Annotated in this window: 52 protein-coding genes and 1 riboswitch (1 of these 53 running past the window's edge); of the genes, 36 read left to right on the forward strand and 16 right to left on the reverse strand. The window is 66.0% G+C overall.

The genetic code is table 11. The features are described from left to right. Positions 1-33: 33 nt before the first annotated feature. The 4 genes from hpnK (at position 34) to U5782_RS37910 (ending at position 3791) form a co-directional block, all read left to right on the forward strand. Positions 34-894, forward strand: a complete 861-nt coding sequence (gene hpnK, locus U5782_RS37895) for a hopanoid biosynthesis-associated protein HpnK (RefSeq protein ID WP_322049049.1) — start codon at positions 34-36, stop codon at positions 892-894. After that, positions 888-1982, forward strand: coding sequence for a lysylphosphatidylglycerol synthase domain-containing protein (locus U5782_RS37900; protein ID WP_322049050.1), 1095 nt, complete (start codon positions 888-890; stop codon positions 1980-1982). Before hpnK ends, U5782_RS37900 begins: the two co-directional genes overlap by 7 nt. A 121-nt stretch (positions 1983-2103) precedes the next feature. Continuing rightward, on the forward strand, positions 2104-2685 hold the full coding sequence (locus U5782_RS37905) for a hypothetical protein (RefSeq protein ID WP_322048988.1): 582 nt from the start codon (positions 2104-2106) through the stop codon (positions 2683-2685). 59 nt (positions 2686-2744) lie between these two features. Continuing rightward, a complete protein-coding gene (locus tag U5782_RS37910) occupies positions 2745-3791 on the forward strand; it encodes a patatin-like phospholipase family protein (RefSeq protein WP_322049051.1) in 1047 nt (348 codons plus the stop codon). A 9-nt stretch (positions 3792-3800) separates the two neighbouring features. Here the strand turns inward: U5782_RS37910 and U5782_RS37915 are convergent, their stop codons facing one another. The 3 genes from U5782_RS37915 to U5782_RS37925 form a co-directional block, all read right to left on the reverse strand. Beyond that, positions 3801-4139, reverse strand: coding sequence for a type II toxin-antitoxin system PemK/MazF family toxin (locus U5782_RS37915; RefSeq protein WP_322048989.1), 339 nt, complete (start codon positions 4137-4139; stop codon positions 3801-3803). A gap of 6 nt (positions 4140-4145) precedes the next feature. Further along, positions 4146-4460: an AbrB/MazE/SpoVT family DNA-binding domain-containing protein gene (locus U5782_RS37920; RefSeq protein WP_322048990.1), complete on the reverse strand. Its 315-nt coding sequence runs from the start codon at positions 4458-4460 to the stop codon at positions 4146-4148. A 116-nt stretch (positions 4461-4576) separates the two neighbouring features. Further along, on the reverse strand, positions 4577-5191 hold the full coding sequence (locus tag U5782_RS37925) for a histidine phosphatase family protein (RefSeq protein WP_322048991.1): 615 nt from the start codon (positions 5189-5191) through the stop codon (positions 4577-4579). Positions 5192-5215: 24 nt separating this feature from the next. Next, positions 5216-5390: riboswitch (cobalamin riboswitch) on the forward strand. Positions 5391-5440: 50 nt separating this feature from the next. Between U5782_RS37925 and U5782_RS37930 the strand changes: the two genes are divergently transcribed. The 14 genes from U5782_RS37930 to U5782_RS37995 all read left to right on the forward strand — a co-directional run bounded on the left by U5782_RS37930 (position 5441) and on the right by U5782_RS37995 (position 20389). Next, a complete protein-coding gene (locus U5782_RS37930; RefSeq protein WP_322048992.1) occupies positions 5441-5662 on the forward strand; it encodes a CbtB domain-containing protein in 222 nt (73 codons plus the stop codon). A gap of 12 nt (positions 5663-5674) precedes the next feature. After that, positions 5675-6418, forward strand: a complete 744-nt coding sequence (locus U5782_RS37935; RefSeq protein ID WP_322048993.1) for a CbtA family protein — start codon at positions 5675-5677, stop codon at positions 6416-6418. 348 nt (positions 6419-6766) lie between these two features. Next, a complete protein-coding gene (locus U5782_RS37940) occupies positions 6767-7456 on the forward strand; it encodes a histidine ABC transporter permease HisQ (RefSeq protein WP_322048994.1) in 690 nt (229 codons plus the stop codon). Positions 7457-7484: 28 nt separating this feature from the next. Further along, positions 7485-8198 (forward strand): ABC transporter permease, encoded by a 714-nt coding sequence (locus U5782_RS37945; RefSeq protein WP_322048995.1) that lies wholly within the window; start codon positions 7485-7487, stop codon positions 8196-8198. A gap of 38 nt (positions 8199-8236) precedes the next feature. After that, complete coding sequence (locus U5782_RS37950; RefSeq protein WP_322048996.1) at positions 8237-9031, forward strand: ABC transporter ATP-binding protein; 795 nt, start codon at positions 8237-8239, stop codon at positions 9029-9031. 165 nt (positions 9032-9196) lie between these two features. Continuing rightward, positions 9197-10177, forward strand: a complete 981-nt coding sequence (locus U5782_RS37955; protein WP_322049052.1) for a GlxA family transcriptional regulator — start codon at positions 9197-9199, stop codon at positions 10175-10177. Positions 10178-10366: 189 nt separating this feature from the next. Beyond that, a complete protein-coding gene (locus U5782_RS37960; RefSeq protein WP_322048997.1) occupies positions 10367-11584 on the forward strand; it encodes an aspartate aminotransferase family protein in 1218 nt (405 codons plus the stop codon). Between the two features lie 34 nt (positions 11585-11618). Next, positions 11619-12722: an arginine/ornithine succinyltransferase subunit alpha gene (gene aruF / locus U5782_RS37965; protein WP_322048998.1), complete on the forward strand. Its 1104-nt coding sequence runs from the start codon at positions 11619-11621 to the stop codon at positions 12720-12722. Continuing rightward, positions 12719-13753 (forward strand): arginine N-succinyltransferase, encoded by a 1035-nt coding sequence (gene astA, locus U5782_RS37970; RefSeq protein ID WP_322048999.1) that lies wholly within the window; start codon positions 12719-12721, stop codon positions 13751-13753. Before aruF ends, astA begins: the two co-directional genes overlap by 4 nt. Before the next feature lie 45 nt (positions 13754-13798). Next, on the forward strand, positions 13799-15262 hold the full coding sequence (gene astD / locus U5782_RS37975; RefSeq protein WP_322049000.1) for a succinylglutamate-semialdehyde dehydrogenase: 1464 nt from the start codon (positions 13799-13801) through the stop codon (positions 15260-15262). A 9-nt stretch (positions 15263-15271) separates the two neighbouring features. Then, entirely contained in the window at positions 15272-16636 is a 1365-nt protein-coding gene (astB, locus tag U5782_RS37980; RefSeq protein ID WP_322049001.1) for an N-succinylarginine dihydrolase, read from the forward strand. Next, a complete protein-coding gene (gene astE, locus U5782_RS37985) occupies positions 16620-17675 on the forward strand; it encodes a succinylglutamate desuccinylase (RefSeq protein WP_322049002.1) in 1056 nt (351 codons plus the stop codon). The genes astB and astE overlap by 17 nt, the downstream gene beginning before the upstream one ends. Positions 17676-17915: 240 nt before the next feature. Further along, positions 17916-18716 carry an ABC transporter substrate-binding protein gene (locus tag U5782_RS37990; RefSeq protein WP_322049003.1) on the forward strand — a complete coding sequence of 267 codons (801 nt, stop codon included), beginning with the start codon at positions 17916-17918 and terminating at the stop codon, positions 18714-18716. A 335-nt stretch (positions 18717-19051) separates the two neighbouring features. Further along, positions 19052-20389: an EAL and HDOD domain-containing protein gene (locus U5782_RS37995; RefSeq protein ID WP_415914488.1), complete on the forward strand. Its 1338-nt coding sequence runs from the start codon at positions 19052-19054 to the stop codon at positions 20387-20389. Between the two features lie 80 nt (positions 20390-20469). Here the strand turns inward: U5782_RS37995 and U5782_RS38000 are convergent, their stop codons facing one another. Next, a complete protein-coding gene (locus U5782_RS38000) occupies positions 20470-21912 on the reverse strand; it encodes an HDOD domain-containing protein (protein ID WP_322049054.1) in 1443 nt (480 codons plus the stop codon). A gap of 48 nt (positions 21913-21960) precedes the next feature. Further along, a complete protein-coding gene (locus U5782_RS38005) occupies positions 21961-23967 on the reverse strand; it encodes a GGDEF domain-containing protein (protein WP_322049004.1) in 2007 nt (668 codons plus the stop codon). 466 nt (positions 23968-24433) lie between these two features. Between U5782_RS38005 and U5782_RS38010 the strand changes: the two genes are divergently transcribed. The 7 genes from U5782_RS38010 (at position 24434) to U5782_RS38040 (ending at position 29162) form a co-directional block, all read left to right on the forward strand. Beyond that, positions 24434-25792, forward strand: coding sequence for an EAL and HDOD domain-containing protein (locus U5782_RS38010; RefSeq protein ID WP_322049005.1), 1359 nt, complete (start codon positions 24434-24436; stop codon positions 25790-25792). Positions 25793-25967: 175 nt separating this feature from the next. After that, positions 25968-26531 carry a peroxiredoxin gene (locus U5782_RS38015; RefSeq protein ID WP_322049006.1) on the forward strand — a complete coding sequence of 188 codons (564 nt, stop codon included), beginning with the start codon at positions 25968-25970 and terminating at the stop codon, positions 26529-26531. Between the two features lie 176 nt (positions 26532-26707). Further along, positions 26708-27175 (forward strand): hypothetical protein, encoded by a 468-nt coding sequence (locus U5782_RS38020; protein WP_322049007.1) that lies wholly within the window; start codon positions 26708-26710, stop codon positions 27173-27175. 63 nt (positions 27176-27238) lie between these two features. After that, positions 27239-27778 (forward strand): hypothetical protein, encoded by a 540-nt coding sequence (locus tag U5782_RS38025; RefSeq protein WP_322049008.1) that lies wholly within the window; start codon positions 27239-27241, stop codon positions 27776-27778. Between the two features lie 44 nt (positions 27779-27822). After that, on the forward strand, positions 27823-28074 hold the full coding sequence (locus U5782_RS38030) for a hypothetical protein (protein ID WP_322049009.1): 252 nt from the start codon (positions 27823-27825) through the stop codon (positions 28072-28074). 99 nt (positions 28075-28173) lie between these two features. After that, positions 28174-28653 carry a helix-turn-helix domain-containing protein gene (locus tag U5782_RS38035; protein ID WP_322049010.1) on the forward strand — a complete coding sequence of 160 codons (480 nt, stop codon included), beginning with the start codon at positions 28174-28176 and terminating at the stop codon, positions 28651-28653. Further along, complete coding sequence (locus tag U5782_RS38040; protein ID WP_322049011.1) at positions 28650-29162, forward strand: nucleotidyl transferase AbiEii/AbiGii toxin family protein; 513 nt, start codon at positions 28650-28652, stop codon at positions 29160-29162. Before U5782_RS38035 ends, U5782_RS38040 begins: the two co-directional genes overlap by 4 nt. A 188-nt stretch (positions 29163-29350) precedes the next feature. Here the strand turns inward: U5782_RS38040 and U5782_RS38045 are convergent, their stop codons facing one another. Further along, positions 29351-29974 carry a LysE family translocator gene (locus U5782_RS38045; protein ID WP_322049012.1) on the reverse strand — a complete coding sequence of 208 codons (624 nt, stop codon included), beginning with the start codon at positions 29972-29974 and terminating at the stop codon, positions 29351-29353. A 152-nt stretch (positions 29975-30126) separates the two neighbouring features. Between U5782_RS38045 and U5782_RS38050 the strand changes: the two genes are divergently transcribed. Further along, positions 30127-30579, forward strand: a complete 453-nt coding sequence (locus U5782_RS38050; RefSeq protein ID WP_322049013.1) for an Lrp/AsnC family transcriptional regulator — start codon at positions 30127-30129, stop codon at positions 30577-30579. Positions 30580-30643: 64 nt separating this feature from the next. Here the strand turns inward: U5782_RS38050 and U5782_RS38055 are convergent, their stop codons facing one another. From U5782_RS38055 to U5782_RS38070, 4 genes are all read right to left on the reverse strand, one after another. Next, the gene (locus tag U5782_RS38055; RefSeq protein WP_322049014.1) at positions 30644-33958 is read right to left on the reverse strand and encodes an efflux RND transporter permease subunit; all 3315 of its coding nucleotides are present in this window, start codon (positions 33956-33958) and stop codon (positions 30644-30646) included. A 4-nt stretch (positions 33959-33962) separates the two neighbouring features. Further along, on the reverse strand, positions 33963-37115 hold the full coding sequence (locus tag U5782_RS38060; RefSeq protein WP_322049015.1) for an MdtB/MuxB family multidrug efflux RND transporter permease subunit: 3153 nt from the start codon (positions 37113-37115) through the stop codon (positions 33963-33965). Positions 37116-37120: 5 nt separating this feature from the next. Continuing rightward, complete coding sequence (locus U5782_RS38065) at positions 37121-38509, reverse strand: MdtA/MuxA family multidrug efflux RND transporter periplasmic adaptor subunit (protein ID WP_322049016.1); 1389 nt, start codon at positions 38507-38509, stop codon at positions 37121-37123. 526 nt (positions 38510-39035) lie between these two features. After that, positions 39036-39893 carry an IclR family transcriptional regulator gene (locus U5782_RS38070; protein WP_322049017.1) on the reverse strand — a complete coding sequence of 286 codons (858 nt, stop codon included), beginning with the start codon at positions 39891-39893 and terminating at the stop codon, positions 39036-39038. A gap of 719 nt (positions 39894-40612) precedes the next feature. On the opposite strand from U5782_RS38070, the gene U5782_RS38075 reads away from it, so the two are divergent. Continuing rightward, positions 40613-41530 (forward strand): LysR family transcriptional regulator, encoded by a 918-nt coding sequence (locus tag U5782_RS38075; protein WP_322049018.1) that lies wholly within the window; start codon positions 40613-40615, stop codon positions 41528-41530. A 143-nt stretch (positions 41531-41673) separates the two neighbouring features. Then, positions 41674-42411: an SDR family oxidoreductase gene (locus U5782_RS38080; RefSeq protein ID WP_322049019.1), complete on the forward strand. Its 738-nt coding sequence runs from the start codon at positions 41674-41676 to the stop codon at positions 42409-42411. A gap of 107 nt (positions 42412-42518) precedes the next feature. On the opposite strand, the gene U5782_RS38085 is transcribed toward U5782_RS38080, so the two are convergent. After that, entirely contained in the window at positions 42519-43721 is a 1203-nt protein-coding gene (locus U5782_RS38085; protein ID WP_322049020.1) for an ammonium transporter, read from the reverse strand. Positions 43722-44224: 503 nt separating this feature from the next. Between U5782_RS38085 and U5782_RS38090 the strand changes: the two genes are divergently transcribed. Continuing rightward, positions 44225-45961 (forward strand): sensor histidine kinase, encoded by a 1737-nt coding sequence (locus U5782_RS38090; protein ID WP_322049021.1) that lies wholly within the window; start codon positions 44225-44227, stop codon positions 45959-45961. A gap of 60 nt (positions 45962-46021) precedes the next feature. Here U5782_RS38090 and U5782_RS38095 read toward each other — a convergent pair whose 3' ends face one another. Both U5782_RS38095 and U5782_RS38100 read right to left on the reverse strand, forming a co-directional pair. Continuing rightward, entirely contained in the window at positions 46022-46348 is a 327-nt protein-coding gene (locus U5782_RS38095; RefSeq protein WP_322049022.1) for a hypothetical protein, read from the reverse strand. A 195-nt stretch (positions 46349-46543) separates the two neighbouring features. Continuing rightward, entirely contained in the window at positions 46544-47125 is a 582-nt protein-coding gene (locus U5782_RS38100) for a DJ-1/PfpI family protein (protein ID WP_322049023.1), read from the reverse strand. A 59-nt stretch (positions 47126-47184) separates the two neighbouring features. On the opposite strand from U5782_RS38100, the gene U5782_RS38105 reads away from it, so the two are divergent. From U5782_RS38105 to U5782_RS38125, 5 genes are all read left to right on the forward strand, one after another. Beyond that, the gene (locus U5782_RS38105; RefSeq protein WP_322049024.1) at positions 47185-47727 is read left to right on the forward strand and encodes a GNAT family N-acetyltransferase; all 543 of its coding nucleotides are present in this window, start codon (positions 47185-47187) and stop codon (positions 47725-47727) included. Positions 47728-47729: 2 nt separating this feature from the next. Next, entirely contained in the window at positions 47730-48275 is a 546-nt protein-coding gene (locus tag U5782_RS38110; RefSeq protein ID WP_322049025.1) for a hypothetical protein, read from the forward strand. 109 nt (positions 48276-48384) lie between these two features. Further along, positions 48385-48858, forward strand: coding sequence for an Rrf2 family transcriptional regulator (locus U5782_RS38115; RefSeq protein ID WP_322049026.1), 474 nt, complete (start codon positions 48385-48387; stop codon positions 48856-48858). An 84-nt stretch (positions 48859-48942) separates the two neighbouring features. Beyond that, on the forward strand, positions 48943-49587 hold the full coding sequence (locus U5782_RS38120; RefSeq protein WP_322049027.1) for an NAD(P)-dependent oxidoreductase: 645 nt from the start codon (positions 48943-48945) through the stop codon (positions 49585-49587). A 139-nt stretch (positions 49588-49726) separates the two neighbouring features. Further along, positions 49727-52258, forward strand: a complete 2532-nt coding sequence (locus tag U5782_RS38125) for a mechanosensitive ion channel family protein (RefSeq protein WP_415914489.1) — start codon at positions 49727-49729, stop codon at positions 52256-52258. 42 nt (positions 52259-52300) lie between these two features. Here U5782_RS38125 and U5782_RS38130 read toward each other — a convergent pair whose 3' ends face one another. Beyond that, positions 52301-52918 carry a cysteine dioxygenase family protein gene (locus tag U5782_RS38130; RefSeq protein ID WP_322049028.1) on the reverse strand — a complete coding sequence of 206 codons (618 nt, stop codon included), beginning with the start codon at positions 52916-52918 and terminating at the stop codon, positions 52301-52303. Positions 52919-53040: 122 nt separating this feature from the next. On the opposite strand from U5782_RS38130, the gene U5782_RS38135 reads away from it, so the two are divergent. Further along, a complete protein-coding gene (locus tag U5782_RS38135) occupies positions 53041-53499 on the forward strand; it encodes an Lrp/AsnC family transcriptional regulator (RefSeq protein WP_322049029.1) in 459 nt (152 codons plus the stop codon). Positions 53500-53619: 120 nt separating this feature from the next. Beyond that, the gene (locus tag U5782_RS38140; protein WP_322049030.1) at positions 53620-53820 is read left to right on the forward strand and encodes a hypothetical protein; all 201 of its coding nucleotides are present in this window, start codon (positions 53620-53622) and stop codon (positions 53818-53820) included. A gap of 45 nt (positions 53821-53865) precedes the next feature. Here U5782_RS38140 and U5782_RS38145 read toward each other — a convergent pair whose 3' ends face one another. Both U5782_RS38145 and U5782_RS38150 read right to left on the reverse strand, forming a co-directional pair. After that, a complete protein-coding gene (locus U5782_RS38145; RefSeq protein ID WP_322049031.1) occupies positions 53866-56421 on the reverse strand; it encodes an FUSC family protein in 2556 nt (851 codons plus the stop codon). Between the two features lie 169 nt (positions 56422-56590). Continuing rightward, positions 56591-56729: the 3' portion of a VC0807 family protein gene (locus U5782_RS38150; protein ID WP_322049032.1), read on the reverse strand. It continues 515 nt past the right edge of the window; the window shows 139 of its 654 coding nt (coding positions 516-654); the start codon falls outside the window, past its right edge; the stop codon is at positions 56591-56593.

The following is a 56729-nucleotide window of genomic DNA, read 5'->3' on the forward strand; positions in this document are numbered from 1 at the left end:
CAGCAGGTTGGGGGCGATCCCGCACGCGCGCTCATCTTCACGGCCGACGATTTTGGTCTGCATGAGCGCGTGAACGCGGCGGTCGAGCGCGCGCATCGCGATGGCGTGCTGAATGCGGCTAGCCTGATGGTGGCCGCGCCCGCGGCCGCCGATGCGGTGGCGCGTGCGCGTCGTCTGCCGTCGTTGCGCGTGGGCCTGCATCTCGTCCTCGCGGATGGCGCGGCGATGCTGCCGCGTACGCAGATTCCCGCGCTCGTCGATGCCGATGGCCGCTTCGGCGACAACATGGTGCGCGACGGCGTTCGCTTCTTCTTTCTGCCACACGTGCGCGCCCAGCTCGCAAGTGAGATCCGCGCGCAGTTCGAGGCGTTCGCGGCGACCGGGCTCGCGCTCGATCACGTCAACACGCACAAGCATTTCCATCTGCATCCCACGGTGCTCGCGCTGATTCTCTCGATTGGCCGCGAGTATGGCCTGCGTGCGATGCGTCTGCCGCTTGAGGCGGGCGCGCCGCTCGCGTTGCGGCCGTGGCTCGCGCTGGTGCGCGCGCGGCTTGCCCGCGCGGGTGTCGCGCACAACGACTACGTGGTGGGCATCGCAAAGACCGGCGCGATGGACGAGGCGGTGCTGCTCGATGCGCTCGCGAACCTGCCGCCGGGCGGCGTGGGCGAAATCTACTGCCATCCGGCCGAGGCGCCCGCGCCGGGCGAAGGTCCGATCACGGCGTCGATGCAGAGCTATCGCCATGCCGACGAACTGGGCGCGCTGATCTCGCCGCGCGTGCGTGAAGCGCTCAAGCGCAGCGGCGTGCGTCACGGCGGCTTCACCGACGTGTTTTTCGGGGCGAAGGCGCGCGGCGCCAGCAACGGGCAAGAGGTGCGGGCTTCATCATGAAGTGGCTTCAATGGCTGGGCCTGCCGGTCGGGATCGCGATCCTGATCGGCCTCGTGATTCATAGCGGCGCGCACGATGTGATGCGCGTGATTGGCACGGCGGGGCCGGTGCTGCTCTGGCTGGTTCCGTTCCACGCGCTGCCGCTTCTGCTCGACGCTTACGCCTGGCACCTGCTGCTCGACAAACGCGCGCCACTGAGCTTTCTCTGGTGGATCGCGACGGTGCGCGAGGCGATCAACCGACTGCTGCCGGCCGTGGGCGTGGGTGGCGAGATCGCCGGCGTGCGGCTCGCGCGCTGGAAGGTGCGGGGCAGTGACGAAGCGGGCGACGCGCGCGCCATGAGCGAGGTGACGGCCTCGGTGATCGTCGAGGTGTTCGTGACGATCGCCGTGCAGTACGCGTTCTCGGCGCTCGGCATCGTGCTGATCGTGGCGGCGACAGGGGCGAGCGGCTCCGGACGCACCATCGCGACGATTGCGCTTGCGCTGTTGCTTTCCGCACCGCTGCCCGTGCTGGCCGTGTTCCTGCTGCGGCGCGGCGGCGTGTTCCACGCCATCGAGCGCTGGGCCGCACGTCTTTTCGGCGCGGACAATCCCGTCATGCTCGGTATCGATGGACGTCAACTCGACGCCGATCTCGATCGCCTGATGTCGCGCACGGGGCTGATGTTCCGCGCGTTCTTCTGGCAACTCGGCGGCTATATGCTCGGGGCCTTCGAGACCTGGTGGGCGCTCTCGCTGCTCGGCCATCCGGTCACGGTGGGCGACGCGCTCGCTATCGAGGCCATCACGCAGGCCGTGCGGCACGCGGCTTTCATGGTGCCGGCGGGGCTGGGCGTGCAGGAAGTGGCGGTGGTGCTGCTCGCGCAACTCTTCGGCGTGAGCCAGGAGATCGCGTTTTCGCTCGCGCTCGTCAAGCGGATGCGCGAGGTCGTGTTCGGCGTGCTTGCGCTGCTGTCCTGGCAGGCCGCCGAGATCGTCCGCACGCGCCGCGCCCTGCGTGCGCCGGGTTCATCGAGTTCATCAAGCGCGTTAGGTGCGGCACGCCCCGCAGCGACGCGCACGGCGCGCCACAACCGGACCCTTTGAAGGTACATTGTGGGAAGTCGCTGGTAAGTAAGCGCACGCTGAGCGTCGAAATTCACGCGCGGCGGCGTGCGAGGTCATACCGACCTGACTTCCATCCGACGCGGTAGCCGAGCCCTCCACCATGCCGCCCATCCACCGTTGCACGCGGTCGCTGACCGTCGGCGTCGCCCTGCTGGCGATGCTGACGCTCTCCGGCTGCGACGATCAGCGGATCGTTTCGATGCTCGATAACCTGCAACAGGCCTTCAAGGCCTTCTTCGATTCGGTGAAGCCCGATGCCTTGCTGCTCAAGGGGCTGACGCCGGGCGTCTCCACGCTCGAACAGGTGCGCGCGCAGATGGGCAAGCCCGAAACCGAGCGCGTGTTCGACGACGGCTCGCGCCGCCTGGAATATCCGCGCGGCCCGCAGGGGCTCAAGACCTGGATGGTCGACATCGGCGCCAATGGGCGGCTCGTGGCGATCACGCAGGTGCTCACGGCGGAGAATTTCGCCAGGGTGCGCGTCGGCATGAGCCAGGACGAGGTGCGCCGCCTGCTCGGCAAACCCGGCCAGGTGGCGGCCTACAGGCTCAAGCAGGAGACGGTGTGGAGCTGGAAGTGGCTCGAAGGGGGCGTGACGCCCGAAGCGTATTTCAACGTGCATTTTGGCCCGGATGGGCGCGTTTCGACGACATCGCGCTCGGATGTGATTCGCGGGCGCTGAAGCGAGGATCGAAGCTTGCAGGACGGGATGGCGAACACTGGACGCAGGAGGTGCGCATGGTGATGCATCGGCGACGTCCCCCGCGCGTGGGGCTCGTGCTGGGCGGCGGGGCGGCGCGCGGCTGGGCGCATATCGGCGCGATCCGCGCGCTGGAGGAAGCGGGCATCAAGCCGGACGTGGTGTGCGGCACGTCGATCGGCGCGCTGGTGGGCGCGGTCTACGCGAACGGCGATCTCGACTGGCTCGAAGACTGGGTCGGCAAGCTCACATGGCAGACGGTGGTGCGTCTGCTCGATCTGCGCTTCTCGGGCGGCTTGCTCGGCGGGCGCAAGGTGATCGACCTGTTCGCGAGGCAGTTCAACGGACGTGCGATCGACGATCTCAAGATGCCGTTTACGGCCGTCGCCACCGAACTCGATACCGGCCGCGAAGTCTGGTTGCGCGAGGGCGGCGTGGTGGACGCGGTGCGCGCCTCGATTGCGATTCCCGGCATCTTCACGCCGATCTGGCATGACGGCGTCTGGCTCGTGGATGGTGGCCTGAGCAATCCGGTGCCGGTCTCGGCGGCGCGCGCGATGCGCGCGGACACCGTGATCGCCATCGACCTCAATCACGACATTCTCAACGGTCGCGATCTGGGCGGGGCGCTCGACACGGTGCCGCGCGAGTTGCCGGTCGAGTTGACGCGTGCCGCCGCATCGGCCGATGACAATGGTCTCGCGGCGGGTGATGAGGGCGGCAATGGAAGCAGCCATGAAGAGGCCACGGAGCCCGCGCCGCTGCTACGCCGCAACGGCAAGCGCTTCCCGCGCTGGCTTCAGCCGAACGGGCCGGGCGCGGCCGGTGGCCCGGACGTGCGGGTGGCGCCGCCGCCCAGCGCACGCGTGCCCTCGATGCTGAGTTCGATCGCGCAGAGCATCGACATCATGCAGGTGCGCATCACGCGCAGCCGTCTCGCGGGGGAACCCGCCGACGTCCTGATCCAGCCGCGCCTGGGCGGCATGGGGATCTTCGACTTCCATCGCGCGGGACCGGCTATCGCGGAAGGGCGTGCGGCGGTGCAGTACATGCTGCCGGCGATCCGCGCGCAGCTAGGTCTGGAGTAGGGGCCGACGTTATAGATTCAGGATGCCCGCGACGGCGAATCGCGCGGCGCTGAATTCGTCTTCGGTCGCGGCTTCGCCACGGAATCGCCAGACTCGCGCGGTCAGCGAGAGCGTCGTGATCTGATCGGCCATCGCGACGCAGGGCTTGGAGAGGCCGCTGATCGGGATCTCCGACTCCCAGCCGTGAACCGCGCTGGTGATCGGCAGGCCGATGAAGCGGTGGGTCAGTGCGTTGAATTCGGCATCCGTGAGCACGAGCGCGGGGCGATAGCCGTCCTGCTCATTGCCCGCGCTCGGCCCCACGTTGAGCCAGAGGATGTCGCCTGCGTCCGGTATTCCGTTATTCATGCGTTTTTACCATTGGTCAAAACGCGCCGGGTCGTCTGGGCCACCGATTTCCGAGCCCTTCGGTTCGCCGAAGTCGATCAGCGGATGCGGCTCAAGCGCTTGATCGAGCGACTGCTCGACTTGCTGATCGCGCAACTGCTGCAGATAGCGCTCACGCGAAAAGCGGCGAATGGCCGTGTGAGGGCGCACGGTGAGCGTGCCGTCCTCGACTTCCACCTCGACGTCCTGTCCTTCCGAAAGTGCCAGTTTGGCTGCGGCACTTGCGGGAATGCGCACCGCGAGACTGTTTCCCCAACGCTTCAAAGTTTGAACAGGCATCATCACCGACTCCTCGGGTTATTTCCCCTCAGCCAAAAGATGTATCAACGCGTTGATACGTGACCGATGCTAGGCTTGGGGCCAGGGCGTGTCAACGCGTCGATACGCGGAACACTGCTTCAGGTCAATGCCGCCATCCAGACCCAGCCTTGCGCCGTCCGCCTCAGCGCGGTGACCGAAAGCGGCGCGATTTCCAGTTGGCGGAACGTGGCCGAAGGCGCACCCAGCGCATGCAGCACGGCCGCGCGAATCACGCTGGCGTGCGTGAACGCGACGATCGCTTCGTCAATCTGTGGGAGAGCGTCGAGCCATGCCCCCACGCGAGCGCGCACATCGTCGAACGACTCGCCGCCACCGGGCGGGCGGAACGCCGGATCGCGCGTCCAGGCGGCCAGCGCGTCGGGTGTTCCGCGGGCGATGTCGATGAGGCGGCGCCCAGCCCATTCGCCGTAGGCTGTCTCGGCGAGCGCCGGGGCAACCACGGCTTCGAAACCCGCCGCCGTGGCGCTTGCCTGGGCGATCTCGGCAGGACTCGTCAGCACGCGCGCCGCGCCGCGCGCGCTGGCGAGGATCGGCGCGTGCCAGCGCGCACGCCACGCATCCATTGCCTCGACGGCACGCGCATCGAGCGATTCAACGGGTTCGTCCGCCCCAGAAATCCCAGCCGATAGCACCCCCGCCCGCAGCGCAGCGTTCGCCGCATGGCTGATCAGCCAGACCTTTGTCGCCATCATGTTTCCTTACTTATCGCTTCATCGAGTATTACATTCGGGCCGCGTGGCCCTGACGCAGCGCGTAGAATACAGGCTCCACGTCACGCGGAAGCCGGTGCAAACCCGGCGCGGTCGCGCCACTGTGACCGATTGTTTTCGCCAGTCCAGGCTGGCCCATGAAGCAACGGAAGTCAGACCCGCGTGACGTGCGCAATCGAGAAACACCTCATCAACGACCAAACGGGGCGCGTCACCCCAGGAGAAGTCATCATGTCCGAAGCCGTTCTGAACCCGGCGCACGTGCCGTCCGCCACGCCGGCGCCCATCCCGTTGCGCGAAATCTTGCCCTGGGCCATTTTTGCTGGCCTCATGCTGCTGCTCGCGCTCTATTTCGTCGGCGCGGAGCAAGGCGCGACCTCGCTCGTTCCGGGCATGTACGTCCACGAATTTGTCCACGACGGCCGCCATCTGCTCGGCTTCCCCTGCCACTGACCGGGAGCTGACATGGTAGGCAAGCTGTTGGTACGCGGCATGCTCGCAGGCATCGCCGCAGGACTCCTCACGTTCGCGTTCGCCAAGTTTGCTGGCGAACCGCAGGTCAATCAGGCCATCGCCTTCGAGGAAAAAGTCGATGCCGCCAAGGGCGAAGCGCCCGAGCCGGAACTCGTCAGCCGCGAGGTGCAGGCGAGCTACGGCCTGTTCACTGGCGTGATGGTCTACGGCGCGTCGATCGGCGGCCTCTTCGCGCTCGTCTACGCTTACGCACGCGGGCGCACCGGGACCTTGTCGGCACGCGCGCTGTCGGCGTGGATCGCGCTCGCGGCATTTGTCGCCATCGCGCTCGTGCCGAACATCAAATACCCGGCCAACCCGCCCTCGATCGGCGACCCCGAGACGATCGGCTACCGCACGGGCCTGTTCTTCCTGACGATCGCGATCTCGATCGCCGTCACGGTGTTCTCGCTGAAAGTGCGCGCCGCGCTGGCGGCGAAGTGGGGCGGCTGGAATGCGTCGATTGCGGCGCTCGTGCTGTTTGTCGTCGTGATTGGCGTGATCCAGGCCGCGCTGCCGACGATCAACGAAGTGCCGGGCGCGTTCCCGGCCGCGCTGCTGTGGAAATTCCGCACCGTCGCGATCGGCATGCAGGCGATTCTGTGGAGCGTGATCGGCCTCGCGTTCGGCGCGCTGGTCGAGCGCCTGGAGCGCGCGAACCTGCGTCGCGGCACGCTGGCCGCACGCGGCGCTTAAGGCGTGTCTCTGAGGGCGTTTCTGCGGGTATTCCCGCAGGAGCGCCTGCCGCGTCCGGGTTCGCGCGTCTATCGAAAAAGCGACCCAAAACTTGTCAAAACACCCCCACGCCCCGCTTGCCGGGGCGTTGTCTTTGCGCCTTTCAATTTCATCGCGGCCCTGACAGCGCGGGCGCAAAGCTCGGCCGGGCGTGCCTCACGCAGAATGGTGCGCCGCAACATGCCGGCAGTCGCGGTTTGAGCAATCTTTTTTGCGCTGAGACGATCCGCGCCAATCCCCCACACGCCACGCCTGAGTGGCGAGGCCTCGTAGCCGTGGGCGCCCGATAACGACTTTCCGGAGATGCGCGTGATCCTCTATGGCTTTGGCCCGGTGCTGCTGGCCGGCACGATCCAGACGATCGAACTTTCGCTGCTCTCGCTCGGCGTGGCCGTGCTGCTCGGCCTCATGGGGGCGGCTGCGAAACTCTCGTTCAACCGGCCGCTCGCGGCTGTCGCGACGGCCTACACCACGCTGATCCGCTCGGTGCCCGATCTCGTGCTGATGCTGCTGCTGTTCTACAGCATCCAGATTGGCGTGAACGAGGCCACCGACGCGCTCGGCATGGCGCAGATCGACATCGACCCGTTCGTCGCCGGCGTGCTCACGCTCGGCTTCATCTACGGTGCGTACTTCACGGAGACCTTTCGCGGCGCGTTTCTGTCCGTGCCGCGCGGCCAGCTCGAAGCAGGCTACGCCTATGGCATGAGCGGCGCGCGCGTGTTCGCCCGCATCCTGTTTCCGCAGATGATGCGCTTCGCGCTGCCCGGCATCGGCAATAACTGGCAGGTGCTCGTGAAGGCGACGGCGCTGGTCTCGATCATCGGTCTCGCCGATGTCGTGAAGGCCGCCCAGGACGCGGGCCGCAGCACCTTCAACCTGTTCTTTTTCCTCGTGATTGCCGCGGCGATCTATCTGGCCATCACGACCGTTTCGAACTTCGCGCTGATCTGGCTCGAACGCCGCTATTCGGCGGGCGTGCGCCACGCGCAACTCTGAGTGCACGTAGCCAAAGGAATCTCAAGCGATGAACGAAATTCTTCAGCAATTCGGCCGCGCGCTCCTCTACTGGGACGGTGAACATGTCTCGGGCCTCGCGATGACGCTCTGGCTGCTCGTGATCTCGGTGGCGTTCGGTTTCGTCTGCGCGGTGCCGCTGGCCGTAGCGCGTGTGTCGCGTCGCCGCTGGGTCTCGCTGCCGGTGCGTTTCTACACCTATGTGTTTCGCGGCACGCCGCTCTACGTGCAGTTGCTGCTGATCTATACGGGCGTGTACAGTCTCGCGTTCGTGCGCAGCGAGCCGCTGCTCGACGCGTTCTTCCGCAGCGGCCTCAATTGCGCGATTCTCGCGTTCGCGCTCAACACCTGCGCCTACACGACCGAGATCTTTGCGGGCGCGATCCGCGCGACCTCGCACGGCGAAGTGGAAGCGGCGCGCGCCTACGGCATGAGCCCGTTCACGATGTACTGGCGCATCATCCTGCCTTCGGCGCTGCGCCGTGCGCTGCCGCTGTACAGTAACGAAGTGATCCTGATGCTGCACGCCACCACGGTCGCCTTCACGGCGACGGTGCCCGACATTCTCAAGGTCGCGCGCGACGCCAATTCGGCCACGTATCGCTCGTTCGAATCGTTCGGCCTCGCGGCGCTGATCTACTGCGGCGTATCGTTCGTGCTGGTGGCTGCGTTCCGCCGCGCGGAGAAGCGCTGGCTCGGTTATCTCGCTGTGCGCACGCGCTAAAAAGTGCGTTTGAATCAGGCTTATTTTTGGAGACCACCTTGCCTCAGACGACGAATTCCGACGCGCAAAGCAAACTGATCGCGCGCGACATCCACAAGCGCTACGGCGACAACGAAGTGCTCAAGGGCGTTTCGCTCAATGCGAAAAAGGGCGACGTCATCAGCATCATCGGCGCGAGCGGCTCGGGCAAAAGCACCTTCCTGCGCTGCATCAATTTCCTCGAAAAGCCGAATGCGGGCGAGATCGTCGTCGATGGCGAAGCCGTGCGCACCAAGGCGGGCCGCAACGGCGACCTCGAGGTGGCCGATCACAAGCAGCTTCAGCGCATCCGCACCAAGCTCGCGATGGTGTTCCAGCACTTCAACCTCTGGTCGCACATGAACGTGCTGGAGAACGTGATGGAAGCGCCCGTGCACGTGCTGGGCGTGCCGCGCAAGGAAGCCGAGGAACGCGCGCGCGCGTATCTCGAGAAAGTGGGCCTCGCGCCGCGCGTGGAGAAGCAATATCCCTCGCATCTGTCGGGTGGCCAGCAGCAGCGCGTGGCGATTGCGCGCGCGCTCACCATGAACCCCGACGTGATGCTGTTCGACGAGCCCACTTCCGCGCTCGATCCGGAACTCGTGGGCGAAGTGCTCAAGGTGATGCAGAAGCTCGCCGAAGAAGGCCGCACCATGATCGTTGTCACGCACGAAATGGGCTTTGCGCGCAACGTCTCGAATCATGTGATGTTCCTGCACCAGGGCCGCACCGAGGAAGAGGGCGCACCCGCCGACGTGCTCGGCGCACCGAAGAGCGAGCGCTTGCGCCAGTTCCTTTCGGGCAGTCTGAAGTAAGCTGCCTGAATCAGAAAAGCGTTGTTTTTGCCGATGGTTCGTCCTGCCGTTTCCCCCACGTCTGCTGCGCCGCTCGCGCCCTCAGCGTCCTCAACCACGCCGGGTGCGCCTGCGCGCGCGGCGCGCACCACCCAGGTGGCGATCGTCGCGTTGCCGCCGGTGTCGATGTCGGGCGTCGGGCCGATTGTCGATGCGCTCAATCTCGCCAACGAGATCGACGGCCGCGCGCTTTACCGCTGGCAGATGGTCTCGTGGAACGGCCGGCCCGTGCCGCTCGCGGGCGGCGCGCAATGGCCCGCCGATGCCGCATTCGGCGACGGCCTCGCCTGCGACTGGCTGATCGTGGTGACCGAGCGCTATCAGCAATTCGCCGACTATCGCCTGTTTCTCGCGAGCCTCGCGCGCGTGGGGCAGCGCACGCCGCTCGTCACCGGCATCCATCACGGCATCTGGTGGCTCGCGATGGCGGGACAGTTGCAGGGCTACCGCGTGGCGGTGAACTGGGAGACGTACCAGCAGTTCGCCGAGCAGTTCGAGCGCACCATCGTCACCCAGCATATCTACGAGATCGACCGCGATCGCGCGACCTGCGCGGGCGGCCAGGCGACGCTCGATTTCATGCTGGCGATGATCGGCCGCGAGCACGGCCCCGAGCTTGTCGACCGGATCGCCGATGCGATGGGCGCAAGCACGCTGCGCAGCGGCGACGAGCGCCAGCGCATTCCCTTCGTGACCGCGCCGGGCGAGCGTCATCCGCGCCTGAACGACGCGCTCATGCTGATGGAAGCGAATATCGAAGACCCGCTCACGACCGATGAAATCGCCGGTCACGTGGGCGTGTCGCGCCGTCAGCTGGAGCGGCTGTTCCGCCAGTATCTGAACGCGATGCCGTCGAAATACTACCTGGGCCTGCGCCTTGCGAAAGCGCGTTCGCAGTTGCAGCGCACGAGCAAATCCGTGGTGCAGATCAGCCTGGCGTGCGGGTTTTCGTCGGCGGCGCATTTTTCCAATGCGTATCGCGAGCGCTTCGGCGTGACGCCGCGCGAGGATCGCCGCAACTGGATCGAGCGCCAGCACGGCGGCGCGGAAGGCGGCACATGGGAGCCGCGCGCGGGCGCGCTGGTGGAGCCGCCGGAGCGTAGCTGAGCCGCGGCATGCGCCAATTGCCGGCGCACGCCGCATAGAACGAAAAAACGCGTCGCTCATGCGCAAGACGTTTGCCGCGCGGTTGCCTACACTGCAAGCCATACGTAGTTCATCCGTACGCAAGCCCTGCACGCTGCGTACCGACGTGACCCACCATTCGAGCCTGAATCGAGCCAAAGAGGATTCGCCATGAACGACCAGACTGTGAGCCGCAAGACTTTCGACGAAGTGATGGTGCCGTGCTTCTCGCCCGCGCCGTTCGTCCCGGAGCGGGGCGAAGGCTCGCGCGTATGGGATACCGAAGGCCGCGATTACATCGACTTCGCCTGCGGCATCGCCGTGACGTCGCTCGGCCATGCGCATCCCGAACTGCTGAAGGTGCTGCACGACCAGGGCAGCAAGCTCTGGCACATCGGCAACGGCTACACCAATGAGCCGGTCCTGCGCCTCGCGAAGAAGCTCGAATCGCTGACCTTCGCCGACCGCGCCTTCTTCGCCAACTCGGGCGCGGAAGCCAACGAAGCCGCGCTCAAGCTCGCGCGCCGCGTCGCCTTCGACCGCCACGGCGAGCAGAAGGCCGAGATCGTTTCGTTCACGCAGTCGTTCCACGGCCGTACGTTCTTTACCGTGAGCGTGGGCGGCCAGCCGAAGTACTCCGAAGGTTTCGGCCCGATTCCGCAAGGCATCATCCATCTGCCGTACAACGATATCGAAGCCGCGAAGCGCGCGATCGGCCCGCAGACCTGCGCCGTGATCGTCGAGCCGGTGCAGGGCGAGGGCGGTGTGATTCCCGCCGATCCGGCCTTCCTGAAAGCGCTGCGCGAAGCCTGCGACGCGCATGGCGCGCTGCTGATTTTCGACGAAGTGCAAACCGGCGTGGGCCGCACCGGCACCTTCTACGCGTACGAGGACACTGGCGTCACGCCCGACATCCTGACCACGGCGAAGGCGCTCGGCAATGGCTTCCCGATCGGCGCGATGCTCACGACCGAGGCGATCGCCGCGCATTTCAAGGTGGGCGTGCACGGCACGACCTACGGTGGCAATCCGCTGGGCGCCGCGATCGCGCACAAGGTGGTCGAGCTGATCAGCGATCCGGCCGTACTCGCGGGCGTGCGCGCACGCGGCGAGGCGATCCGCGCGAAGCTCGCGGCGCTCAATGAACGTTTCGACGTGCTGCGCGAAGTGCGCGGTAAGGGTCTGCTGATCGGCGCCGAACTGAACGCACGCTATGCGGGCCGCGCAAAAGACTTCAACGCGGCGGCGGCCAACCGCGGCGTGATGATGCTGATCGCCGGTCCCGACGTGCTGCGTTTCGCACCGTCGCTGATCATGCCCGAAGCCGATCTGAACGAGGGCTTCGCGCGCCTCGAACAGGCCTTCGAAGACGTGGTCGGCGCACGCTAAGCGCCGCGCCTTTCAAACCGATCCAGGACCGACGATGCTATTCGTTCGCCCCGCAAGGCTCTCCGATCTCGATGCGATCGCCCACATGGCGCGCACCGCGCAGCCCGTGCTGCACTCGCTGCCGCACGACCGCGCGGCGCTGGAGGCGCGCATCGCGCTGTCCGAAGACTCGTTTCGCGCGGACGTCGATTTTCCGGGCGAGGAGTTCTATCTCTTCGTGCTCGAAGATTCGGCGACGGGCAGGCTCGTCGGCACCTCCAGCATCGTCGCGGCGGCCGGATATGCCGAGCCGTTCTACGCGTTTCGCAACGACGCGCTGATTCACGCCTCGCGCGAGCTGCACGTGAACCGCAAGATTCACGCGCTCACCATGTCGCACGAGTTGACCGGCAAGAGCCGCCTCGCGGGCTTCTATATCGACCCCGCGTTGCGCGGCGACGCGGCGGCGCACCTGATGTCGCGCGCCCGCATGATGTACGTGGCGATGAACCGCCGCCGTTTCACGCCCGAGGTGTTTTCGCTGCTGCTCGGCGTGACCGACGATGCGGGCGTCTCGCCGTTCTGGGAAGCGGTCGGGCGCAAGTTCTTCGGCCGCGATTTCAAGGACATCGAAATGGCGTCGGGCGGCAGAAGCCGCACCTTTATCGCCGAGGTGATGCCCGCGTATCCGATTTACGTGCCGCTCTTGCCCGAGGCCGCGCAGCGCGTGCTGGGCGAGCCGGACCCAAGCACCTTGCTCGCCTACGAAATCCATCTGGAAGAAGGTTTCGAGCCGGACCGCTACGTCGATATCTTCGACGCGGGCCCGGTGCTCACGGCGCAGGTCGATCGCACGGCGTCCGTCGCAGGCAACCAGACGCGCACCGTGCGCGAGAGCGCGAGTGCAGCCGATGGCGCGGCATGGCTCGTTGCCAGCCAGCAGGGCGGCGAGTTCCGCTGCGCGATGGCGACGTTGCCAGTAGCACCGGCAAGCGCGGCCCATCGTGGCGCGCATGCCGTGCAGGGCGACGCGCCGCTCGACGCGGCCACGCGCGCCGCGCTCAACGTGCAGGATGGCGAAACGGTGCGCTGCGCGCCGCTCTATCGTCAGGATGAAGACGCACAGGACAACGAGGACACGATGGGAGAGACGCAATGATCGTAGTACGCGTCGTGCAGACGGGCGATGTGGACGCGCTCGTCGCGCTTGCCCAGGAAACCGGCCCCGGCCTCACCACCTTCAAGCCCGACCGCGACGCGCTCGCGGCGCGCATCGAGCGCACGCGCCGCACGCTGGCGGGCGAGGCGCCGGCGTCCGAAGCGGGTTATTTTTTTGTGATGGAAGACACCGCGACCGGCGACGTCGCGGGGGTGTGCGGGATCGAGACGGCGGTGGGCCTCACACAGCCGTTCTACAACTACCGCGTGAGCACGGTCGTGCACGCGAGCCAGGATCTGGGTATCTGGACGCGCATGCGCGCACTCAATATCTCGCACGATCTCACGGGCTATGCGGAAGTGTGCTCGCTGTTCCTCTCGCCGCGTTATCGCACGGGCGGCATGGGCGGCTTGCTCTCGCGCTCGCGCTTCATGTTTATCGCGCAGTTCCGCGAACGCTTTCCTGAACGCATCTGCGCCGAGTTGCGCGGGCATTTCGACGATGAAGGCACGTCGCCGTTCTGGCGAGCAGTCGGTTCGCACTTCTATCAGATCGACTTCAACGCCGCCGATTATCTGAGCGCGCACGGCCGCAAGTCGTTTCTCGCGGAGCTGATGCCGCGCTATCCCGTCTACGTCGAGCTGCTGCCCGACGAGGCGCAGGCCTGCGTCGGCCTCACGCATGCCGACACGGTGCCCGCGCGCCGCATGCTCGAAGGCGAGGGGCTGCGCTACGAGAATCACGTCGATATCTTCGACGCGGGCCCGGTGCTCGAATGCCATATCGCCGACCTGCGCACGGTGCGCGAGAGCGTGCTGGTGCCGGTGCGGATCGGTGCGCAGGCCGAGGCGGGCGAGGTGCGCTCGCTCGTCTCCAATACGTCGCTCACCGATTTCCGCGTGGGCTTCGCACCCGGCGTCGTGGAGGACGGTGCGTTCACGCTGAGCGCGCAGGAAGCGGCGGCGCTGAACGTCAAGGAAGGCGAACCGGTGCGCGTGCTCGGCGCGGCGCATGCAAGAAAGCCCGCCTGAAGTGGCCTGAAGGGCACAGGGCATAAGCAGAAAACAAGGATGACCATGAACGAGCTTTTCATCGATGGGCAATGGTGCGCGGCTAACGGTCCCGCATTTGCTTCGCGCAATCCCGGCACGAACGAGACCGTATGGAGCGGCAACGCCGCGAGCGCCGAGGATGTCGACCGCGCCGTGAGCGCCGCGCGTCGCGCGTTTCCCACGTGGGCGCAGACGCCGTTCGAGACGCGCTGCGAAATCGTCAAGCGCTTCGCGGCGCTCGTGAACGAACGCAAGGAAGATCTCGCGCGCGCGATTGGCCGCGAAACCGGCAAGCCGCTCTGGGAAGCACGCACGGAAGCGGCGTCGATGGCCGCCAAGGTCGCGATCTCGATCACGGCCTATGGCGAGCGCACCGGCGAAAAGCGCAGCGACATGGCCGACGGCGTGGCCGTGCTGCGCCATCGCCCGCACGGCGTGGTGGCGGTGTTCGGTCCGTATAACTTCCCGGGTCATCTGCCCAACGGCCATATCGTGCCCGCGCTGATCGCCGGCAATGCCGTCGTGTTCAAGCCGTCCGAGCTCGCGCCTGACGTTGCGCGCGCAACGGTCGAGATCTGGAAGGAAGCGGGCCTGCCTGCGGGCGTGCTCAATCTCGTGCAAGGCGAGCGCGACACCGGCATCGCGCTGGCGAACCATCGGCAGATCGATGGCCTGTTCTTCACGGGCAGCTCGGACACGGGCACGCTGCTGCATCGTCAGTTTGGCGGCCGTCCCGAAATCGTGCTCGCGCTGGAGATGGGCGGCAATAACCCGCTCGTCGTGGCCCCGGTCGAGGATATCGACGCCGCCGTGCATCACGCGATCCAGTCGGCGTTCCTGTCGGCGGGGCAGCGTTGCACCTGCGCGCGCCGCATTCTGGTGCCCTCGGGCGAGTTCGGCGATCGCTTTATCGAGCGTTTCGTCGAGGTCTCGTCGCGTATCGCCGTGGGCGAATACAACGCCGAGCCGCAGCCCTTCATGGGCGCGGTGATTTCGGCGCGCGCGGCGGCCAAGCTGATCGACGCGCAGACGCTGCTGCTCTCGCGCGGCGCAAAGGCGCTGTTGCCGATGCAGCAGCGCGACCCCGCGCTCGGCTTCGTCACGCCCGGCATTCTCGACGTGACGGGCGTGGCCGACCTGCCCGACGAAGAGCACTTCGGCCCGCTCGCGCAGATCATCCGCTACGCCGGTTTCGACGACGCCATCGCCCAGGCCAACAACACGGCCTACGGCCTCTCCGCCGGCCTGCTCGCCGACGATGCCGCGCTCTGGCAGCGCTTCTCGCGCGAGATCCGCGCGGGCATCGTCAACTGGAACCGGCCGACCAACGGCGCGTCGAGCGGCGCGCCCTTTGGCGGGCCGGGTCGCTCGGGCAATCATCGCCCGAGCGCCTTCTACGCCGCCGACTACTGCGCGTGGCCGATGGCCTCGGTGGAAAGCGCACAACTGCTGATGCCCGCGAGCGTTTCGCCGGGCCTTCAATTCTGAGGATCGACGATGAGTAACTCCGCCAAGCTGGCCGCCACGGCGCTCGAAGCGAATTTCGACGGACTCGTCGGCCCCACGCATAACTACGCCGGATTGTCGTTCGGCAACGTCGCCTCGCAGAACAACGAGAAGTCGGTCGCCAATCCGCGCGCCGCTGCCCAGCAAGGGCTGCGCAAGATGAAGCGGCTGGCCGATCTGGGCTTCGCGCAGGGCGTGCTGCCGCCGCAGGAGCGGCCTTCGATTCGCTTGCTGCGCGAACTCGGCTTCACGGGCAAGGATGCCGACGCCATCGCGCGCGCCGCGAAGGACGCGCCCGAACTGCTCGCGGCGGCCAGCTCCGCCTCGGCGATGTGGACCGCCAACGCGGCCACGGTCAGCCCGTCGGCCGACACGCCCGAGCGGCGCGTGCATTTCACGCCCGCGAACTTGTGCAGCAAGCTGCATCGCGCGATCGAGCACGAGTACACGCGCCGCACGCTTGGCTCGATCTTCGCGGACCCGTCGCATTTCGTGGTGCATGACGCGCTGCCGGGCACGCCCGCGCTCGGCGACGAAGGCGCGGCCAATCACACGCGCTTTTGCGCGGAGTACGGCGCGCGCGGCGTGGAATTCTTCGTCTATGGCCGCAGCGAATACCGTCGTGGGCCGGAGCCCAAGCGCTTCCCGGCGCGGCAGACGTTCGAGGCGAGCCGCGCGGTGGCGCAGCGTCACGGCCTCACGGACGCCGACACGGTGTTCGCGCAACAAAGCCCCGAGGTGATCGACGCGGGCGTGTTCCATAACGACGTGATCGCCGTCGGCAATCGCAGCACGCTGTTCTGCCATGAACGCGCGTTCGTCGATCAACAGAACGTCTATGGCGAACTGCGCCGCAAGCTGGATGCGCACGGCGCGCCGTTCAACGTGATCGAGGTGCCCGACGCCCAGGTGAGCGTGTCCGATGCCGTCACCTCGTATCTCTTCAACAGCCAGTTGCTCAGCCGCGCGGATGGCCGTCAGGTGCTCGTCGTGCCGCAGGAATGCCGCGAGAATCCGCACGTGGCGATGTATCTCGACGACCTCACCGCGAAGAGCGGCCCCATCGACGAGGTGCTGGTGTTCGATCTGCGCGAGAGCATGAAGAACGGTGGCGGCCCCGCGTGCCTGCGCCTGCGCGTGGTGCTCGACGAAGCCGAGCGCGCCGCGGTCGCGCCGGGCGTGTGGATGAACGATACGCTGTTCGCGCGCCTCGACGCGTGGATCGAAAAGCACTATCGCGACCGTCTCGCGCCGCAGGATCTGACCGATCCGGCGCTGCTGGTGGAGTCGCGCACGGCGCTCGACGATCTCACGCAGATTCTGGGCCTCGGATCGCTCTATGACTTCCAGCGCTGAAGTCGTGCTGGGCGATTTTCTCGGCGCGACGCTCGCGGGTGTCGGGCCCGCGAACGAGGCAGAGACGGGCGGCGCGTGCGCGGATGGCGCGGTGCGCTGGCAGTGGCTCGACGAAGGCGTGCTGCTGCTGGAGCCTGCGCTTGCGGACGAGTCGACGCGCAGTGTGTTGCTCTCGGCAGGCGTGCACGGCGACGAAACCGCGCCCATCGAACTGCTTTCGCAGATCGTCGCCGATCTCGCGGCCGGGCGGCTCGCACTGGCCTGCCGCGTGCTCGTGGTGCTCGGCAACGTGGCCGCGATGCGTGCCGCCACGCGCTATCAGGACGACGACCTCAATCGCCTGTTTGGCGGGCGTCATGCGCGCGTGCCGCAAAGCCGCGAAGCGCCGCGCGCCGTTGCGCTGGAAGCGGCGGCGCAGCGCTTTTTCGCCGATGCCTCCACCGCGACCGGTGGGCGCTGGCATCTCGACATGCATACGGCGATTCGCGCTTCGGCGTTCGAGCAGTTCGCTCTGCTGCCTTATACGGGTAACGCGCTGGACAACGCACCTTCGCGCGCGATGTTCGACTGGCTCGCCGATGCGCGCATCGCCGCCGTCCTGATCCACACGGAACAGGGCGCGACGTATTCGTCGTTCACGGCCGATCACTGCGGCGCCATCGCCTGCACGCTGGAACTGGGCAAGGTGCGGCCGTTCGGTGAAAACGATCTCGCGCGTTTCGCAGCCGCTGATGCAGCCGTGCGCCGGCTGGTTGCGGGTGCAACGAAAGCGGCGGACGCGCCGCTGCCGCGAGTGTTCACCGTGATCGGCCAGATCACGAAGCAGAGCGACGCATTCGCGCTGCACGTGGCCGCCGATGTGCCGAACTTCACGCCGTTCGCGCGCGGCACGGTGCTCGCCGAGGACGGCGCGTATCGCTATGTCGTCGAGCACGAAGAGGAACGCATCGTGTTCCCGAACCCCACCGTGAAGCCGGGTCTGCGCGCGGGGCTGCTGGTGGTCGAGACCACCGACGCCACGCTTGCCGCCCTGGTTTGAGCTTGTGGCGCGGCGCAACGTCCAGCGCCGCGCTTGCGCATCCACGACACCCAATTGCATCTTCGCGCGCGGCCCGTTTGGCGGGCGCTCGTGCAAGGCGCGGTACAATCGCGCCCCTGCGGTTGCTGCGGCGCATCACAGAGGGTGCGATCGTTTGAGCCGCATTTTTGGCGCAGCGATCCTGTGCCGCGCCCCGCATATCGACGGAGCGCACCGTATTTCGACTGGAAAGAGACACTGATGAACATGAACTGGAACAAGCTGGCCACTTTCGCGCTCTGCACGGCTGTCACCTTCGGCGCGGGCGTCACCCTGGCGCAGGCTGCCGATATCAAGGAAATCCGCTTCGGCGTCGAGGCGTCGTATGCGCCGTTCGAATCGAAATCGCCGAGCGGCGAGCTGCAAGGCTTCGATATCGACGTCGGCAACGCGGTCTGCGCGAAGCTCAAGGCGAAGTGCGTGTGGGTGGAAAACTCGTTCGACGGCCTGATCCCGGCGCTGCAGGCGCGCAAGTTCAACGCCATCAACTCGGACATGACCATCACGGATCAACGCCGCCAGGCGATTGACTTCACCGATCCGATCTACGCGATCCCCAACCAGATGATCGCGAAGAAGGGCAGCCCGCTGCTGCCGACGCCGGAATCGCTCAAGGGCAAGCACGTGGGCGTGCTCCAGGGCACGATCCAGGAAACCTACGCGAAGGCCAAGTGGGCGCCGGTGGGCGTCGACGTCGTGCCTTACCAGACCCAGGACCAGATCTATGCCGATCTCGTCTCCGGTCGTCTGGACGCGGCGTTCCAGGACGCCGAGGCCGCTTCGAAGGGCTTCCTGAACAAGCCGCAAGGCGCGGGCTTCGCCTTCGCGGGCCCGCAGGTCGTCGACGCGAAGCTGCTCGGCGAAGGCGTGGGCTACGGCGTGCGCAAGAACGATGCGGCGCTCAAGGCCGCCCTGAACGGCGCGCTCAAGGACCTGAAGGCGGACGGCACGATCGACAAGATCGCCGCGAAGTACTTCGACGTGAAGGTCGTGCTGAAGTAAGCACGCGCCGCTGAAGTACCGCCCGATACCGGCCAGCACAGTCTGGCCGGTATTTTTTGCTGATTAATTAGTTCGGAATGCAAATAAATGGCGTGATTTTGACCGTCGAAAAACGGCCACGGTGTACCTATAATTTCGTGGAATTGAGTGTCCACTTCATAGGCCGGACGTATCCGCCAGGATAGAATCGGACAGGAGAGAGAGGCCGCCGCAGCAGCGTTTTAACGTGAGCGAGAGGTTCGACGCAGGCGCAAACGGCGAGCAAGAACGAGTCGAACGAGAGAACATCAAACGACCTTGGCGCCGCTTCAGGCACGGCGCCTTGCGGGGGACCCATGAGTTTCAGTGCCGCAGACCGGCAGCGCATGTCGGGTGTCGAAGGCGATCAGCCAACCAGTGGCCAACCGGCCGATCCCTACCACGTTTATTTCACGCGCCAGCCCATGCTGGATCGCGACGGCATGCTGTGCGCGTATGAAACGCTGCCGCGCATCGTGGTCAATCCAGTCGAAGGGGAGCCTGATCCGCATGCGAGCGCTGGCGCCGCGCTCCTGAAGGCCTTCAATGCACCGGCCTTGCGAGGCTCGCTGAGCGGTCATCCTGCCTGGCTCGATATCACGCGCGAGGCGTTGTTCGACGACGCGCTGCTGCGCCTCGCCCCCGATGGCGTGATCTTCGAATTGCCGGTCGGTATCGGCGTCGATGCGGAGCTGATCGCGCGCCTTGTCGTGCTGCACGGCAAACGTTATCGCTTCGCGCTCGACAACGTGACGAAGGCCGACGAATCGTTCGCCAGGCTGCTGCCCTATGTCGATGCGGTCAAGATCGACACGCGCGACATCGCACCCGCACTGCTGCCGAAATTCGCGAGCGTGCTCAAGTCGGCGGGCAAGATCCTCGTCGCGCTCGATGTGGAGACGCCGGCCGAGCACGACCGCGCCCATGCGCTTGGCTTCGATCGCTTCCAGGGCTATTACTTCGCCAAACCGCAGGGCGGGGCGCGCAAGGCGAGCGCGCCGCGTCACGCGCTGCTGAACCTGCTGCAACTGCTCGCGGCCGAGCCCACGGTGATGCAGCTCGAAGCGGAACTCAAGCTCAATCCCGTGCTCGTGATGCATCTGATGCGGCTCGCCAATTCGAGTAGTTATGCGATTGGCCGCAGGGTGACGACGCTGCGCGAGGCGATCAACGCCACGGGCACCAATCGCATCACGCGCTGGACGCAACTGCTGCTCTATGCCGATGGCCGCAAGATCTCGCTCGAAGACGATCCGCTGCTGCAACTGGCCGCGGCGCGCGCCCGCTTCATGGAGCTGGCCACGGCGATCGTGCCGGAGGCCGGGCCGAGCGAAGAGGACGCGGCGTTCCTGGTGGGCGTGTTTTCGTTCGTCGACGCGGTGTTTGGCGGGCCGCTCGACGGCGCGCTCGAAGTGCTGCGCCTGAGCAAGCCGATTCGCGCAGCCATCTCGCGCCGCGAGGGCGTGCTGGGGCGTCTGCTCGACGTGAGCGAAGCGCTCGAGCGTGGCGACTGGGCAGCCGTCGATATGGCCTGCACGATGCTTGCGCCGCTCGACGCGAGCGCGGTGGCCGCGCTCGGGCTCGCAGCCGCGGAGTGGGCCGGCATGGCCGACCGCAACGCCGAAGCGCAAGGGCTGGAGCGTATCGAGGATTGAGGCGGGGGCACCCGAAGAAGGAGCGGGGAGTGGCCTTGCAGCCGGCTCCCGTTCTCCGGGTGTGAGGCGCCGAGCGGGGGTTATGCCTTGACGGTGCTCGCCGCGAAGAACCGCGAAAGCTCGTGCGCCAGCTCGTTCAACGCGCTCATTTCCTTCTGCGAGATGCGGCGCGGTTCCTGGCTCATCAGCCAGTCGCCATAGAGCAGGGCCACGGGCGCGTCGCCCTGGACCGCCACGGGCAGCAGCACGAAGGCGCGCGTGTCGTCGAAGCGCGCGCGATACCAGCCCGGCAGACGCGCGAGCATCTTCGGGTCGCGTGCATTCTCGATGAAGATGCCCACCGAGTTCGCGATCGCCAGATGGAACACGTCGGGCTGGAATGCCGCGCTGAACGAGAGCTTCTCCAGGCTGTCTTCCATTTGCGGGCCAAAGCCGTGCTGCGCTTCGAAGACGTTGGCGCCGCGCCGCACGAACACCACCGTGCGCGCAAAGCCGAGACCTGCCAGCACGGTTTCGGTGGCGAGCGTGAGCGCCGTAGCGAGCGGACTGTTCGGCGGCAGCGAGCGTAAATCTTCCACGCCGGCCGCAATGCGCGCTTCGGGGTCGAGCGCTTCGCGGGCAATCGCATCGGCGTTCGCCCGCAGCTCGACGATCTCGCGCATCACGCCGTCGTCGGCCTCTTCGCGGGCGAGCGCGAGGCTCATCTGCACCAGCGTTTCGGGATCGGTCGACAGCGCGCGGCCGTAGAAGTGAGCGAGCTCGGAGATGTGCTCTTCGCGCATCTCTTCGGTGAGGCCGGGCGTGGTGAGCACGCGCGCGACTTCGGTCGAATAGTTGGTGATGGCGCGCAGCCACTGCACCTGGCGCGACTCGGTGCCGGCCGGGTCGTATTCGCCCATGCCTTCGCGAATCGCTTCGGGCAGGCGCCAGCGCGCGGCCGCGTCCTGGCCGATCTCGGCGAAGGTCACGCCGAGCACGTCGATACAGGCGTCGTCTTCGCTCACGCCTTCGTCGCATTCGCGGCGGATCTGGTCCCACTCGGGTTCGAGATAGAACACCACGAGCAGCTTGCCCACCTGACGCATGAGCGTGCAGACCACGGCCTCTTCGCCGGCGCGCAGGTCGCCGCGTTCGGTGAGCTTGCGGGCCACGCAGCCCGACAGCATGGTGCGGTTGAGTTCGAGCTTGGCGTCGATGCGGCGCGGCGCGCTGTGATGGAAGTGATCGACGATCTTCAGGCCCACCACGAGGTGGCCGACCGCATCCATGCCGAGCACCATCAACGCGCGCGTGACGGTCGTGATATTGCCGCCGAAGGCCATGTACATCGCCGAGTTGGCGAGACGCAGCACCTTCTGCGTGAGCGCGAAGTCCGAGAGCACCACCTTCACGAGCGCACTGAAGTCGTAGTCGTCGTTCGTCATGGCGGCGACCGTCGTGCGCAGCGATTGCGACAGCATGGGGAAGTCCCCGCGCTCGTTCATGCGAGCCCAGAGCCGGTCGAGCAGGACAGCCTTTACCATCTGAACCATGTCAATTTCGCTAATGCCCTGCGTGTATCGGTGTCGGCATCAGTGCACGCGGTGAACGTGCAGGGTGCGCGACTCGAAACGCTGCGAGAGTTCCTCGGACGGCAACGCCTTGCAGACGAGCCAGCCCTGGATATGGTCGCAGCCCATCTTCGTGAGCAATTCGCGCTGCGCTTCGGTCTCGACCCCTTCGGCGACGAGTTCCAGTTCGAGCGTGCGCGCGAGGCCCACTACCGCGTTGACGATCGCCTGATCGTTACGCGAAGTGAGCAGATTCTCGACGAAGCTGCGGTCGATCTTCAGTTTCGAAAGCGGGAAGCGCTGCAGGTACGCAAGACTCGAATACCCCGTGCCGAAGTCGTCGATAGCAAAGCGTATGCCCAGCGCCGTGAGCTCCTCGAGCAGCTTGACTGCGTGCTGCGGGTCTTGCATCAGCAGGCTTTCGGTAATTTCGAAGACAAGCCGACGCGGATCGAGCCCGGTGAGCTGGATCGCCTCCTCTACGCTGTCCTTGAAACGCGGATTGCGGAACTGCTGCGGCGAGACGTTGACGGCGATGTACTGCAAGGCGATGCCTTGCTCGTCCCATTGCGTCAATTGCATGCAGGCCGCTTTCAAAACCCAGTTGCCGAGATAATTAATCAGGCCGACGGATTCCGCAAGCGGAATAAACGTCGAGGGCGGCACGAGTCCGTGCAAGGGATGTTGCCAGCGGATCAACGCTTCGACGCCAACCACACCGCGCGTGAGGCTGCTGGTGATCGGCTGGAAGTGCAGGGAGAACTCGCCGTTGCGCACGCCGTCGTAGAGATCGGACTCGAGCTTCAGGCGCAGTGCATCGGTCGGATCGTTGTCGGGTACGTGCAGCATCAACGTGTTGCCGCCCGCGGCCTTGGCCTGCTGCAGCGCCTGGTCGGCGCGGCGGATCAGCGGCGTGGTGTCGGCCTGCATGTCGGCTTGCACGTCGTCCTGTGCGTCGGCTTGCGCGCTGTCGTGCGCGCCCGTCTGCGCATCGGTATGAGCGGCGCCCATGTGAGCCCGCTGGTCCGGATGAAACGCGATGCCGATGCTCGCCGACAGATGCACGGGCTGATCGCGGAACGTATAGGGTTGCAGGATCGACGTGAGCAGACGGCGCGCGAGCGCTTCGGCGGCCACGCGCACGTTGCCCGGTTCACCGCGCAATTGTGGCGTGATGAGGATCGCGAATTCGTCGCTGCCGATGCGTGCGATCAGCTCGCCTTGCAGCGCGAGGTGCGTGAGCCGTCGTGCGGTCTCGCGCAGCAACTCGTCGCCAGCGTCATAGCCGAGCGCGCGGTTCACACGTTGGTAGTCGTCCAGATCGAGCAGCAGCAGCGCGACGGGTACGCCATGCGCGTCGGCTTCGGCCTGGGCGCGTTCGAGCGCCGGGCCGAGCGCGGCCTGATTGGGCAGGCCGGTCAACGGATCGTGATGCAGCGCGTGCGTGAGGCGCGCCTGTGCGCCTTGCCAGGCCGAGACGTCGAAGGCCGCGATGGAGAAGCCATCCATGCCGGCGTAGGCGGCGCGCTGCACGCGCAACTCCACCGCCATCGGATAGGTGAGGGCCTTGATCAGGTCGACGGTTTCTTTTTCGATGCCGCCGCTTTCCAGCGCGCGCTCGAAGAGAGCGTCGAGGCGCGCGAGATGTTCGGGCGCAACGAGGTCGTGCAGCGTCGCGCCGAGCAGGAACTCGCGGTGATAGCCGGCAAAGCGCAGGCTCGCGTCGGAGACGTAGAGAAAGCGCAGGTTGCGGTCCACATGCACGAGGAAGTCGACTGCTGCGGCCGTCTGTTCGAACGATCGGGACGTGGCGTCGGCGTGCTTGACCGGCAGGTTCGGCGCGGGCGTGTCGGTGTCGGACGTAGCGGCCAGGTCGGCGGCGGTGGGCACGAGCGGCGCGCCGAGCGTCGTTGCGAGCGAATCGCCGGGTGCGCCGGGTGCACCGTGGCGGCCGGCGCGCGCGCGCAGCCGGTCCATGACCGTGCGTAACCAGCCCGGTCGGGGCGCATTGATCCTGTTCGCTTCCATGTGTGTCGCTGGCAACCTGTGTACTAGTCGGCGTGTATGCGTCGAGTCCGTCGTGCGGCTTGCAGCCCCGTCTCGCGCGTCGGCTTGGGCAGCGGGCGGATCGGCCACCGGCATGACGCGCCCCATCAGACCGTGATATCGACCTGGGGCGCGAAATCTTTAGTGGCTGTGTAGAAAAAACGACCGGATGCGCATCTCTGCACCGACGGCGATGCCAGCGCGCCCAGATTCGGTTAAAGTGGCGCCGGTCGGACGTCCCCGGCGATGCAGGATGCATGTGAAGCGCCCCACGCGTAAGACTTTGCGTTAGCCTTATGAGAACCGGGGTGCCAGGCCGGCCATTTTTTGTTACGCCAGTTTTTGACCGGTTATTGTCCGATCAGGTGCGCGGGACCGGATCCCAACAAGGGGATTCGCGCGAACCGGGTCCAATCCGTCCGAATTTATCCGCCCGAGTTTTTTCGCCATGTCCGATTCATCGTCAGCGTCCGCTCGACCGGAGCATCCGGCCGAGCCAGGCGATAGCGGCCCCGGCGCTCAGCAGTCTGACCTGCACGCGCAGTCCGCCCAGCACGCCAGTGCGCAGCCGTTCGTCTATCTGGGCCGTCAGCCGATCCTCGACCGCAACGGCGCGCTCAGCGCCTATGAGCTGCTGTTTCGTGGCGGCCCCCAGAATCGCGCCGATGTCTTCGACGACGCGCTCGCGACCGCCCAGGTGATGGCGCGCACGATTGGCCAGCTCGGCGTGCCGGCCGTGCTCGGCCGTCATCACGGCTACGTCAACATGAGCCGCGAGCTGCTGTTCGACGACATCGTGCATCTGTTGCCGCCCGACCGCTTCGTGCTCGAAGTGCTGGAACACGTGGGCTTCGACACGGCCGTGCTCGAACGTCTCGCGCAGTTGCGCCGCGCCGGCTACCGCATTGCTTTCGACGACGTAAGCGCGCTGACCGACGGCCTGCGCCGCGCGCTGCCCTATGCGGACATCGTCAAGGTCGATCTGATGCAGACCGAGCGCGCGGCGCTGCCCGCGCTCGCGGCCGCCATCGCCGCCGAGGGCAAGACGCTCATCGCCGAAAAAGTCGAGACCCGCGAGGACTTCGAATACACGCGCGATCTGGGCTTCGACCTGTTCCAGGGTTACTTCTTCGCGCGCCCGCAAGTGCTGCGCGCGCCCCGCATGCGCGCCTCGCGCCTTGCGCTCGTGCGCCTGCTCGCGCTGGTGGCGGGCGACGTCGGCATCGCCGAACTCGAGAACGAGTTGCGCAGCCATCCGGGCGTGATCGTGCAGTTGCTGCGGCTCGTCAATTCGAGCGCCTATGCGCCGGGGCGGCCGATCGCCTCGCTGCGCGAAGCCGTGCTGGCGGCCGGCACGCGCCAGATCGCGCGCTGGGCGCAACTACTGCTCTATGCAAGCGGACGCGATCTGCCGTGGGGCTCCGACCCGCTCGTGCAACTGGCGGGCACGCGTTCGCATTTCATGGAACTGGCCGCACGCAGCCTGGCGCCTAACGATGCCGACTTCTCCGATGCCGCCTTCATGACCGGCATCTTTTCGCTCGTGCACGTGCTGGTGGGTTCGACGCCGGCCGATACCCTGGAGCGCCTCGGACTCTCGACCGAGATCAGCGAAGCCGTGGACGGCCAGCGCGGCGAACTGGGCATGTTGCTGCGCGTGGCCGAAGCGGCGGAGCGCGGCGACGATCAGCTTGCGCAGGCGCTGGTGGCGGGCGCGGGCGGGCGCTTCGCGGCGCTCACGCCACCGCTGCTGGGCGAGCTCAATCTGTGGGCGAGCGCGTGGTTCTCCGCTTACGCGGATGGCTGAAAGAGGCGCGTAAGGCGTGCGTCGGCAGGGTGGGCTGCGCGGTTGCGGCGGTGTAACCCGGCCGCGCGCCACGCACTGCGCACGCATGCCGAGTGTGGTCCAATAGGGGCGCTCGCCTGGGTCGACCGGGCGGCGCCCCCGTTCAAGGACCCACGGACCCACCAGGACATTCGACATGAAACCGAGGTATTTCGCGGCCGCCGCCGCCGCGCTCGTGTGCGCTGGACTTTCGCTGTTCACGCTGAGCGCGCAAGCCACGCTCAAGCCGGGCGACCCGGCACCCGACTTCACGACCGAAGCGTCGCTGGGCGGCAAGACCTACACCTATTCGCTGGCTTCCGAGCTGAAGAAGGGCCCGGTGGTGGTGTACTTCTATCCGGCCGCCTTCACGAAGGGCTGCACGATCGAGGCGCACGAATTTGCCGAGGCCGTGGACGAATACAAAAAGTATGGCGCCACCGTGATTGGCGTCTCGCACGACAACATCGACACGCTGACGAAGTTCTCGGTGAGCGAGTGCCGCAGCAAGTTCCCGGTGGCCGCCGACGAGGACTCGAAGATCATCAAGGCCTATGACGCGTCGATGCCGCTGCATGCGTCGATGGCCAATCGCGTCTCGTATGTGATCGCGCCGGACGGCAAGGTCATCTACGAATACACGAGCCTCTCGCCCGACCAGCACGTCGAAAACACGCTGCGCGCCGTGAAGGAATGGTCGGCCCAGCATCCGCAGCAGTAAGCCGGCAGGCAATCGGCGCGTTCCTGATTCCGTCACGGCCTTGCGATGAGACAAGTTCTTGCCGCCGGGCCGCGGCTGCGCTTGCGGCGCGCTGCTATCGTGCAGCTTTCCCGTTTTGGCTCTCCTTTGTCTTGCGCGCGCGAGCGCGTCCGGGCGTTCGCAGCGCCTGTTTTCGTATGCCCATATTCGTCCTGCTTTTCGCATTCGCCGCGCTGATTTATGGCGCGGTGTGGTCGTATCACGCCATCGCGGCGCACTTTGGCACGGGCGTCGCAATTGGCGCGGCAGTGGTGGCGGCGGCGCTCGTCATCGCTCTGATCGCCCGCTGGCTGCAACGCCGTCGCGACATCGCGCCGAACCTGCACGGCGAAGGCAACTGGACGCATCGCGTCGCGGGCGCATGGGGCGAAGCCCGGCTCGCGGCCGGCAAGCGCCTGTGCGAACTCACGCAAGGCGCACAGCATGGCGCCTATATCTTCGCGGATCTGCAAGGCGCGCAGCCCGCGCGCGACGCCAATGGCTGGCACGTCGAACTGCGCGTAAGCGACGCCGCGAAGCCGCTCTGGCAATTGCCGATGCCGAGCGAGCGCGAGGCGAAGCGCTGGGCGCGCATCTTTACGCTCGCGATCGCGCAAAAGCTTTAAGTGACCGCGCGCTATCCGTTTGATTTCACGCTTGATTTTTTACCGTTCGTGCATAAATTGCCCATGTTCCGCACCTGTTGCCTTGGCCTCGCCCTCGCGGCGAGCGCGATGCTCTTCACCGCCTGCGACCAGCAGAAAGTCGCCGACGCCGTCAACGCCGTGAAGCCGGATTCGATGGCGTTCGGGGGCCTGAAGATCGGCGTATCGACGGTCGAAGACGTGCGCCGCCAGGCGGGCAAGCCCGAGATCGTCTGGCAGAACGACGACGGCACCGAACGGCTCGAATACCCGCGCGGGCCGAACGGCCTGAACACGTGGATGCTCGACTTCGACGCCGACGGCAAGCTCGTCGCGATGACCCAGGCACTGACGGCGCAGAATATCGCCCAGGTGGTGCCCGGCATGGCGCAGGACGATGTGCGCCGCCTGCTCGGCAAGCCGGCGGAGGTCGCGAAGTACGCGCTCAGCCACGAGGAAGTGTGGAGCTGGCATTGGGCCGAAGGCGGCGTGACCGGCGATGGCATGTTCAATGCGCATTTCTCGCCGGAGGGGCTGGTGGTGCGCACCTCGCGCTCGGATGCGCCGGGGCACGGTTCGCATTGACGCCCGGCAGCGTGCGCGGGTGATGTGTGCAGGAGGGTTGAAAGATGAAGCGTCTGGCGTTGCTATGGAAGATCGTAAAGGGCGATGCGCGCGTGTTGTGGTTCGCGCTGCGCCAGCCCGGGCGGCCGGTGTGGCTGCTCCCGGCGACGGTGCTGCTGGCGCTCTACGCGCTGGACCCGTTCAATATCGCGCTGCCGGTGGCGGGGGTGATCGACGACGGGATCATCGTGCCGCTCGTGCTGCATCTGCTGGTGCGGTGCCTGCCGCTGGAAATGCGGCAGGCGGGGCGGATCTGAGGCCTTTTGCCGTTGAAATGGCCGGGCGTCCAACCCACTTGATGTAAAGTATACTTTACATCGTCGGGTCGCCTCGCATGGCGGCCCCGGGAGACCGTCATGCAACTCTACGAGATTGGTCAGGCCGTCGCGCAGCGGCGCGCGCAGCTCGATCTCACACAGGCCCAACTGGCGAAACTCGCCGGCTTGTCGCGTCTGACTATCAATCAGCTCGAATCCGGCAAGCTCAAGGATCTGGGCGTCAACAAGCTGATTCCGCTGCTAGGCGTGCTCGGGCTCGAACTCGCTGCGGCGGCGCGGCCACCGCAGCGTGGGCTCTACAAGGCGGCAGTGAGCGCGAACGTGAGCTACGAGGGACATCTCACCGAACGCCGCCTGGCGACGGCGCTTGCGTCCGGTCATATTCCCGAGGGCTGTGAATCGCAGATTTCGACGATGCTGGATGAGGTGCCCGTGCCGGTCGTCGTCAAGGCCGTCGAGGAGGTCGCGCATAGCTCCGGTACGCCGGCCCGTGTGATCTGGAAGCACCTCGCGGCGTGGTCGAAGACGCTTCATCTTTATCGGGGCGTCTGGATATGAGCGGGCCTGCTGCGCTACCCGATGGGCCGTGGCAACCGCTCTTTCGGGAGGCGCTGCGGCTTATCGACGAGATCAGGACGCATGGCACGGCGAACCCGTTCTGGACGTTTGGCGGCGGCACGGTGTTGATGTTGCGATACGGCCATCGCATGAGTCGGGATATCGACATCTTTGTGCCGAACCCGCAGTACCTTGGCTACGTCAATCCGCGTATCAACGACACGGCTGCGCAAATCACCGAGGATTACGAGGAACACGCGCAGTTCGTGAAACTGATCCTGCCGGAAGGGGAGATCGACTTCGTGGTGTCGCAGAATTTGACGGCGCCCGGCTTCGATGAGTGGACCTTAATGGGCGAGACGGTCAAGGTCGAGACAGCGGCGGAGATCGTGGCCAAGAAGATGTGGCATCGCGGCGATCGTCCGGCGGCGCGCGATCTTTTCGATCTGAGCCTCGTTATCGAGCGGGAACCGGATAGCCTCATGACGGCAGGCAGATTTCTCGTGTGACATCGCGAGACGTTTCTGCGCCTGCTGGTCGAACACCGACCTTTTCTCGCCGCACGATTCGACGATATTCGCACGCTGGATTACGCGCCGTCGTTCGAATACTGCACGCGACTGGCGACTGACTTTTTGCAGTCGATCCCCGAGCCCGTCGAAACGCCTGGCACACCACGCTCGACGCGCTAGCGCACTCAACCGTGCCGCGTAAGCGCAAAAACCTGCTCGGCAAACAGCAGCAGCGCCACCACGATCATCGCTGCGCCGGACAACTGGCTCACGATACGCGCCGCCTTGGGCCGTGTGCCCAGCACGGCCTTCGAGCCGAAGCCCACGACCGAATACACCGACGCGCAATTGAGCATGTGCAAGCCGCCGAGCACCACGATCTGCGTGGCCACCGACCAGCCCGCGCCGGGCCGCGTGAACTGCGGCAGAAGCGCGACGAAAAGCAGGATCGCCTTGGGGTTGAGTCCGCTGATCGCAAAGCCGCGCAGCGCCCAGCCTTGCTTGCTGGTTTGCGCCTGACCGTCATCGGCCGAGAGTTGCGTCGACGGCCGCATGACCGTCTTCACGCCCAGCCAGAGCAGATACGCGCCGCCCACCACGGTCAGCACCGACAGCACGGCCGGCACACTCGTCACCAGGGTGCCGACGCCCGCCGCGACCACCAGCGTGATCGCCAGGTAACCGAGCAGCATCCCGCCCACCGCCGGCGCGACCACGCGGCCGCGCAGCCCCGCCGAAATCGCGTAGGCCCAGTCCGCTCCCGGGACCATGACGAGAGAGAACGAGACGATCCAGAACGCGGTCAACATACTTGCTTGCACAGCGGTACTTCCCTTGATGGCCGATGACGTGGGCATCGATATGAGCCCATTCGCCAAGGTCGCAAATGTTAGGGTTTCCCCGCAAGGAAGTGCTCCCTATTTCTTGTCAGCCGATACCGTTTGGCGCTAGTATTTCGCGTATGGATGCCATTGACCGCAAGATTCTTGCTGAGATTCAGCAGGATGGACGACTTTCGATCACCGAACTGAGCGAGCGAGTGGGCTTGAGCCTGTCGCCGTGCCAGCGGCGCCTGCGTGCGCTCGAAAGCACGCAGGTCATCAGCGGCTATCGGGCGACGATCGAGCCGTCGGCGGTCGGACTGAATTTTTCCGCGATCGTCTTTGCGACGCTGCGCGAAGGCAGTAGCGAGAACGTGCAGGATTTCGAGGACGCGCTGATCGACATTCCCGAGATCACGCGTGCCGAGCGCCTCTTTGGCGAACCCGATTACATGCTGCACGTCGTCACGCGCGATCTGAAGGCGTTCCAGACGCTCTATGACCGGCGCCTGCTGCCGTTGCCGTCGGTGTTGAGGTTGACGTCGACGCTCGTGATGAAGAGCATCTTCCAGGACCGGCCGCTGCCGCTCTGAGCACAAGAAAAAGCGGCTGAAGCTTGCGCTCCAGCCGCTCAGGCTTGTCTACCGCATCAAGCGCTCACTCCAGCGCCCGAGGTGGCGGTGCGATCTTGCCGCGCTTCTGATCCCACCACACGCGCAAGCGATCCATATACAGATACACCACCGGGGTCGTATAGAGCGTGAGCATCTGGCTCACGATCAGCCCGCCGACGATCGAGATGCCGAGCGGCGCGCGCAGTTCGGCCCCTTCGCCGCGTCCGAACGCGAGCGGCAGGGCGCCCAGCAGCGCCGCGCAGGTCGTCATCATGATCGGCCGGAAGCGCAGCAGACACGCCTGATAGATCGCGTCGCGCGAACTCAGGCCCTGGCGCGACGCCTCGATCGCGAAGTCCACCATCATGATCGCGTTCTTCTTCACGATGCCGATCAGCAGGATCACGCCGATCAACGCGATGATGCTGAACTCGGTCTTGAAGAGCAGCAGCGCGAGCAGCGCGCCCACGCCCGCCGACGGCAGCGTCGAGAGAATCGTGAGCGGATGGATGTAGCTCTCGTACAGAATCCCCAGCACGATATAGACGGCCAGCAGCGCCGCGAGAATCAGGATCGGCTGGTTGTCGAGCGACTGCTGGAAGGCCTGCGCCGTGCCCTGGAAACTGCCGTGGATGGTCTGCGGCATGCCGATCTCGGCCATCGTGTCGTAGATGGCCTGGGTCGCGTCCGAGAGCGACTTGCCCGGCGGCAGGTTGAACGAGATCGTCGAGGCCACGAACTGGCTCTGGTGGTTCACCGAGAGCGGCGTCGTGCCCGGGCCGAACGAGGCGATGGCCGAGAGCGGCACCATCGTTTCCTTCGAGGTGGACACGGCCGCGCCCGAGGACGCGCTCGACTTGCCGCTCGCCGCGAGCGAGTTGGTCGCGAGGTTGCGCGCGGAGTCGGCGGCGATGGACGCGGCACTGGTTGAGGTGGTGCCGCTCGTGCCGCCGCTCGACGCACTCGATGTCGTGGTCGTGGGACCGCTGACCGTGCCCGCCGTCGCGTTGGTGCTTTGCGCGCCGCTTGCCGTGCCGCCCGAGGTGCTGACCCAGATCTGGTTGAGCATCTCCGGGCTCTGCCAGTACTGCGGCGCGACTTCCATCACGACGTGGTACTGGTTGAGCGGGTTGTAGATGGTCGAGACCTGGCGCTGACCGAACGCGTCGTAGAGCGTGTTGTCGATCTGCGAGGGCGTGATGTTCAGGCGCGCCGCGCTCTGGCGGTCGATCGTCACCATCGATTCCAGCCCGCCTTGCTGCTGGTCCGAGTTCACATCGGCGAGCTCGGGACGCGCCTGTAGCGCTTCGGTGAGCTTGGGCCCCCACTTGTAGAGGTCGGTGGTGTTGTCGGCGAGCAGGGTGAACTGGTACTGCGCGTTCGACTGCCGGCCGCCCACGCGGATGTCCTGCACGGACTGCAGGAAGGTGCGCGCGCCCGCCACGTTCGAGAGCGGCCCGCGCAGTTGCGCGATGACTTCGTCGGCGGAAATCTTGCGCTCGCTCTTGGGCTTGAGCGAGACGAACATGAAGCCCGCGTTGGTCGCGCGTCCGCCCGTGAAGCCCGCCACCGAATCCACGGCCGGGTTCGCCTGAACGATGCGCTGCATCTCGGCGAACTTGACCTTCATCGCCTGGAACGAGGTGGACTGGTCGGCCTGAATGCCGCCTACCAGACGCCCCGTGTCCTGCTGCGGGAAGAAGCCCTTGGGCACGATCACGTAGAGCACGACGTTCAGGCCGATGGTCGCGAGCAGGACGACCAGGATCAGCCGCGGATGCGCGAGCGCCCAGCCGAGCGTGCGCTCATAGCCGTTCTGCATGCGCATGAAGCCGCGTTCGAGCCATTGGGCGAAACGGCCTTCTTCCTTCTTCTCGTGCGCCTCTTCGAGCAGGCGCGAGCACATCATCGGCGTGAGCGTGAGCGAGACGGCCAGCGACACCGCAATGGCGAGCGACAGCGTGAGCGCGAACTCGCGGAACAGCCGCCCGACGATGCCGCCCATCAGCAGGATCGGCAGGAACACGGCCACCAGCGACACGGAAATCGACAGCACCGTGAAGCCCACTTCGCGCGCGCCGAGCAGCGCGGCCTGCATGCGCGACTTGCCGCTTTCGATGTGCCGCGAGATGTTCTCCAGCACCACGATGGCGTCGTCGACCACGAAGCCGGTCGCGATGGTGAGCGCCATCAGCGAGAGGTTGTCGAGCGAGAAGCCCATCAGGTACATCGCCGCGAAGGTGCCGATGATCGAGATCGGCACGGCGACGCTCGGGATCAGCGTCGCGCGCCAGTTGCGCAGGAACAGGAACACCACCATCACGACGAGCGCGACGGCGATGATGAGCGTGTGCTCGGTGTCCTTGAGCGAGGCGCGGATGGTGACCGAGCGGTCGGAGGTGGGGATCACTTCCACGCTGGCCGGCAGCGACGCCTTCAGTTGCGGCAGCATCGCGATCACGCGGTCCACGGTCTCGATGATGTTCGCGCCGGGTTGGCGGTAGAGGATCACGAGCACCGAATGCTTGCCGTTGGTCAGACCCAGATTGCGCAGGTCCTCCACCGAATCGACCACTTCGCTCACGTCCGAGAGCTTCACGCCCGCGTTGTTGCGATAGGCGATCACGAGGTCCTTGTACTGGCTCGCCTTGCTCGCCTGGTCGTTCGTATAGAGCTGGAAGCGCTGCGGGCCGAACTCGATGTCGCCCTTCGGGCTGTTGGCGTTTGCCGACGCCAGCGCCGCGCGCACGTCCTCAAGACCAATGCCGTAGTGGAAGAGGGCATGCGGCTCCAGCTCCACGCGCACGGCGGGGTTGGCCGAACCGTTCACGTCGACTTCGCCGATGCCGTCCACCTGGGAGAGCGACTGCTGCAGCACGGTCGCCGCCGAGTCGTAAAGCTGGCCTGGCGTGAGCGTGGGCGAGGTGAGCGCGAGGATCAGGATCGGCGCGTCGGCGGGGTTGACCTTGTGGTAGGTCGGGTTCGAGCGCAGGCTCGCGGGCAGGTCGGCGCGCGCGGCGTTGATGGCGGCCTGCACGTCGCGCGCGGCGCCGTCGATGTCGCGATTCAGGCCGAATTGCAGCGTGATGCGCGTGCTGCCCACCGAGCTTTGCGAAGTCATCTCCGTGACGTCGGCGATCGAGCCCAGATGGCGCTCCAGCGGGCTCGCCACGCTGGTCGCCACGGTTTCGGGACTGGCGCCGGGCAGCGTCGCCTGCACCGAGATGGTCGGGAAGTCGACCTGCGGCAGCGGCGCCACCGGCAGCTTCGTGAAGGCGAAGAGGCCGGCGAGCGCGATGCCGAGCGCGAGCAGCGTGGTCGCGACGGGGCGCGAAATGAACGGGCGCGAGAGATTCATCGCGTCAGTGCTCCGCGCCGGACGAGGGTGTCGGCGATGACGGCGGCGTGGGCGGCGGCGTGGGATGCGAGCCACCGCCGAAGCGCTTGCGCATACGTGCCGCGAGCGAATCGAAGGCGAGATAGATCACCGGCGTCGTGAACAGCGTGAGCGCCTGCGAAACGATCAGACCGCCCGCAATCGCGATACCGAGCGGGCGGCGCAACTCCGAACCCGCACCCGTGCCGAGCATCAGCGGCAGCGCACCGAGCAGCGCCGCCATCGTCGTCATCATGATCGGGCGGAAACGCAAGAGACACGCCTGATAGATCGCTTCGCGCGGCGGCTTGCCCTCGTTGCGTTCGGCGTCGAGCGCGAAGTCGATCATCATGATCGCGTTCTTCTTGACGATACCGATCAGCAGCACGATGCCGATGATGCCGATGATGTCGAGATCGTGCCCAGTCATGATCAGCGCAAGCAGCGCGCCGATGCCAGCGGACGGCAGCGTCGAGAGAATCGTGATCGGATGCACGAAGCTCTCGTACAGCACGCCGAGCACGATATACATCGTCACGATGGCCGCGAGGATCAGGAACAGCTCGTTGGAGAGCGATGCCTGGAACGCGAGCGCCGCGCCCTGGAAGCGCGTCTGGAACGAACCCGGCAGCCCGACGTCCTGCTCGGCCTGCTGGATCGCCTTGACCGCCGCGCCGAGCGACGCGCCGGGCGCGAGGTTGAACGAGACCGTCGTGGCCGGGAACTGCGAAAGGTGCGAGACCAGCAACGCAGCGGGCCGCTCGTGGAACCTGGCGATGGCCGACAGCGGCACCTGACCCGTCGTCGAGGTCGAGGAGGGCAGGTAGATCGAGTTCAGCGAGTCGGTGTAGTGCTGCATCACCGGATCGGCTTCAAGGATCACGCGGTACTGGTTCGACTGCGTGAAGATCGTCGAGATGATGCGCTGGCCGTAAGCGTCGTAGAGCGCGTTGTCGACGGTCGCGGGCGTGATGCCGTAACGCGCCGCGCTCGCACGGTCGATCTCGATGAACACCGACGAGCCTTGATCCTGCAGATCGGTCGCCACATCGGCGAGTTCGGGCACTTGCTGCAGGCGCTGCACGAGCTTGGGCACCCAGGTCGTGAAGTCCTGGATGTTGGGCGTCGTGAGCATGAACTGATACTGCGTCGGGCTCACTGTCGAGTCGATCGTCAGATCCTGCACCGGCTGCATGTAGAGCGTGGCGCCCGGCACGTGCGCAACCGACTGCTGGAGGTCGCGGATGATCTCGCTCGCCGTTTCGCTGCGGTCGTCGCGCGGCTTCAGGTTGATCAGCATGCGCCCGCTGTTGAGCGTGATGTTCGAGCCGTCCACGCCGATGAACGAGGTCAGGCTTTCGACGTTGTCGTTCTTGAGGATCTCGTTGGCGAGCGTTTGCTGGCGCTCGGCCATCGACGCGTACGACACCGATTGCGGCGCCTGCGTGATCGCCTGGATCACGCCGGTATCCTGCACGGGGAAGAAGCCCTTGGGCACCGCCACGTAGAGGAAGCCCGTGAGCACCAGCGTGATCGCGAACACCAGCAGCGTGAGACGCTGGCGCGCGAGCACCCAATCGAGCGCGACGCCGTAGCGGCCGATGATGTAGTCGAAGAACGCATGCACGCGCGTCTCGAAGCGGTGGCTTTCGGTGGGCGGCGTGTGGCGCAGCATCTTCGCGCACAGCATCGGCACGAGCGTGAGCGAGACCACGGCCGAAATCACGATGGTCACGGCAAGCGTGATCGCGAATTCGTGGAACAGACGGCCGACTACGTCGCCCATGAAGAGCAGCGGAATCAGCACGGCGATCAGCGAAACCGTCAGCGAGATGATGGTGAAGCCGATCTGTTTCGAGCCCTTGAGCGCGGCTTCGAGCGGCGAGTCGCCGTCCTCCACGTAGCGCGCGATGTTCTCGATCATGACGATGGCGTCGTCCACCACGAAGCCGGTCGCGATGGTGAGCGCCATCAGCGAGAGGTTGTCGAGCGAGAAGCCGCACAGATACATCACGGCCAGCGTGCCGATCAGCGAGAGCGGCACCGAAAGACTCGGGATGATGGTCGCGTAGATGTTGGCGAGGAACAGGTACATCACCAGCACGACCAGCACGACCGACATCAGCAGTTCGAACTGCACGTCGCGCACGGAGGCGCGGATCGTGGTGGTGCGGTCGGTGACGATCTGCACGTCGAGCGACTGCGGCAGCGATTCCTGCAACTGCGGCAGGAGCGCCTTGATGCTGTCCACCACCGCGATCACGTTCGCACCGGGCTGGCGCTGCACGTTCACGATGATCGCGGGCGTGTCGTTCACCCACGCGCCGAGCTTGGTGTTCTCCGCGCCCTGGACGATGTTGGCGACGTCGGTGAGCATCACCGGGCGGCCGTTGCGGTAGGCGATCACCGCGTCCTTGTAGGCGTCGGCGTCGGTGAGCTGGTCGTTCGCGTTGATCGTATAGGCGCGCGTCGGGCCGTCGAAGTTGCCCTTCGGCGTGTTGACGTTGAGGTTCGAGATGCTGGTGCGCAGGTCGTCGAGATTCAGGCCATAGGCCGCGAGCGCGCGCGGGTTCGCCTGGATGCGCACGGCCGGACGCTGGCCGCCTGAGAGGCTGACAAGACCCACGCCCGCCACCTGCGAGATCTTCTGCGCGAGACGCGTATCGGCGAGATCCTGGATCTGCGTGAGCGGCAACGTCTTCGAGGTGATCGCGAGCGTGAGGATCGGCGCGTCGGCCGGATTGACCTTGGCGTAGATCGGCGGCGCGGGCAGGTCCGACGGCAGCAGGTTGCCGGCCGCGTTGATGGCGGCCTGCACTTCCTGTTCGGCGACGTCGAGCGGCAGGTCGAGGCTGAACTGCAGCGTGATGACCGAGGCGCCCGCCGAACTTTGCGAGGACATCTGGTTGAGCGACGGCATCTGCCCGAACTGACGCTCGAGCGGCGCGGTCACGGACGAGGTCATCACGTCCGGGCTTGCGCCCGGGTAGAAGGTCTGCACCTGGATGGTCGGGTAATCGACTTCAGGCAGTGCGGACAGCGGCAAAAAGCGCAGCGCGACGAGGCCGACCAGCATGATCGCCGCCATGAGCAGCGCCGTGCCGACCGGGCGCAGGATAAAAGCGCGGGACGGATTCATGCGGCTTATTGGCCCGAAGTCTCAGAGGCGTGGCGACGATGGCGGTGGGTGCCTGCTGCCCCCGACGCGCCCGATGCCGCGTCGGCCCACGAAGCCCCAGACGCGCCTGACGCTCCCTTGGCGCCCGAAGCGTGCTTCGGATGCGCGGCGGGAATCGTGATCTTCGCGCCTTCGCGCAGGCGATCCGAACCGTCGATCACGACGCGCTCGCCCACGGCGAGACCCGAGGCGATGCTGGTGCGCTCGGCGTCGATCGGGCCGACCTTCACGACGCGCACCGTCACGGTGTTGTCGGGTTTCACCACATACACGTACTGACCTTGCGAGCCGTTGAGCACGGCAGACGTGGGCACGATCACCGCGTCGTGGATCGTATCGACGAGCAGGCGCGCGTTGACGAACTGATTCGGGAACAGCATCTCGTCCTTGTTGGCGAAGCTCGCGCGCAGCTTGACGGTGCCGGTGGTGGTGTCGATCTGGTTGTCGAGGGTCTGCACGAAGCCGTTTTCGAGCAGCGTGGTGTTGCTGCGGTCGTAGGCGGCCACGGACATCTTCGTGCCCGCGTGCATCTGTTTCATGATCGCCGGCAGATTGTCTTCCGAGGTCGTGAAGATCACGCTGATCGGCTGCAACTGCGTGAGCACGACGAGACCATTGGTGTCGCCGGACGTGACGTAGTTGCCCGGATCGACCTGGCGCAGGCCGACACGGCCCGACACCGGCGCCGTCACGCGCGCGTAGGTGAGGTCGAGCTTGTAGGTGTCGATGTTGGCCTGATCGGATTTGACCGTGCCTTCGTACTGCTTGACGAGCGAGGCTTGCGTGTCGACCTGCTGGCTCGCGATCGAGTCCTGCGCAAGCAGTGTCTGATAGCGCTTGAGGTCGAGGCGGGCGGTGGCGAGCAGCGCCTGGTCGCGCGCAAGCTGGCCCTCGGCGTTGGCGAGCGAGATCTGATAGGGGCGCGGGTCGATCTGGGCGAGCACGTCGCCCTTGTTCACCATCTGGCCTTCCTGGAAGTTGACGCTTTGCAGCGTGCCCGATAGTTGCGTGCGCACCGTGACGTCGGCGAGCGGCGTGACCGTGCCGAGCGCCGTGATGACGATAGGCATGTCGCCCGACTTCGCCGTGGCGACGCTCACCGGCTGCGGCATGTTGGCGAAGGCGCCGGGACCGCCGCGTCCCATATGACGGCCGCCGCCGCTGGCGGCGTTGGGCGCGCCCGTCGCGCCGTTCGGGCTGCGGTTCCACGGCTGCCAGCGCAGCAGCGCGATGGCCGCGACGATCAGCACGACACCGATGGCAATCAGCTTGCCGCGGCGCTTGCGCGGCGCCGCAGCGGGTGAGGACGGCGTATCTCGACGAGGGGAATCCGGGCGCTTTTCTTGTTGATCCATCGGTCAGGTCGGTTGCGAGTAACGGTGACGTGCGTAGAGACAGGCTTGTCGGTTGGGCGGACTGGCGCGTGCGAGCGCGCGAGCATGGGCGAAGGGTCGGCGGCCGCGCTCACGGTTGCCGATGCTACGCGAGCTGCGCGCAAGCTTGATGTCAGGTGCCGGCTGGCGGGCCGCATGCGACTGGCTGGCTGGCGGTGGGCGAGGGGCGCGCGCACGGCTCGACGCCGCGCCGCTGTGAGGCAAGGAGGACAAGGCGACACCAGCGATGCGCCGAGCAAGCGCGCGTTGGTGTTTGCGCTTGCAACGGCGTACTAATGACTGACCGACACCTTACCGGTAGCTCACACCACCAAAAAGCATGATGCTACGTTGCGCCCTTTGTTACCGTCCAGTGCCGTTTCTTTCGAGGCGTTACGGAGGTTACAGGTCGTATCAGCGTCGTGTAAGGATTTCGGTCGTCGAATGTCGGTGATGGCAGTGGGCATCGCGGGAAGTGAGCGGGCAGGAGGGGCGTATGGCCCGTTGCCTAAGCGCCCGCCAACGCGCCCGCGCGCAGGGGCGGCGGCAGGCAGGCGGTGCCGCCGATCTCCGCCGCGATGCGCTCGACGCATTCGCGCAACAGCGGCACCGCGTGCGAGACGAGCCAGTCGCGCGGGCACTGCTGGGCCGCGCCGCCGCAATTGATGGCGTAAAGCTCGCCGCTGGGACCCGCAAAGGCGCCGGCGATGGCGTTCAGGCCTTCGTACCATTCGCCCACGGCCATGCCGTAGCCCTGCGTGGCGGTCTCGACGAGCGCGGCGTCGAGGCGGCTGCTCACAAAGCCCCAGTCGTTGCCGGCGGCGGCTTGCAGGGCGGTGGTCAGCTCGGCGCGCTCGGCGGCGTCGAGCGACACCAGATAGGCGCGACCCACGGCCGTGCGGCTCATGTCGATGCGCGAGCCCACTTCGAGACGCGAAACGAGCACGGCGGAGCGCGGCCGGATTGCGTCGATCACCACCATATCGAGCCGGTCGCGCACGGCGAGGTGGACCGAGAGCGCGGTGCGTTCGGCCAGACGGGTGAGGAAGGGCCGCGCGCGCTCGCGCAGATCGGCGTTGCGCAGGAAGCCGCTCGAGAGTTCGAGTACCGACGACGTCAGCACGAAGCGCTCGCTGTCGGGCAGGCGCGCGAGGAAACCGGTGGAGACGAGGGTGCCTGTCAGGCGCGAGAGCGTCGCTTTGGGAATCCCGGTAAGCTCCGTCAGTTCGCGATTGCCAAGCGGCGTGTCGGCGGCGGCGATGGTGCGCAGGACGGTGAGTCCGCGCGCCAGGGCAGTGACTTCGTCGGCGCCGCCGTCCTTAGGATCACGCGTCGCCTCGGCGCGGGAGTGAGGGGTGGTGGTCATCGGCAAGGCTCTCAGGTGTGGTTGTTAGTTTGTGTTCTTGCTATGTGTTTTTTCGAAACAATATTTCAACTTTCTTTGCATCGCATGCAAATTTTAGAGGGTTCGCCAAACCCATCCGAATGGCGACGTCAACCTCATCCGTCCGATGAAACCCCTGTGCGGTGGGGAAAGACGGGTCACATCGATATTCATAAAACATAATGCGTTATGTTTGATAGTTCGCGTAATCTGGCGAGATTTTGCTTGACTTAGTCAGCATCTGGGTAAAAAATGGAACCTAATTTCGACAGGATCTCGAAGTCTTGACAACGCACATCGTTGTTGCGATTTCAGCGCTCATGGCGCAATCGTCTGGCAAGGGTTTCAAAGCATGTGTCGAGCGGCAGCCTGAACCCAAAACCTCGCGAATCTTGCGGGGTTTTTAAGTGTCTCGGGTTATGCATTACGCATAAAATCGCCATGAACCCTCCACGATCTGCTGCCGGCCAGATTCAGCGGTTGCGCGCGGTCGAATACCGTCTCTCAGGTTCTAGCACGGCCCTCGGAATGGCTAGAACTTTTCAAAGCGTCACGTTCACACGTGGCGCTTTTTTTTCGCTGTGCGCTGACGCACATCTTCCCGCCAGTTCTTCAGTTTGCCCGCTATTAGACGGCATCCTCCGACCTGAACGGCGCGCACTACCGTACCATCGGCGCACACCTGTTCGACGGAGCGGCACATGTTATCCGAAGAGGAACTGGCCTTGCTGGAGGCGATTCGCGAAAGCGGTAGCCTTTCGCGTGCCGCGGCGCGCCTGAACAAGGCGCCTTCGACGGTGTCGCACGCTGCGCGCCAGCTCGAAGCGCGCTTCGACGCCCTGCTATTCGACCGGCGTCGCTATCGGTTGCAACTCACGCCCGCGGGCCAACTGCTCGCCGACGAGGCAGGGCGGCTGATGCAGGACGTCGCGCGCATGACGCAGCGCGTGCGCCAGGTCGCCAATGGCTGGGAAGACCGCCTCTGGATCGTGACCGACGAAATCCTCGAGTTCGAACTGTTGATGCCCGTCGTGCGCGATTTCGATGCACTCGATTCGGGCGTCAGGCTGCGCTTCACGCACGAAGTGCTGGCCGGCACCTGGGAGGCGCTGCGCGACGGCCGCGCCGATCTGATCGTGGGCGCCACCAACGAGCCGCCCGCGATTGCCGGGCTGCACTGGTTCGAGCTGGGGGTGATGGAGTGGGCGTTCGCGGTGGCGCCGCGCCATCCGCTTGCGGGGGCGGCCGGCCCGCTGAGCCGCGAGCAGATCCTCGCCGTGCGCGGCGTGGCGGTCGCCGATTCATCGCGGCATACGCCCGGGCGTGCGTATGGGCTGATCGGTGGCCAGGATGTGCTGGCGGTGCCGTCGATGCGCGCCAAGATCCTCGCGCAGCGCGACGGGCTGGGCGTGGGTTGGGTGCCGCGTGAGCGCGCCGCGAAGCTGCTCGCCAGCGGCGAACTGATCGAGAAAGACACCGCGAGCCCGCGCGAGCCGAATGTGCTCTACGTGGCCTGGCGCGCCGAGCGGCCGGGCCGCGCGTTGCAGTGGTGGATCGATCAGCTGCGCCAGCCGCGTCTGGCCAGCCGTCTCGTGAAAGGCGTCGAGATCAGCGTCTAGTCGGGCGCGAATTCACAACACGTTCGATCAATTCGAACGTCTTCACCGCGACCGTCGTACGGCAACGCCGGCCTGGACGGGCACCATGACGTTACGGTCCAGCACCGGACCCACCTAGCTTCACTATCCCCTCGGAGAACGTCATGAATCGCTTTGCAAACAAAACTGTCCTCGTCACCGGCGGCACCAGCGGTATCGGCCTTGCCGCCGCTCAGGCCTATGCGGCCGAAGGCGCGAGTGTGATCGTCACGGGCCGCGATAAAGCCGCGCTCGATGCCGCGCGCCGTGCTCTGGGCGCCACGGCCCGCGCGTATCGCAACGACGCCGCGTCGCCTGCCGACTCGCGCGAACTGGCCGCCGCGCTGCACGAAGACAGTGTTCGCCTCGATGCCGTGTTCATCAACGCGGGTGTGGCGAAATTCGCGCCCTTCGATCAGGTCGACGAAGCACTTTGGGATCAGAGCTTCGACACCAATGTGAAGGGCGCGTACTTCCAGATCCAGGCGCTGCTGCCGCTGCTGAACGCGGGCGCGGCGATCGTCCTCAACGGCTCGATCAATGCCCATATCGGCATGCCGTCCTCGTCGGTCTATGCGGCAAGCAAGGCCGCGCTGGTGTCGCTGGCGAAGACCTTGTCGGCGGAACTCCTGCCGCGCGGCGTGCGCGTCAATGTCGTGAGTCCCGGCCCCGTGAGCACGCCGTTGCATGGCAAGCTCGGTTTCGATCCCGCGACGCTCGACGCGCTCGCCGGGCAGATTCCGCTCGGCCGCTTCGGCACGCCCGCGGAACTGGCCTCGACGGTGCTGCACCTGAGTGCGGCGGAATCGGCGTATATCGTCGGCACGGAAATCATCGTCGATGGCGGGATGAGTCAGCTGTGATTGCGCGCTAGCCGCAACGCGCCAAAGCTTGCGCGCGCAACAAAAAAGGCGCGAGCGGTGAAAACCACTCGCGCCTTCTGGCGATCACAACCTGGATGCGGGCCGTTTCAAGACACCGACTCGCGCTCCGGCGTCGCGGTGATGCGGTGGATCGAGAGATCGGCACCGTTGTACTCGTCCTCTTGATCGATGCGCAGACCCACGGTCGCGCGCAGCACGCCATAGACGACGAAGCCGCCGACCGAGGCCATCGCGATGCCGGCCAGCGTACCGACGATCTGTGCACCCAGCGACACGCCGCCGATGCCGCCCAGTGCGCGCGTGCCGAAGATGCCCGCGGCGATGCCGCCCCAGGCGCCGCACAGACCGTGCAGCGGCCACACGCCGAGCACGTCGTCGATGCGCCAGCGGTTCTGCACGCAGGTGAACATATAGACGAACAGGACGCCCGCTACCGCGCCGGTCGCGAGCGCGCCGAGCGGATGCATGATGTCCGAGCCCGCGCACACGGCGACGAGGCCCGCGAGCGGCCCGTTATAGGTGAAGCCCGGGTCGTTACGACCGGCGAGCCAGGCGGAGAGCGTGCCGCCCACCATCGCCATCAGCGAATTCACGGCGACGAGCCCGCTGATCTTGTCGATGGTCTGCGCGCTCATCACGTTGAAGCCGAACCAGCCCACTGCGAGCACCCATGCGCCGAGCGCGAGGAATGGAATGTTCGAAGGCGGATGCGCGGCGATACGGCCGTCGCGCGAATAGCGACCGTGACGCGCGCCGAGCAGCATCACCGCGGGCAGCGCGACCCAGCCGCCGAACGCGTGCACGACGACCGAGCCAGCGAAGTCGTGGAAGGGCACGCCGAACACGTGCGTGATCGCGTCCTCGAAGCCGAGCCGGTTGTTCCACACCATGCCCTCGAAGAACGGGTAGATGAAGCCCGTGATGACGAAGGTGGCGAACAGCTGCGGGTTGAATTTCGAGCGCTCGGCGATGCCGCCCGAGACGATCGCCGGAATGGCCGCCGCGAACGTCAGCAGGAAGAAGAAGCGCACCAGTTGATAGCCGTTGTGCTCGGCGAGCAGCGAGGCCGGCGAGAAGAATTGCACGCCGTAGGCGATCGTGTAGCCGATGAAGAAGTAGGCGATCGTCGAGACCGAGAAGTCCACGAGGATCTTCACGAGCGCGTTGACCTGATTCTTCTTGCGCACGGTGCCGAGTTCGAGGAACGCGAACCCTGCGTGCATCGCCAGCACCATGGCGGCGCCGAGCAACAGAAACAGCGTGTCGGTGCCGGTTTTGAGATTGTCCATCCGTGTGTCCTGCGTATGCCCAAAAGGAGCGCACTATGAGCAAGATGCGGGCCAGCTATGCGCCAGCATGGTGAAAAAATCGGTGCAGTATCGCGTTCTGACAGTGCGCGCGTGCACCGGTGCGGATCGCGACGGGGCGACGCATGCGCCGTCCTTGCGCGCGCGCACAGCCTGGGTGCGTACCGCGAGAACGGTGTCTCGGCACAATAGCAGTGCTTGCGCGCAAACCTGGGGAAGGGTGCGCGCCAGTTTGGGGCGATTTATTCTGTTTTCCTTTCTATATCAATACGTTGTCGGCTATTCGAAATATTTCGCAAGCCATAACGAACGGGGTGGCGCCGAGCGATTGACACGCTGGTTTTCCGCCTGAAAGGTCGTCCTTCGCCTGCGGAACACGACAGCCGCGCTCGGGCTTCGCACCTCCGCCGCACGCGGGGCGCAAACGCCGACATAATGGGCGAACCGATACTTTTTGCCGTCCGGATACCCCGAACCGCCACTCAATGCGCCTCACCACCAAAGGGTTGTTGCTGATCGCGATCCCCGCCGTTTTCGAGTTGACCTTGCTGTCGGCCATCGTTAAGGCCGAGGCCGACGCGGAAGCCGCCGAGCGTATGGGGCGGCACAGCCAGGAGGTGCTGGCTCAGGCGGGGCGGGTGCTGGAACCGGTGCTGGTCGAGTCGGTCAAGCTGCGCGGCGCGGTGGCCGCGAGCGACGCGCGCTTTTCCACACCGGTCGCGACCTGGATGGACGTCGACCGCCGCATCGACCACCTCGTCGATCTGGTCGCGGACAACCCCTCGCAGGTCGAGCGCGCGGTGCAGATCCGCCAGGCGGTGCAGAGCTACCGGCAGTGGTCGGATCGTATTCAGGACCTGCTGCACTCGGGGCGCCGCGCCGATCTGGTCGAGCGCTTTCGCACCTTTAGCGACTTCGACGTGCTGGACCGCGTGCGCACCCAGGTCACTTCTTTCCAGACCGAGGAGCGTCGCCTCGACGTGATGCGCGTGACGGCCGCCGAGCAGGCGCGCGCCCAGCAGCAGACGCTCGTGATGACGGCCGTGATCGGCTCGATCATGCTGGTGGCGCTGGCGGTCTGGCTTTTCACGCGCGGCGTGCGCGGGCGGCTCGACGCGCTGTCCGACAACGCAGGGCGGCTGGCCGGCAACGAGCCGCTCGCGCCGCTGATGAGCGGCAACGATGAGATCGCCCAGCTCGATTTGACGCTGCATCAGATCAGTCAGCGGCTCGTGGAGGCGGAGCGCCTGCGGCTCGGGTTTCAGGCCGACCTCGCGCGTCGCGCCGCCCAACTGGCGCACATCAACGAGAATCTGCGCCAGCAGACCCAGGAAAACGAGATGTTCATTCATAGCGTGTCGCATGACCTGCGTGCGCCGCTCGTGAACTTGCAGGGCTTCTCGCGCGAACTCAATCACGCTTGCGACGACCTGCGCGAGCGCGTGGCGCGTACGTCGCTGCCGCCCGAGGTGCGCGAGCGCGTCGAGCATGTCATCAACGAGGATATCGGCGAGGCGCTGCGCTATTTGCAGACGGCGGTATTGCGCGCCTCGCACATCATCGACGCGCTGCTGCGGCTTGCGCGCGTGGGACGCGTGGAGTACCGGCGCCAGCGCGTCAACGTGCAGGAGCTGGTGCAGCGCGTGGTCGATGCGATGCACGCCTCGGTGCGCGCGCGTCAGGCGCAGGTGACGGTGCGCTCGCTGCCGCCGGTCTGGGGCGATCCCACCGCACTCGAGCAGATCTTCGCGAACCTGATCGGCAATGCGCTCAACTATCTCGATCCTTCACGCGAGGGGCGGGTCGAGATCGGTACGGCCAATGCGCCACCAGGCGTGGAGTCGTTGCAGATTTTCTATGTGCGCGACAACGGCCTGGGCATTCCCGAGGTGGCGTTGCCGCGGCTTTTCCAGGCCTTTCAGCGCATGCATGGGAATGTCGTGCCAGGCGAAGGCATCGGACTCGCGCTGGTGCGGCGCATGGTCGAACGGCACGGTGGGCGTGTGTGGGTCGAGTCGGTGGAAGGCGAGGGCACGACGTTCTATCTCTCGCTCCCCGACGCGCTGGCGGTGGTGCCGCCCGCACCCGGCGAAGCGGCTGCATTGATGGCCGCGCACGAGCGCGAGTTGCGCGGCGACGACGCAGACGACGGCGCCGAGCTTGCCACGATGGGTTCAGCGGGAGCCGTCACGCGGGCAGATCGGTCCTGGCCGGCGTCCTAGCGGCGCGGGAGCATCGTGCAGCCCGTGTGTGCGGACCGTGTGTGCAACCCGCGAACAGCATCAGCAGGCGAAGAGGCGGCGTTGCTTGAGCAGTTGATGCCCGCGTACCGAGCACAGGCAACCCACGACCGCAAGCACGACCACGATGGTCAGCGCGCCGCGCGGGCTCAGATAAGGCGCGACCGGCAGGCTGCCCGGCGCGACGAAGGTGCGCTCAAGCATCAGCAGCGCGGCCCAGAGTGCCACGGCCGCCTGGATCAGCATGCGGGTGCCGCGCACATGGCGCGCGCGTTCGGCCGAGGTGCCGCGCCGGGTCGAATGCCGGCAGAAGAAGGCGATCGCCATCAACACAATCGCGAGAAGAACGAACCAATCGGTGAGCGCCATCGCTACACACTCCAGCAATATGCCAAAAAAGTAAGGGGCTATTGTCGGGAGTGCCGATCGATACCGGGATCAGAACGATCCGAATTTCTCGCGAGACTACGTTAAAGATTGTCAGGTGCGCGCGAGAGGGCGCGCCAGGCGAAGCGAATCCTCGTGGTCAGGATTGCGCATCGCCCGGCGGGTTCAAGGGAGGCCTTACGGCTCGATATGTGTACCGAGCAGCGCGAGGAATTGACGCAGCCATTCGGGATGCGCGGGCCAGGCCGGAGCGGTGACGAAGGGGGCATCGGTCACGGCGCTGTCGATGGCGATGTCGGCATATTCGCCGCCCGCGAGACGCACCTCGGGCGCGCAGGCCGGATAGGCCGAAATACGCTTGCCGCGAATCACCTCGGCGGCCGCGAGCAACTGGGCCCCGTGGCAGACGGCCGCGATTGGCTTGTTCGCGCCCGCGAAGTATTGAACGATCTCGATCACCTTCGGATTCAGCCGCAGATACTCGGGCGCGCGGCCGCCGGCGATGGCGAGCGCGTCGTAGCTTTTCGGATCGATCTCGTCGAAGCTCGCGTTCAGGGTGAACTGGTGACCCGGCTTTTCGGTATAGGTCTGATCGCCCTCGAAGTCATGGATCGCAGTCTTCACGCGCTCGCCAGCCTTCTTGCCCGGGCACACCGCATCGACCTTGTGGCCCACGACCTGGAGTGCCTGAAACGGCACCATCGTTTCGTAGTCTTCGGCGAAGTCGCCCGTGAGGAAGAGGATCTTCTTGACTGCCATCGCTTGACTCCTGATTGAGATGGGGGAACGGTTATTGCGCTCACGCAGTCTACTCCACCATGATTGACGATTTCACGAAGACGTCCGCGTACCCGGAGCATCGTCGGCCCGAAGCCATCGTGTGGCGCGCTTACGAGCCGGGCCGCGATGCGGCGCCGCTCGCCGCGCTCTTTCGCTCGGCCATCCAGACGCTTGCTGCATCGCACTACGATGCGGATCAGCGCGCGGTTTGGGCGTCGGCTGCGGACGATCTCGCAGCGTTCGATGCGCGCCTCGCGCGTGGCGTGACGCTAGTGGCCGAGTGCTCAGCCGAATACGTCGCGTTTGGTCAGTTGTATCCGTGCGATCACGTGGAGATGCTCTACGTCGCGCCCGCGTGGACACGGCGAGGGCTGGCGGCTGAGTTGATCGCGCGTCTGGAGGCGTTCGCTCGCGAAGCGCGGGCGAGCACACTCGACACCGACGCCAGCGCGCTCGCGCGGCCCGTGTTCGAGCGCGCCGGGTTTTCGTTGGTCGCTCAAGAATCGGTGCGACGCGGCAGCGTATCATTGCCGCGTTTTCATCTTTGCAAGCCGCTCAGTGCGGTGTCTTTTTCAGGATGACCATGTCTCTAAAGGTTTCACGGCGGGTTTCACGGCGGGTTTCAACGCAGGTATCGAAGCGATGGGCGCTGGCGCCGGTTCTCGTGTGTGCGGCGCTCGTCGTTGCCGGTTGCGACAAGCAGAATGCCTCCGCGCCCGATCTGGGCAAGCAGTCGGCCGATGCGGTGCAACAAGCGGCCCAGAGCGCGGCGAGCCAGGCGGCGGCCCAGGCGGCGCAGACGCTCGACAAGGCGGCGAGTTTCGTCAACCAGCAACTCGGCGTGGCGCAGCGCAAGCTCGACGAAACGGCTTCGCAGACCCAGGCGCAGATCCAGTCGCAAAGCGATAGCGCAAGCGCATCGATTGCCGACGGCGCGAGTGCGTCGAGCGACGAACTCGCCTCGCAGGCGCGCGGACAGTGGCACGACGCGGCGAGCGCCGCGCATGCGCTGCTCGGCAATGCGGCGGCGGCGACCGGCACGGGCCTGTCGCTGGCGGGGCGTTCCTTGCAGCGCTGGGCCGCAAGCAGCGCGGCCGCGACCGGTGCGGCTTCGGGCGCGAGTCAGTGAGCGGTTCCGAGGCACGGCGCACGGGCAAGCCCGCCCGCTTGACGAAGAAAATTAATGTATCTATGATAGTTACACTTTATCCCGCCGCGCTCGTCGCGGCCGAAGTGTCGTGAACACGAGTAGCCGTTTCGCCTTTGCCGTCCACGTGCTGGCGCTGCTGGCCTTGCAGGAGGGCGTGCCGTTGTCGTCCGAGATGATCGCGGGCAGCGTGAACACCAACCCCGCGCTGATCCGTCGGTTGCTGACGATGCTCGCCAACGCGGGCCTCACGACGTCGCAACTGGGCGCGGGCGGCGGGGCCATGCTGGCGCGCGAACCGCACGCGATTGCCCTTCTGGACGTCTATCGCGCGGTCGAAGATGCGCAGTTGTTCGCCATGCATCGCGAGGAGCCGAATCCGGCCTGCATGGTGGGGCGGCACATTCAGGTTTCGCTGCGCGGCATCATCGACGATGCGCAGCGCGCGATGGAGGCTTCGCTGGCCGCGCGCACGCTCGACCAGGTCGTCGACGACATGCGGCGCAGCGAGCGCAAGCTCGAACGCGGCAAGAACGCACGAGGCGCGGCCTCGGGCGCACGCTGAACCCAACGGGGCATCGCCCCGTTTTTTTAAACCCTTAAATGTAACTATTGTAGTTACATAAATTATTCGTACAGGAGTCTGACAATGAGCAAGTCGCTGAAGATCGCCCTTTTTGGCGCCACCGGCATGGTTGGCTCGCGTATCGCCGCCGAGGCGGCCCGGCGCGGGCATCAGGTGAGCGCGCTGGTGCGCCAGCCCGAGCGCGTCGCGGCGGGGCCGAACGTGCAGGCTGTGAAGGCCGATCTGCTCGACGCCGCCCACGTGGCGGCCGCGGTGCGCGGTCACGACGTGGTTGCGAGCGCCTACGCGCCGCCCGCGAGCCAGCTCGACGATCTGCAGACGGCGAGCCGCGCGCTGGTCGAAGGCACGCGCGCAGCGGGACTCACGCGTCTCGTCGTCGTGGGCGGGGCGGGCTCGCTCGAAGTCGCGCCGGGCAAGCAACTCGTCGATACCGCAGGCTTTCCCGACGCCTACAAACCCATCGCGCTCGCGCACCGCGTGGCGTTCGACTACTACCGCACGGTCGCGGACCTCGACTGGACCTTCTTCGCGCCCGCCGCGCTGATCGCACCGGGCGAGCGCACGGGCACGTTCCGCACCGGCGCGAACACGCTGATCGCCGATGCGAAGGGCGAGAGCCGTATTTCCGCCGAAGATTACGCGATCGCTTTTGTCGATGAACTGGAGCAGGGCCGCTTCATCCGTCAGATCGCGACGGTCGCGTATTGATCGAAGGCGCTCACGCCGGGCGAATGCTATGACGTGACTCAAGCGCACTTGCATTCGCTTGCAATTTCTTCAGAGCGCCGCGCGATGTGGCGCTCACAAGTGCGGCTACACTGGAGCGTTCTGATTTCGCCCCTTCGTCATGAATCCATACTTCGGACGGGACGAGGCGGGCGCGCAGGCGTCCGCTTCGCGTTCCACGCCGCCGGCGCGTGCGGTATGGCTTGCGCTGTGTATGTGGCTGGCGCTGGGCTGGGGCGTGCTCGTTTGCGCAAGCGCATTGGCTGCCGGCCCGGGCGCCGCCGCAGTGCCCGTCCTGCCGGCCCTGCAAAGTCTCATCACGGGCGCACCGGCGACCGCGTCCGGCGCCTCTGCCGCCGATGCGGCGTCCGCGCCGTCGCCCGCGAGCCAGGCCGAATTCAACCGCTCGCTCGATAGCGTGATCGCCACGCTCGACAACGAACGGCAGCGCAATGCGCTCCTCTCGCAGCTCAAGAAGTTACGCAACGTCTCGCAGAACGTCGCACCCGCTCCCGCGTCAGGCGTGGCCGCCGCAACCTCGGGTCTGCTCGGCGCGATTGCATCCGGGCTCGCTTCGGTCGAGAGCGACGCGCGCCGGGGCAGCAGCCCGCTGCATTACTGGGCGGGACGATTCACTTCGGCCGGCGTGGAAATCTACGTGCTCGCCTCGGGCGGCGAGGGGGAAAGCCCCGGGCGCATCGTCTTCGACATGGTCGCCATGCTGCTGGGCTGGGGCGCGTGCGCGGCCATCCTGCGCTGGCTCGAGCGCCGCATGCTCAGGCGCTTTGACGTGAATACCGGGCTGCGGCCCAATCCCACGACGATCGAACTGCTCGTGTTCGTGCTGCACCGCGTCGCGCCGTGGATCGTCGCCTTCGTCGGTGCGCTGGTGGTCGAACGCGCAATGCCGCAAGCGCTCGGGCGCACGCTCGGCGTCGTGATCGCCTATGCGATTGTCGCGGGCGCGGTGTTCTCGTCGATCTGTCTCATCATGTTCTCGTTGTTCGGCGCGGGGCACCGACGCGCGGCCGTGCGTGTGCTGATCCGCGATGCACGGCGCCTGCTGTTCTCGATCGGCGTGCTCGCCGCGCTCGGCGATGCGGCCACCAACTACGAAGTCGCGCATCAGCTTGGGTCGAGTCTCGCGGCGCTGGTGTCGACTTTCGCGAACATGAGCGCCGCCGTGCTGACGGCCGCGTTCGCGATCGGCTTCCGGCGTCCGGTTGCGCATCTGATCCGCAATCGCAGCTTTGCGCTGCGCCAGGACCATAAGGTCCTCACCGAAGTCTTCGACGTGCTCGCCTCGCTCTGGCAATTGCCGATGCTGCTGCTCGCCGCCGCCTCGATCACGGCGACGCTCGGCGGGCTGAGCAGCAACGAAAACGTGCTGCAAATCTCGGTCGTCACGGCGCTGTTGCTGGTGCTTGCGTTCTTCCTCTCGGCGGTGGTGATGCGCATCACGCGCCCCGATCTCGCACGCGTGCGACGACGCTCGCCGTATCTGCGGCGACTGTTGCGCTTCGTCGGCACGCTGGTCGTGCTGTTCGTCTGGCTCGCGTATTTCGAGTCGTGCGCGCGACTGTGGGACATTTCGCTGGCAGGCATCATCGAGGCGAGCGTGGCCGCACGCGGCATCGCGCACGCCATCTTTGCGATTCTCGCGACGGTGTTCCTCGCCTGGCTCGTGTGGATCCTGATCGATACCGCGATTCTCGAAGCGCTCAATCCAAGCGGCCCGCGCCCCAAGGGCCGCTCGCCGAGTACGCGCGCGCGCACCATGCTGCCGCTCGTGCGCAATGCGCTGCTGGTGTCGATCCTCACGATCGCAGGCATCATCACGGCGGCCAACCTCGGCATCAACGTGACGCCGCTGCTGGCGGGCGCGGGCGTGATTGGTCTGGCGATCGGCTTTGGTGCGCAGTCGCTCGTGACCGACCTCATCACGGGCCTGTTCATCATCATCGAGGAGACGATCTCGGTGGGCGACTGGATCGATCTCGACAATGGCCATGCGGGCACCGTCGAGCATCTGTCGATCCGCACCGTGCGGCTGCGCGACGGCCAGGGCGCGATCCACTCGATTCCTTTCTCGCAGATCAAGATCGTGAAGAACCTCTCGCGCGATTTCGCGTTCGCGGTATTCGAGGTGCGCGTGCCGTTTGCGGTCGATCTGGATACGGTGACGCGAATGATCCGCGAAACGGGCGCGGAGCTGATCGCCGACTTCCGCTACCGGCGCGAGATCCTCGGGCCCGTGGAAGTGTGGGGGCTCGACCGCTTCGATCCGAACTGGATGGTCGTGAAAGGGCAGATGAAGACGCGCCCGTTGCAGCAGTGGAGCGTCGCGCGCGCCTTCAACGCGCGCCTGAAGCGTCACATGGACGAGGCGGGCATCGACATGCCGGTGCCGCAGATGCAGGTGCATATGTCGTCGCGCAGCGGCGATGAAATGCAGCGCGAAACGCCTGGCGAACCCGATGAACAGCAACACGGGACGGCGCAGCCAGACGTGCCAGACGTGCCAGACGATAAGGGTGATGTGTCGACACGCGGCGTGACGCGCGATGCTTCGCACGAGCCGCGTCCGGCGCCGCCGCCGACCGGCAGCCCGGAAGGCGCGCCGCCGCAGATTCCGACGGCGGGCCGCAGTTGATCCAGAGCGGGGCGATCTGGACTACGAAGTAGTCTTGGCGTTTCAGGCGGCGTGCAACGTGACGAGCGGCACGATATCGTTGACGTCGGTGGCGATGCGTTCGGCCGGCACGCCGTACACATGCAGCGAGACGCACGGCCCGCCCGCATCGCCGACGGCACGCGAAAGACGATGAATGCCCGTGCGGCCCTGGCCGCCGAAGGCCACGGCCCCTGCCGAACGCGCATGTGCGCGCAGCACCGTGGCGCCGTCTCGCGCGCTATCCCATCGATAGAGCGTTTCCGTCAACGTCCCTTCGAGTACCGCGTAGCCGCACCAGGTGTGATGCGCGTGGATCGGGCTTGCCTGTCCCGGTAGCCAGACCAGTGCGGCAACCGTGTAACGTCCACGTGGACAGGCCGCAATCAGATGCCGCCGATAGCGCGTCGCGCAGCCCTCGTGCTGCGCGGGCGTGACCAGCGCGGGATCGGCGAGCGCAAGACCGAGCGCCGCACGCACGCCGCGCGCAAAGGCGGCGCAGCGCGACGGATCGTCGGGTGTGCTACAGGCGTCGAAGGCGGCGTCGAGAGCGGCGCAAAGCCGGGCCACGGCGGCTTCATGATCCGGCGCGGCCAGTGCGGTGGCGGCGCGGAGCAGGGCGGGATCGGTTGAGGCGTTCATGGTTTCTCTCGTTGCGTGGGCCTACAAGGAGAGTACCGCCACGCGCCGAGAAAGAGTTTCCCTTCTTTTTTGCCATTGCGGCGTAAGATAGAAGAAATTTCTACGTTACGGGGTGGTGGGGAATGGATATCATCGACAGAAAGCTGGTCGAGTTGTTGCAGCAGGATGCGACCATGCCAGTCGCGGAACTGGCGCAGCGCGTCAATCTTTCGCAGACGCCGTGCTGGAAACGCGTGCAGCGGCTCAAGGAAACCGGCGTCATTCGCGCACAGGTGGCGCTGTGCGATCCGAAGAAACTGGGCGTGGGCACGACGGTCTTCGTCGCCGTGCGCACCAACCAGCACACCGAGGCGTGGGCGCAGACCTTCACGCGCGCGGTGCAGGATTTTCCCGAGATCGTGGAGTGTTACCGCATGAGTGGCGAGACCGATTATTTGTTGCGCGTGGTGGTCTCGGATATCGACGACTTCGACCGCGTCTACAAGCAACTGATTCGCTCGGTGCCGCTGTTCGACGTGAGTTCGAGCTTTGCGATGGAGCAGATCAAGTATTCGACGGCGATGCCGGTGCGCGGCACCTGACACCCTGACCCAGCGTCGCGCGCTGATCCTCGCTATTCCTGGAACCGCAAGCCGTCTGCAAGGCGTCGCGGCGTAGAATGCCCGTTCCCTCTTTCTCTCTCGTCGGGCAGGCCACGATCCATGAACGATACGCGCAAGAAGAACCCCACCTTTGGCATCGGCGTGATGATCGTGGTGGTGGTGCTCATCGTGATCGGCACCGTGCTCTTCAACGCGCTGCGTAGCAAACGCGAGTACGACGAAGCGCTCGGCGTGCAGGCCGCGAGCCATTCCGCTAGCGCTGCCGCGAGCGCGTCGCAGGCCAGCGGCGCGGCGCAATAAAGTCCACGCAAAGTCACGCTGTGAGTGGCGCCGCGCGCCTCGCGCTCACTCCTGCGGCAAGCGGATCAGACTGGCGTCCTTGCGGATCAGCCACGATGCCGCGAGCATCTGCTTGCATTGGTGCGCAAGCATCTTCAGATCATGGGCGAGATCGCCGGCGGTGCCGGTCGCGCGTTCCGTTTCCACCACCATCGTGTCGAGATCGCGTGTCAGGCGACGCGTGATCTCGATCTGATCGTCGGGTGGCGGCGTGCCGGCTTCGGCGGCGACGAGATTGTTCCGTACGCAGTTCAGCGCCTGGTCTAGCGCGTCGAGCTTCAGCGCAGACGTGCCCTGATCGGCGTTCGAGGCGCTGCGCAAGAGCGGCGCGGAGGCGGTGATCTGCGAGGCCAGCACGTGGCTGCGCACCAGCAGGTCGTTGAGTTCGGGCACGAACTTCTGCGCCGATTTCGGTTCGAGCATCATGCGCTGGAATGCCTGACCCAGATTTGCGAACGCCACGTGCACGTTCTTGCGCGCAAGCCGATAGCGGAAGTCGCGCGCGAGCGAGGGCACGGCGCCGCCGGCCGTGGTCGATGGGGGGCTGCTGGACTGTGCGCCTTGTCCTTGTGCTGGTTCCTGGGCCGGTTTGTCCAACGGTGCGCGTGATTGCGCATCCGGTTGCGCTCCCATCGGCGTATCCCACTGCGCACTAGCCTGTGCCGACACCTTCGCTGCGACCGCCACAACCGGGCCGGGCCCGGCCGCGCCTTCCAGCGCGAGCGCTTCCTGTTCCTGCACGGCCGGGGCCGTGGCAGACGAGCTTGCCTGCGTTGCCTGTGCCGGCACGCGCGCCGCTGCCTCCGTGAGCATCGGCCCGGCGTACGCCGCTTGCGTAGCAGCCGGGCGTGCGCTCCACCACCAGGACGCCTCCAGATAGCTGCGCGTCGCGGCGATCATGTCCTGCACGAGCTTGCCCATCAGCCGGTATTCCCAGTACGGGAACAAATGGCTCGCAGCGATGGCGATCATGCAGCCCACCACCGTGTCGATCGCGCGCTCGCCGATGATGCGCATGCTGCCCGGCGCGAGCAGATGGAACATCAGCAGCACATAGGCCGACGTGAACACCACACTCGCGGTGTAGTTGAAGAGCAGCAGGCTGTAGCTCATCACCATCGCCGCGAACATGGACACGAGCAGCACGAGCGGCTGCTTGACCAGCAGGATCAGCGCGATGCTGGCCACGCAGCCGATCAGCGTGCCGACGATACGCTGCGCGTTGCGCTGGCGCGTGAGCGAGTAGCCGGGCTTCAGGATGATGATGGTCGTCATCACGATCCAGTAGGCGTTGGTGAGCGGCAGTAGCCGCCCGATCCAGAAGCCCGCGGCCACGGCGATCGTCACGCGCAGCGCGTGACGAAAGCTCGGCGAGGCCATCGTGAGGTTCGAAAAGATTTGCAGCCAGGACACGCGGCGGTTCGTCACGAAGCGCGTCAGGGCTTCGTCGATGCGCAACTCGGTTTCGGTGGTCGGCACTTCGCTCGCGAGGCTGCGGCGCATGCGGTCGATCAGACGCGTTGCGCTCCAGATGCGCCTGAACGAGGCCGAGATCGCGGCGTAGGCTTCGGGATCTTTGGTCGGCAGGTCGCGCCGCTTGAGCAGGTCGAGTTCGAACTCGATGGCGCGCAGCTCGGCCTTGACGTTGACGTTCGCGCGCGGCGCCTCGTTCTGAAGCACGGCGAGGCCGATGTCTTCGAGATCCGCCGCGGCCTTGCGGATCAGGTCGCGATAGAACACCAGCAGGTCGGAGCCGCCGAAGGTGTTGCGCACGAGCGGGTAGTCGGTGTGTGCGCCCACGAACAGCTCGTGCAGATCGACCGTGTTGATGAACAGGTTGAAGTGCATCGCGCGGCGCGCATCGACGCGCCCGCTCCTGAGCTTGGGCAGATTGCGCAGCACGATGTCGCGCGCCGCGTCCTGGCGCTCGACCGCCGCGATCTGCTTGGCGACGAGGTTTCGGAAACACTCGTCGAGATCGTTATCGAGATCGAAAAACTGGGCGCGCGCGAGCAGGTAGTCGGCGCAGGCGAACACGCTTTCGGCGAGCGCCTGTTGCTCGATGCGATCGAGCATCAGGCGGCTCACGAGCGTCGACCAGCCCGTGTACCAGAGCCCGCCCAGCAGGATCCACGCGGCGTTGACGAGCGCCTGGTGCGGCGTGAAATGCTCTTCGAGCGTCATCACCATCATGAACAGCGTGGCGAAGCTGATCTGCGGCCAGCGATTGCCGTAGACGACGATCAGCGAGAGCACGAAGGTGAGCGGGACGACCGTGGCCCAAAGGGCGATCGGACTGAAGGTGGCGAGGCCCGTGGCGTAGGCGGCCAGAAAACCGATCGCGCTGCACGCCAGCATCTCGTTGCGCTTGTATTTGAGCGGGCCGGGCATGTCGACCACACAGGCGCCGAGCGCTCCCGTCGAGATGGTGAAGCCCAGATCGCTCTTGTCGAACACGAACAGGCACAGGATGGCCGGGAGCGAGATGCCGACCGCGATGCGCAGGCCGCCGTAGAAGTACTGGCTGTAAAGGAACTTCCTGATTTCTACGGAATAGCGCATCGACTGCCAAGGTGTTCGGGTGCGGACGGAAGCGCCGCGGACTATGGCGGTGAGTTTAAATGATTTCGGGTGCGATCCGTCCGTCTCGGTATTCGGGGTTTCCCGCGCGCTTGCGGCTCAAGCGCGCGCAGCCCCGCGGGCGTTTTCAGCGTGCCCGCGCAGCCTCGCGTCAGTCCGCGCTTAGCGTCGTCGCGTCGCCGAGCAGCCCATGCGTGCCGCGGATGCGACGCATGCGTGTGCGGTACCAGAAAGTCCACGCGAGCAGCGCGCCAAACATGCAATAGCCGAGAATCGGCGAGACCACGAGG

The organism is Paraburkholderia sp. J67 (genome assembly GCF_905220265.1).
Lineage (GTDB): Bacteria > Pseudomonadota > Gammaproteobacteria > Burkholderiales > Burkholderiaceae > Paraburkholderia.

Coding starts and splice junctions, on each gene's coding strand:
- U5782_RS37905 (WP_322048988.1), top strand. CDS start 2,104: ATGCCGCCCATCCACCGTTGCACGCGGTCGCTGACCGTCGGCGTCGCC.
- U5782_RS38055 (WP_322049014.1), bottom strand. CDS start 33,958: ATGAATCTCTCGCGCCCGTTCATTTCGCGCCCCGTCGCGACCACGCTG.
- U5782_RS38095 (WP_322049022.1), bottom strand. CDS start 46,348: ATGGCGCTCACCGATTGGTTCGTTCTTCTCGCGATTGTGTTGATGGCG.
- astE (WP_322049002.1), top strand. CDS start 16,620: ATGACTTCCAGCGCTGAAGTCGTGCTGGGCGATTTTCTCGGCGCGACG.
- U5782_RS38080 (WP_322049019.1), top strand. CDS start 41,674: ATGAATCGCTTTGCAAACAAAACTGTCCTCGTCACCGGCGGCACCAGC.
- U5782_RS38090 (WP_322049021.1), top strand. CDS start 44,225: ATGCGCCTCACCACCAAAGGGTTGTTGCTGATCGCGATCCCCGCCGTT.
- U5782_RS37955 (WP_322049052.1), top strand. CDS start 9,197: ATGTCGGGCGTCGGGCCGATTGTCGATGCGCTCAATCTCGCCAACGAG.
- U5782_RS37945 (WP_322048995.1), top strand. CDS start 7,485: ATGAACGAAATTCTTCAGCAATTCGGCCGCGCGCTCCTCTACTGGGAC.
- U5782_RS38145 (WP_322049031.1), bottom strand. CDS start 56,421: ATGCGCTATTCCGTAGAAATCAGGAAGTTCCTTTACAGCCAGTACTTC.
- U5782_RS37925 (WP_322048991.1), bottom strand. CDS start 5,191: ATGATGGCGACAAAGGTCTGGCTGATCAGCCATGCGGCGAACGCTGCG.
- U5782_RS37960 (WP_322048997.1), top strand. CDS start 10,367: ATGAACGACCAGACTGTGAGCCGCAAGACTTTCGACGAAGTGATGGTG.
- U5782_RS38105 (WP_322049024.1), top strand. CDS start 47,185: ATGATTGACGATTTCACGAAGACGTCCGCGTACCCGGAGCATCGTCGG.
- U5782_RS37990 (WP_322049003.1), top strand. CDS start 17,916: ATGAACATGAACTGGAACAAGCTGGCCACTTTCGCGCTCTGCACGGCT.
- U5782_RS38065 (WP_322049016.1), bottom strand. CDS start 38,509: ATGGATCAACAAGAAAAGCGCCCGGATTCCCCTCGTCGAGATACGCCG.
- U5782_RS38140 (WP_322049030.1), top strand. CDS start 53,620: ATGAACGATACGCGCAAGAAGAACCCCACCTTTGGCATCGGCGTGATG.
- U5782_RS38040 (WP_322049011.1), top strand. CDS start 28,650: ATGAGCGGGCCTGCTGCGCTACCCGATGGGCCGTGGCAACCGCTCTTT.
- U5782_RS38010 (WP_322049005.1), top strand. CDS start 24,434: ATGTCCGATTCATCGTCAGCGTCCGCTCGACCGGAGCATCCGGCCGAG.
- astA (WP_322048999.1), top strand. CDS start 12,719: ATGATCGTAGTACGCGTCGTGCAGACGGGCGATGTGGACGCGCTCGTC.
- U5782_RS38005 (WP_322049004.1), bottom strand. CDS start 23,967: ATGGAAGCGAACAGGATCAATGCGCCCCGACCGGGCTGGTTACGCACG.
- U5782_RS37920 (WP_322048990.1), bottom strand. CDS start 4,460: ATGATGCCTGTTCAAACTTTGAAGCGTTGGGGAAACAGTCTCGCGGTG.
- U5782_RS38100 (WP_322049023.1), bottom strand. CDS start 47,125: ATGGCAGTCAAGAAGATCCTCTTCCTCACGGGCGACTTCGCCGAAGAC.
- U5782_RS38050 (WP_322049013.1), top strand. CDS start 30,127: ATGGATGCCATTGACCGCAAGATTCTTGCTGAGATTCAGCAGGATGGA.
- U5782_RS38070 (WP_322049017.1), bottom strand. CDS start 39,893: ATGACCACCACCCCTCACTCCCGCGCCGAGGCGACGCGTGATCCTAAG.
- U5782_RS38045 (WP_322049012.1), bottom strand. CDS start 29,974: ATGTTGACCGCGTTCTGGATCGTCTCGTTCTCTCTCGTCATGGTCCCG.
- U5782_RS37935 (WP_322048993.1), top strand. CDS start 5,675: ATGGTAGGCAAGCTGTTGGTACGCGGCATGCTCGCAGGCATCGCCGCA.
- U5782_RS38125 (WP_415914489.1), top strand. CDS start 49,727: ATGAATCCATACTTCGGACGGGACGAGGCGGGCGCGCAGGCGTCCGCT.
- U5782_RS37915 (WP_322048989.1), bottom strand. CDS start 4,139: ATGAATAACGGAATACCGGACGCAGGCGACATCCTCTGGCTCAACGTG.
- U5782_RS38030 (WP_322049009.1), top strand. CDS start 27,823: ATGAAGCGTCTGGCGTTGCTATGGAAGATCGTAAAGGGCGATGCGCGC.
- U5782_RS38060 (WP_322049015.1), bottom strand. CDS start 37,115: ATGAATCCGTCCCGCGCTTTTATCCTGCGCCCGGTCGGCACGGCGCTG.
- astD (WP_322049000.1), top strand. CDS start 13,799: ATGAACGAGCTTTTCATCGATGGGCAATGGTGCGCGGCTAACGGTCCC.
- U5782_RS38025 (WP_322049008.1), top strand. CDS start 27,239: ATGTTCCGCACCTGTTGCCTTGGCCTCGCCCTCGCGGCGAGCGCGATG.
- U5782_RS38085 (WP_322049020.1), bottom strand. CDS start 43,721: ATGGACAATCTCAAAACCGGCACCGACACGCTGTTTCTGTTGCTCGGC.
- U5782_RS38020 (WP_322049007.1), top strand. CDS start 26,708: ATGCCCATATTCGTCCTGCTTTTCGCATTCGCCGCGCTGATTTATGGC.
- U5782_RS38015 (WP_322049006.1), top strand. CDS start 25,968: ATGAAACCGAGGTATTTCGCGGCCGCCGCCGCCGCGCTCGTGTGCGCT.
- U5782_RS37930 (WP_322048992.1), top strand. CDS start 5,441: ATGTCCGAAGCCGTTCTGAACCCGGCGCACGTGCCGTCCGCCACGCCG.
- astB (WP_322049001.1), top strand. CDS start 15,272: ATGAGTAACTCCGCCAAGCTGGCCGCCACGGCGCTCGAAGCGAATTTC.
- U5782_RS38120 (WP_322049027.1), top strand. CDS start 48,943: ATGAGCAAGTCGCTGAAGATCGCCCTTTTTGGCGCCACCGGCATGGTT.
- U5782_RS38000 (WP_322049054.1), bottom strand. CDS start 21,912: ATGGTAAAGGCTGTCCTGCTCGACCGGCTCTGGGCTCGCATGAACGAG.
- U5782_RS38035 (WP_322049010.1), top strand. CDS start 28,174: ATGCAACTCTACGAGATTGGTCAGGCCGTCGCGCAGCGGCGCGCGCAG.
- U5782_RS38130 (WP_322049028.1), bottom strand. CDS start 52,918: ATGAACGCCTCAACCGATCCCGCCCTGCTCCGCGCCGCCACCGCACTG.
- U5782_RS38110 (WP_322049025.1), top strand. CDS start 47,730: ATGTCTCTAAAGGTTTCACGGCGGGTTTCACGGCGGGTTTCAACGCAG.
- U5782_RS38135 (WP_322049029.1), top strand. CDS start 53,041: ATGGATATCATCGACAGAAAGCTGGTCGAGTTGTTGCAGCAGGATGCG.
- aruF (WP_322048998.1), top strand. CDS start 11,619: ATGCTATTCGTTCGCCCCGCAAGGCTCTCCGATCTCGATGCGATCGCC.
- U5782_RS37995 (WP_415914488.1), top strand. CDS start 19,052: ATGAGTTTCAGTGCCGCAGACCGGCAGCGCATGTCGGGTGTCGAAGGC.
- U5782_RS38075 (WP_322049018.1), top strand. CDS start 40,613: ATGTTATCCGAAGAGGAACTGGCCTTGCTGGAGGCGATTCGCGAAAGC.